52 protein-coding genes and 3 pseudogenes are annotated in these 55,479 nt (G+C 71.4%); 23 read left to right on the top strand and 32 right to left on the bottom strand.

Annotated features, from left to right (window positions below):
• Positions 1–33: 33 nt before the first annotated feature.
• The 4 genes from OG206_RS14450 to OG206_RS14435 are packed head-to-tail and all read right to left on the bottom strand — an operon-like array spanning position 34 to position 3,591.
• Complete coding sequence (locus OG206_RS14450) at positions 34–930, bottom strand: 1,4-dihydroxy-6-naphthoate synthase (RefSeq protein ID WP_327116031.1); 897 nt, start codon at positions 928–930, stop codon at positions 34–36.
• A complete protein-coding gene (locus OG206_RS14445) occupies positions 911–1,621 on the bottom strand; it encodes a futalosine hydrolase (protein ID WP_327116029.1) in 711 nt (236 codons plus the stop codon). The genes OG206_RS14450 and OG206_RS14445 overlap by 20 nt, the downstream gene beginning before the upstream one ends.
• A 26-nt stretch (positions 1,622–1,647) precedes the next feature.
• Positions 1,648–2,130, bottom strand: coding sequence for a DUF2771 domain-containing protein (locus OG206_RS14440; protein WP_327116027.1), 483 nt, complete (start codon positions 2,128–2,130; stop codon positions 1,648–1,650).
• 27 nt (positions 2,131–2,157) lie between these two features.
• Positions 2,158–3,591, bottom strand: a complete 1,434-nt coding sequence (locus OG206_RS14435) for an MFS transporter (protein ID WP_327116025.1) — start codon at positions 3,589–3,591, stop codon at positions 2,158–2,160.
• Positions 3,592–4,032: 441 nt separating this feature from the next.
• On the opposite strand from OG206_RS14435, the gene OG206_RS14430 reads away from it, so the two are divergent.
• The 3 genes from OG206_RS14430 to OG206_RS14420 all read left to right on the top strand — a co-directional run bounded on the left by OG206_RS14430 (position 4,033) and on the right by OG206_RS14420 (position 9,324).
• Complete coding sequence (locus OG206_RS14430; protein ID WP_327116023.1) at positions 4,033–4,965, top strand: DUF3027 domain-containing protein; 933 nt, start codon at positions 4,033–4,035, stop codon at positions 4,963–4,965.
• 166 nt (positions 4,966–5,131) lie between these two features.
• Complete coding sequence (locus OG206_RS14425; protein WP_327116021.1) at positions 5,132–8,308, top strand: sacsin N-terminal ATP-binding-like domain-containing protein; 3,177 nt, start codon at positions 5,132–5,134, stop codon at positions 8,306–8,308.
• A gap of 149 nt (positions 8,309–8,457) precedes the next feature.
• On the top strand, positions 8,458–9,324 hold the full coding sequence (locus OG206_RS14420) for a DUF5707 domain-containing protein (RefSeq protein WP_327116019.1): 867 nt from the start codon (positions 8,458–8,460) through the stop codon (positions 9,322–9,324).
• A 24-nt stretch (positions 9,325–9,348) separates the two neighbouring features.
• On the opposite strand, the gene OG206_RS14415 is transcribed toward OG206_RS14420, so the two are convergent.
• On the bottom strand, positions 9,349–11,757 hold the full coding sequence (locus OG206_RS14415; RefSeq protein WP_327116017.1) for an HAD-IC family P-type ATPase: 2,409 nt from the start codon (positions 11,755–11,757) through the stop codon (positions 9,349–9,351).
• 143 nt (positions 11,758–11,900) lie between these two features.
• Positions 11,901–12,179: a DUF2530 domain-containing protein gene (locus OG206_RS14410; protein WP_327116015.1), complete on the bottom strand. Its 279-nt coding sequence runs from the start codon at positions 12,177–12,179 to the stop codon at positions 11,901–11,903.
• 178 nt (positions 12,180–12,357) lie between these two features.
• On the opposite strand from OG206_RS14410, the gene OG206_RS14405 reads away from it, so the two are divergent.
• Positions 12,358–13,809: an NCS2 family permease gene (locus tag OG206_RS14405; protein ID WP_327116013.1), complete on the top strand. Its 1,452-nt coding sequence runs from the start codon at positions 12,358–12,360 to the stop codon at positions 13,807–13,809.
• A 39-nt stretch (positions 13,810–13,848) separates the two neighbouring features.
• On the opposite strand, the gene OG206_RS14400 is transcribed toward OG206_RS14405, so the two are convergent.
• Positions 13,849–14,064, bottom strand: a complete 216-nt coding sequence (locus OG206_RS14400; protein ID WP_327116011.1) for a hypothetical protein — start codon at positions 14,062–14,064, stop codon at positions 13,849–13,851.
• 134 nt (positions 14,065–14,198) lie between these two features.
• On the opposite strand from OG206_RS14400, the gene OG206_RS14395 reads away from it, so the two are divergent.
• Together OG206_RS14395 and OG206_RS14390 are read left to right on the top strand one after the other, a co-directional pair.
• Positions 14,199–14,639, top strand: a complete 441-nt coding sequence (locus OG206_RS14395) for a MarR family winged helix-turn-helix transcriptional regulator (RefSeq protein ID WP_327116009.1) — start codon at positions 14,199–14,201, stop codon at positions 14,637–14,639.
• Between the two features lie 94 nt (positions 14,640–14,733).
• Positions 14,734–16,068, top strand: coding sequence for an MFS transporter (locus OG206_RS14390; RefSeq protein WP_327116007.1), 1,335 nt, complete (start codon positions 14,734–14,736; stop codon positions 16,066–16,068).
• A gap of 51 nt (positions 16,069–16,119) precedes the next feature.
• On the opposite strand, the gene OG206_RS14385 is transcribed toward OG206_RS14390, so the two are convergent.
• The 5 genes from OG206_RS14385 to OG206_RS14365 form a co-directional block, all read right to left on the bottom strand.
• Entirely contained in the window at positions 16,120–16,572 is a 453-nt protein-coding gene (locus OG206_RS14385) for a Uma2 family endonuclease (protein WP_327116005.1), read from the bottom strand.
• A 345-nt stretch (positions 16,573–16,917) separates the two neighbouring features.
• Entirely contained in the window at positions 16,918–17,913 is a 996-nt protein-coding gene (locus OG206_RS14380) for an aldo/keto reductase (RefSeq protein WP_327116003.1), read from the bottom strand.
• A 45-nt stretch (positions 17,914–17,958) separates the two neighbouring features.
• The gene (gene pip, locus OG206_RS14375; RefSeq protein WP_327116001.1) at positions 17,959–18,933 is read right to left on the bottom strand and encodes a prolyl aminopeptidase; all 975 of its coding nucleotides are present in this window, start codon (positions 18,931–18,933) and stop codon (positions 17,959–17,961) included.
• An 11-nt stretch (positions 18,934–18,944) separates the two neighbouring features.
• Positions 18,945–19,775, bottom strand: coding sequence for an ammonia-dependent NAD(+) synthetase (gene nadE / locus OG206_RS14370; RefSeq protein ID WP_327115999.1), 831 nt, complete (start codon positions 19,773–19,775; stop codon positions 18,945–18,947).
• 116 nt (positions 19,776–19,891) lie between these two features.
• A complete protein-coding gene (locus OG206_RS14365) occupies positions 19,892–20,119 on the bottom strand; it encodes a hypothetical protein (RefSeq protein ID WP_327115997.1) in 228 nt (75 codons plus the stop codon).
• Between the two features lie 69 nt (positions 20,120–20,188).
• Between OG206_RS14365 and OG206_RS14360 the strand changes: the two genes are divergently transcribed.
• Positions 20,189–20,692 (top strand): hypothetical protein, encoded by a 504-nt coding sequence (locus OG206_RS14360; RefSeq protein WP_327115995.1) that lies wholly within the window; start codon positions 20,189–20,191, stop codon positions 20,690–20,692.
• Positions 20,693–20,843: 151 nt separating this feature from the next.
• On the opposite strand, the gene OG206_RS14355 is transcribed toward OG206_RS14360, so the two are convergent.
• On the bottom strand, positions 20,844–21,287 hold the full coding sequence (locus tag OG206_RS14355) for a nuclear transport factor 2 family protein (protein WP_327115993.1): 444 nt from the start codon (positions 21,285–21,287) through the stop codon (positions 20,844–20,846).
• A 217-nt stretch (positions 21,288–21,504) separates the two neighbouring features.
• On the opposite strand from OG206_RS14355, the gene OG206_RS14350 reads away from it, so the two are divergent.
• A complete protein-coding gene (locus OG206_RS14350; protein ID WP_327115991.1) occupies positions 21,505–22,404 on the top strand; it encodes a helix-turn-helix transcriptional regulator in 900 nt (299 codons plus the stop codon).
• A 226-nt stretch (positions 22,405–22,630) separates the two neighbouring features.
• On the opposite strand, the gene OG206_RS14345 is transcribed toward OG206_RS14350, so the two are convergent.
• Positions 22,631–23,125 carry a MarR family winged helix-turn-helix transcriptional regulator gene (locus OG206_RS14345; protein ID WP_327115989.1) on the bottom strand — a complete coding sequence of 165 codons (495 nt, stop codon included), beginning with the start codon at positions 23,123–23,125 and terminating at the stop codon, positions 22,631–22,633.
• A gap of 227 nt (positions 23,126–23,352) precedes the next feature.
• Between OG206_RS14345 and OG206_RS14340 the strand changes: the two genes are divergently transcribed.
• The 3 genes from OG206_RS14340 (at position 23,353) to OG206_RS14330 (ending at position 26,113) form a co-directional block, all read left to right on the top strand.
• Entirely contained in the window at positions 23,353–24,201 is an 849-nt protein-coding gene (locus tag OG206_RS14340; RefSeq protein ID WP_327115987.1) for an alpha/beta fold hydrolase, read from the top strand.
• A gap of 368 nt (positions 24,202–24,569) precedes the next feature.
• A complete protein-coding gene (locus OG206_RS14335; RefSeq protein WP_327115985.1) occupies positions 24,570–24,995 on the top strand; it encodes a hypothetical protein in 426 nt (141 codons plus the stop codon).
• A gap of 161 nt (positions 24,996–25,156) precedes the next feature.
• Complete coding sequence (locus OG206_RS14330) at positions 25,157–26,113, top strand: hypothetical protein (protein ID WP_327115983.1); 957 nt, start codon at positions 25,157–25,159, stop codon at positions 26,111–26,113.
• A 40-nt stretch (positions 26,114–26,153) separates the two neighbouring features.
• Here the strand turns inward: OG206_RS14330 and OG206_RS14325 are convergent, their stop codons facing one another.
• Positions 26,154–27,032 (bottom strand): DUF4429 domain-containing protein, encoded by an 879-nt coding sequence (locus OG206_RS14325; RefSeq protein WP_327115981.1) that lies wholly within the window; start codon positions 27,030–27,032, stop codon positions 26,154–26,156.
• A gap of 130 nt (positions 27,033–27,162) precedes the next feature.
• A complete protein-coding gene (locus OG206_RS14320; RefSeq protein WP_327115979.1) occupies positions 27,163–27,624 on the bottom strand; it encodes an ArsI/CadI family heavy metal resistance metalloenzyme in 462 nt (153 codons plus the stop codon).
• 180 nt (positions 27,625–27,804) lie between these two features.
• Here OG206_RS14320 and OG206_RS14315 point away from each other — a divergent pair.
• Positions 27,805–28,017 (top strand): annotated as a pseudogene (locus tag OG206_RS14315) (phosphotyrosine protein phosphatase); the annotation flags it as partial.
• 264 nt (positions 28,018–28,281) lie between these two features.
• Positions 28,282–28,923 (top strand): TetR/AcrR family transcriptional regulator, encoded by a 642-nt coding sequence (locus OG206_RS14310; protein WP_327115977.1) that lies wholly within the window; start codon positions 28,282–28,284, stop codon positions 28,921–28,923.
• A gap of 31 nt (positions 28,924–28,954) precedes the next feature.
• On the opposite strand, the gene OG206_RS14305 is transcribed toward OG206_RS14310, so the two are convergent.
• Entirely contained in the window at positions 28,955–29,095 is a 141-nt protein-coding gene (locus tag OG206_RS14305; protein WP_442805845.1) for a hypothetical protein, read from the bottom strand.
• A 154-nt stretch (positions 29,096–29,249) separates the two neighbouring features.
• On the bottom strand, positions 29,250–30,008 hold the full coding sequence (locus tag OG206_RS14300) for a GDSL-type esterase/lipase family protein (protein WP_327115975.1): 759 nt from the start codon (positions 30,006–30,008) through the stop codon (positions 29,250–29,252).
• Here OG206_RS14300 and OG206_RS14295 point away from each other — a divergent pair.
• The 3 genes from OG206_RS14295 (at position 30,007) to OG206_RS14285 (ending at position 32,885) form a co-directional block, all read left to right on the top strand.
• Complete coding sequence (locus OG206_RS14295; protein ID WP_327115973.1) at positions 30,007–30,987, top strand: WD40 repeat domain-containing protein; 981 nt, start codon at positions 30,007–30,009, stop codon at positions 30,985–30,987. The genes OG206_RS14300 and OG206_RS14295 overlap by 2 nt on opposite strands.
• Positions 30,988–31,246: 259 nt before the next feature.
• Complete coding sequence (locus tag OG206_RS14290; protein WP_327115971.1) at positions 31,247–31,960, top strand: SDR family NAD(P)-dependent oxidoreductase; 714 nt, start codon at positions 31,247–31,249, stop codon at positions 31,958–31,960.
• Positions 31,961–32,036: 76 nt separating this feature from the next.
• Entirely contained in the window at positions 32,037–32,885 is an 849-nt protein-coding gene (locus OG206_RS14285; protein WP_327115969.1) for an oxidoreductase, read from the top strand.
• 193 nt (positions 32,886–33,078) lie between these two features.
• On the opposite strand, the pseudogene OG206_RS14280 reads toward OG206_RS14285, so the two are convergent.
• The 4 genes and pseudogenes from OG206_RS14280 to OG206_RS14265 all read right to left on the bottom strand — a co-directional run.
• Positions 33,079–34,404, bottom strand: a pseudogene (locus OG206_RS14280) (ATP-binding cassette domain-containing protein); the annotation flags it as partial.
• Between the two features lie 112 nt (positions 34,405–34,516).
• Complete coding sequence (locus OG206_RS14275) at positions 34,517–35,041, bottom strand: PadR family transcriptional regulator (protein WP_327115967.1); 525 nt, start codon at positions 35,039–35,041, stop codon at positions 34,517–34,519.
• A gap of 102 nt (positions 35,042–35,143) precedes the next feature.
• On the bottom strand, positions 35,144–35,938 hold the full coding sequence (locus OG206_RS14270; protein ID WP_327115966.1) for a polysaccharide deacetylase family protein: 795 nt from the start codon (positions 35,936–35,938) through the stop codon (positions 35,144–35,146).
• A 148-nt stretch (positions 35,939–36,086) separates the two neighbouring features.
• Positions 36,087–36,488 (bottom strand): PPOX class F420-dependent oxidoreductase, encoded by a 402-nt coding sequence (locus OG206_RS14265; protein ID WP_327115964.1) that lies wholly within the window; start codon positions 36,486–36,488, stop codon positions 36,087–36,089.
• Positions 36,489–36,600: 112 nt separating this feature from the next.
• Here OG206_RS14265 and OG206_RS14260 point away from each other — a divergent pair, with 112 nt between their 5' ends.
• The 4 genes from OG206_RS14260 to OG206_RS14245 all read left to right on the top strand — a co-directional run bounded on the left by OG206_RS14260 (position 36,601) and on the right by OG206_RS14245 (position 40,188).
• Entirely contained in the window at positions 36,601–37,143 is a 543-nt protein-coding gene (locus tag OG206_RS14260; RefSeq protein WP_327115962.1) for a GNAT family N-acetyltransferase, read from the top strand.
• 89 nt (positions 37,144–37,232) lie between these two features.
• A complete protein-coding gene (locus OG206_RS14255; protein ID WP_327122271.1) occupies positions 37,233–38,957 on the top strand; it encodes a GAF domain-containing SpoIIE family protein phosphatase in 1,725 nt (574 codons plus the stop codon).
• Positions 38,958–39,050: 93 nt separating this feature from the next.
• The gene (locus OG206_RS14250; RefSeq protein WP_442805948.1) at positions 39,051–39,734 is read left to right on the top strand and encodes a class I SAM-dependent DNA methyltransferase; all 684 of its coding nucleotides are present in this window, start codon (positions 39,051–39,053) and stop codon (positions 39,732–39,734) included.
• 13 nt (positions 39,735–39,747) lie between these two features.
• Positions 39,748–40,188, top strand: coding sequence for a DUF4259 domain-containing protein (locus OG206_RS14245; protein WP_327115958.1), 441 nt, complete (start codon positions 39,748–39,750; stop codon positions 40,186–40,188).
• Here the strand turns inward: OG206_RS14245 and OG206_RS14240 are convergent.
• The 9 genes from OG206_RS14240 to OG206_RS14200 form a co-directional block, all read right to left on the bottom strand.
• Positions 40,173–40,664 (bottom strand): DinB family protein, encoded by a 492-nt coding sequence (locus OG206_RS14240; RefSeq protein ID WP_327122270.1) that lies wholly within the window; start codon positions 40,662–40,664, stop codon positions 40,173–40,175. The two genes, OG206_RS14245 and OG206_RS14240, sit on opposite strands and share 16 nt — an antisense overlap.
• 38 nt (positions 40,665–40,702) lie before the next feature.
• Positions 40,703–41,314: a Uma2 family endonuclease gene (locus tag OG206_RS14235; RefSeq protein ID WP_327115956.1), complete on the bottom strand. Its 612-nt coding sequence runs from the start codon at positions 41,312–41,314 to the stop codon at positions 40,703–40,705.
• A gap of 148 nt (positions 41,315–41,462) precedes the next feature.
• Entirely contained in the window at positions 41,463–42,581 is a 1,119-nt protein-coding gene (serC, locus tag OG206_RS14230; RefSeq protein ID WP_327115954.1) for a phosphoserine transaminase, read from the bottom strand.
• Between the two features lie 109 nt (positions 42,582–42,690).
• Positions 42,691–43,899, bottom strand: a complete 1,209-nt coding sequence (locus OG206_RS14225) for a cytochrome P450 family protein (protein WP_327115952.1) — start codon at positions 43,897–43,899, stop codon at positions 42,691–42,693.
• Positions 43,896–45,116: a cytochrome P450 gene (locus OG206_RS14220; RefSeq protein WP_327115951.1), complete on the bottom strand. Its 1,221-nt coding sequence runs from the start codon at positions 45,114–45,116 to the stop codon at positions 43,896–43,898. The genes OG206_RS14225 and OG206_RS14220 overlap by 4 nt, the downstream gene beginning before the upstream one ends.
• A gap of 11 nt (positions 45,117–45,127) precedes the next feature.
• Positions 45,128–45,784, bottom strand: coding sequence for a GTP-binding protein (locus OG206_RS14215; protein ID WP_327115949.1), 657 nt, complete (start codon positions 45,782–45,784; stop codon positions 45,128–45,130).
• Entirely contained in the window at positions 45,765–46,136 is a 372-nt protein-coding gene (locus tag OG206_RS14210) for a DUF742 domain-containing protein (RefSeq protein ID WP_327115947.1), read from the bottom strand. The genes OG206_RS14215 and OG206_RS14210 overlap by 20 nt, the downstream gene beginning before the upstream one ends.
• The gene (locus OG206_RS14205) at positions 46,133–46,564 is read right to left on the bottom strand and encodes a roadblock/LC7 domain-containing protein (protein WP_327115945.1); all 432 of its coding nucleotides are present in this window, start codon (positions 46,562–46,564) and stop codon (positions 46,133–46,135) included. The genes OG206_RS14210 and OG206_RS14205 overlap by 4 nt, the downstream gene beginning before the upstream one ends.
• The gene (locus OG206_RS14200) at positions 46,561–48,075 is read right to left on the bottom strand and encodes a sensor histidine kinase (RefSeq protein ID WP_327115943.1); all 1,515 of its coding nucleotides are present in this window, start codon (positions 48,073–48,075) and stop codon (positions 46,561–46,563) included. Before OG206_RS14200 ends, OG206_RS14205 begins: the two co-directional genes overlap by 4 nt.
• A 431-nt stretch (positions 48,076–48,506) precedes the next feature.
• Between OG206_RS14200 and OG206_RS14195 the strand changes: the two genes are divergently transcribed.
• A complete protein-coding gene (locus tag OG206_RS14195; protein WP_327115941.1) occupies positions 48,507–50,279 on the top strand; it encodes an LCP family protein in 1,773 nt (590 codons plus the stop codon).
• Between the two features lie 130 nt (positions 50,280–50,409).
• Entirely contained in the window at positions 50,410–53,205 is a 2,796-nt protein-coding gene (locus OG206_RS14190) for an FAD-binding and (Fe-S)-binding domain-containing protein (RefSeq protein ID WP_327115939.1), read from the top strand.
• A 28-nt stretch (positions 53,206–53,233) separates the two neighbouring features.
• On the opposite strand, the gene OG206_RS14185 is transcribed toward OG206_RS14190, so the two are convergent.
• Positions 53,234–54,154, bottom strand: coding sequence for a LysR family transcriptional regulator (locus OG206_RS14185; protein WP_327115938.1), 921 nt, complete (start codon positions 54,152–54,154; stop codon positions 53,234–53,236).
• A 150-nt stretch (positions 54,155–54,304) separates the two neighbouring features.
• Between OG206_RS14185 and OG206_RS14180 the strand changes: the two are divergent.
• A pseudogene (locus OG206_RS14180) lies at positions 54,305–55,252 on the top strand (EamA family transporter); the annotation flags it as partial.
• Between the last annotated feature and the right edge of the window lie 227 nt (positions 55,253–55,479).

Below are 55,479 nucleotides of genomic sequence, written 5' to 3'. Positions count from 1 at the left end.
GTAGGGCCGGGCCCGTCGGGCCCGGCCCCGCCGTCAGCGGCCGGTGAAGGCCAGGGCGTCCGGGCCGAGCGCGGGCACGAGCCCCTCGGCCGCCGCACGGGTCAGCAGTCCGCGGATCGCCGCGTAGCCGTGCTCGCCGAGGTCGGCGGTGAATTCGTTGACGTACAGCCCGATGTGCTGGTCCGCCACGGCGGGGTCCATCTCCTGGGCGTGCTCCAGGACGTACGGACGTGACTGCAGCGGGTCGTCCCAGGCCATGCGCACGGAGGTGCGGACCGACTCCGCGAGCCGCTTCAGGGTCTCGTCGCCGAGTGAGCGCTTGGCGATGATCGCCCCGAGGGGGATCGGCAGGCCGGTGGTGAGCTCCCAGTGCTCGCCCATGTCGGCCAGGCTGTGCAGGCCGTAGTTCTGATAGGTGAAGCGGGCCTCGTGGATGACGAGCCCGGCGTCCACCCGGCCGTCGCGCACGGCGGGCATGATCTCGTCGAACGGCAGGACGACGATCTCGCCCACACCGCCCGGCACGACCTCGGCGGCCCAGAGCCGGAACAGGAGATACGCCGTGGAGCGCTCGCTGGGCACGGCGACGGTCTTTCCCGTCAGGTCCGTGCCCGGCTCCTTGGTGAGGACGAGCGGTCCGCAGCCGCGCCCCAGTGCCCCGCCGCACGGCAGGAGGGCGTATTCGTCGAGCACCCACGGGAGGACGGCGTAGGACACCTTCAGCACGTCGAACTCGCCGCGCTCGGCCATGCCGTTGGTGAGGTGGATGTCGGCGAAGGTGACGTCGAGTGCGGGCGCGCCGGGGACCCTTCCGTGGGCCCAGGCGTCGAAGACGAAGGTGTCGTTCGGACAGGGCGAGAAGGCGATCCGGAGGGCCGGCTGCGAGGCGCCGTCGGGGTCGGGCGCGGTGTCAGTCACTGTGTCGGTCATGCCGGTTCCAACTTTCCACTACGTGTGCGGTCTTCCCGAACGCCTCGGTCAGCGCCGCCAGGGCGTCCCCGATCCGCCAGGCCGCACGGTCGCGCGGCCCCACGGTGTTCGAGACGGCCCGGAGCTCCAGGGCCGGCACGCCGAGCCCGGCTGCGGCCTCCGCGACGCCGAAGCCCTCCATGGCCTCGGCGACGGCTCCGGGGTGCGCGGCCAGCAGGGCCGCGGTGCGGGCCGCGCTGCCGGTCACGGTGGATACGGTGAGCACGGCGCCCGTCACCGCGCCGGTGGCCTCCGCCACCTCGCGTACGAGCGTGCCGGGCGGCAGGAAGGTGTCCCTGCCGAATCCGAGACCGGTGACGGGCACGAAGCCGTCCGGGGTCTCGGCGCCGAGGTCCGCGGCGACGATGCGGGTCGCCACGACGAGGGAGCCGACGGGGGCGGCGGGGGCGAAGCCGCCGCCGATGCCCGCCGACACGACGAGCGCGTACGGCTCGGAGGCGGGCGCCGAGGCCAGGGCGAAGGCGGTGGCGGCCGCTGCGGCCGCCGGGCCCGCACCGCCCGCGACGACGTCGAACGGCCCGGCGCGGTGCAGCCGGGCGCCGGGCACCTCGCGGACCTCCGGGTCGTCCCCGAAAGCACGCGTGACCGCGTCCCGTTCGGCCGGGACGGCGGTCACGACGAGCACCCGCACGGTGGTGGTCCAGGAGGTCAGGGGGATCAGGAGGTCTTCTTGAGCTCGAAGTGCCAGACGCCGGTGAGCTTCTGGCCCTTGGTCTCGACGATGCTGATCTGCGTCTTGGACGCGGTGGTCTCGCCGGTCTGGCTGGCGAAGAAGGCGCTGCCGGGGATCGACCGGTAGGTCTTCTTGTACGGCTCCTGCTCGGCCTGCTGGCCGTTGATGAACAGGGTCCAGCCGTTGTCCGCGATCTCGGGGTCGACGCCGAAGCGGACCTTGTCGTCCATCGCGACCTTGACGGACTTCTCCGCCTTCTTGTTCAGGCAGCCCTGGATCTCGGACTCCTTGAGGGCCTTGCCGTCGTTGTAGCAGGCGGCCTCGGTGCTCACCGAGTTGTCGCCGACCGTCACGGTGGCGAGCGGCGTCGGCTTGTCGCAGGCGGACAGGACAAGGAGTCCCGCGGACACGGCACCGAGGGCGACGCCGATTCGACGGCCCTTACCGGAGAAGAACGCAACGGTCATGGGCCGAAGGTTATCGGTCGACGCCGCTCACGCGACGCGGGGGTGCGGTGAGCCGCGCCGCGCGGCCGTCAGGAGACCCCGTACGGAGGCGGCGGCGCCGAGGGCGAGGAGCCCTGCGGCGACGGACATGCCGAGTACGCCGTTGAGGGGGAGGGCGATACCGATCGCGCCACCGACGACCCAGGACATCTGCAGCAGTGTCTCCGACCGGGCGAAGGCCGAGGTGCGGACCTCCTCCGGCACGTCGCGCTGGATCATCGCGTCCAGGGACAGTTTCGACAGGGCCTGGGTGAAGCCGGCGACCGCGGCGAGCGCGGCGACCATCACGGTGCTGAAGAACACCGCGGCGAACACGGCGGCGGCCAGGGCGAGCCCCAGCACCGTCGCGACGATCACCTCGGGGCCGCGTGCCCTGAGCCACGACCCCACCGCCGTACCGAAGGCGTTTCCGGCGCCGGCCGCGACGCCGACGATGCCGAGGGAGACGGCGGCGCTCTGCCCGGCGAGCGGATGCTCACGCAGCAGGAACGCCAGGAAGAAGATGAGGAACCCGGAGAGCGCACGGTGCGCGGCGTTCGCCTGGAGGCCGTGCAGGACGGACGGTCCGACGGACCGCAGTCCCGGTGGTTTCTCCCTGCGCTTCCTGCCGGTCCTCGTGCTGCCGGTCCACCGGCCCCGCTTCCCGGTGTCCCGCGGGGGAGCGGGGCGGGCCGGCTCCTCGTGCGGCGGGACGAGGCGGGCCTTGCGCTCGCCCTTCGCGGAGTCGACCTTGGGGGGCAGGGTGAGGGCGAAGACGGTCCCGCCGAGGAAGATCACACAGGCCCCGTACAGCGGCCAGGGCGACCCGACGGCCTGGAGCCCCGCCCCGATCGGGGCAGCGATGCCCGTGGCCAGCAGACCGGCCAGGGTGACTCGTGAATTGGCCTTCACCAGGGAGAAGCGGGGTGGCAGGAGGCGGGGCACGACGGCGCTGCGGACCACGCCGTACGCCTTGGAGCAGACCAGGACCCCGAGAGCCGCCGGGTAGAGCTCCAGTCCGCCCGTGGCCACCGCCCCGGACATCGTGATCGCGAGTACGGCCCGGGCGAACATCGCGCCGGCCATCGCGGCGCGGCGCCCGTGCGGCAGCCGGTCCAGGAGCGGGCCGACCACCGGGGCGAGCAGGGTGAAGGGGGCCATGGTGACCGCGAGGTAGAGCGCGACGCGCCCGCGGGCCTCGTCCGTCGGCACGGAGAAGAACACGGTGGAGGCCAGCGCCACGGTGATCATGACGTCGCCCGCGCCGTTGACCGCGTGCAGTTCGATCAGCTTGCCGAGCCCGGACTCCCCGGCCCCGTGGGCGTGGGTCGCCTTGCGGATGCCGCGCGCCGTGCCGGTGAACGGGGCGCGCAGGGCACGGCCCATCGCCCGTCCCGCCCTGAGGAGCGGGCCGGATCCGTCGGACGACCTGGCGGCGGCCACGTGGTCATAGTGCCCCACCCTCCGCTGTCACGAACCCATGATCGGGCCGGGGCGCGGCGACGGCCGCTCCGTCGGGTGAGTCCTTCCGGGGTGGTGAATGGCCGGGATGCGCCCCGGTCCCTTACGGATTCCGACCGGTCCCGGCACGTGTCCGAGGCAGGTCCTGAACGGTTGCGGTCCTGTTTTGGGACGGGCAGGTGGGCGCGGGGCGGCGGAGAGGGTAGCGTGCACTCACGCGCCACCGGCGGTTGTTCTTGGCCGCGCGCCTCTCCGCGATCCCGCAGAATGGGTTGCAGAAGGCGCGCCCGAGGCAGGCACAACGGGTGTGGACGTCGACGCGGCCCCCAGGTCCGCTCCGTTCACAACCGTCATGGCCGAAATCGGACATCGATGGAGTCGCTGGCGCGCTCGTGAGACGGCGTATGGAGAGAAGCGAGACCTGTGAGTGCTGCGACGACGCGAAGCCGTACGGCCCGTACCCCCGCCCCTGACCGTCTGTGCGCCGAGGCGGTAGACCTCGCACGCGCGGCGGCGGAGGAAGCCGCCGCGCCCGGGGTGGTGGGTGAGCATGTGGCACTGGTCTCCGAGGGGGACCGGGTCGTCACCCACTATTTCGAGGCCAAAGAGCCCGGTTACCGGGGCTGGCGCTGGGCGGTGACGGTCGCCAGGGCATCCCGCGCCAAGAACGTCACGCTTGACGAAACGGTGCTGCTGCCCGGCTCCGACGCGCTCCTCGCCCCCGAGTGGGTGCCCTGGAGCGAGCGGCTCAGGCCCGGCGACATGGGGCCCGGCGACCTGCTGCCCACCGAGGCGGAGGACCCCCGTCTCGAACCGGGCTGGACCGGCGAGGACGAGCCCCTGCCGAACTCCGCCGTCTCCGAGGTCTCCCAGGAGCTCGTCGCCCTGGTCGACGTGGAGGACGCGGAGCTGACGACGCGGCCCGGGACGAGCCGCGGGTCGATCGCCTCGGTCGCCGACGAGCTCGGTACCCGGCGTGCGCGGGTGCTGTCCCGGTACGGCCTGGGGCTGGCGGCGGACCGGTGGGACGAGGAGTTCGGCGCGAGGACACCGATGGCGCAGGCCGCGCCGGCGTCGTGCGTCACGTGCGCGTTCCTCGTGCCGATGGCCGGCTCGCTGCGGCAGGCGTTCGGCGTGTGCGCGAACGAATTCGCACCGGCGGACGGCCGCGTTGTCTCGCTGGCCTACGGCTGCGGGGGCCACTCCGAGGCGGCTCTCATGCCGAAGCCGGTGAGGCCCGCCCCGCACGCGCTGGACACCATGCGGGTGGACGACTACTCGCTGCGGCCTCCGGAGGACTCCGGCTCGGTCCCGGCCCGGCCGGACGGCACGACCGAGGACCTCGGCCACTCCTGACGTACCCGCGCACCACGGGGTCCGGCGCCAGGCGCCGGGCCCTGCGGCGTGCTGCCGTGCCGGCGCCTCCCGTGGCGGGCGGCGATCACCGTCTTCCCGGTCGCGGTACCTTCGGGCGCACACTTGGCGTCACGGGTCACCGGAAGAGCGGAGTACGAGCGTGGGCATGAATGCGACCGAGGGGGCCGATCCGTTCGGGACGGCGCGACTGCGGCGCGGCGTGCTCGACGCCTGGGGTTCGGGCCCCGCCCGGTTCCGGGAGGACGCCAACGCCGAGGAGGACCTCGTCCTCGGCGGCTACCGCGACCGGCTCGTCGTCGAGCTGGCCCAGAACGCCGCCGACGCCGCCGCCCGCGCGGGCGCACCCGGCCGGCTCCGGCTCACCCTGCACGCGGCGTCCGGGGACAGCCCCGCCGTCCTGGCCGCCGCCAACACCGGCGCCCCTCTCGACGCGACCGGCGTCGAGTCGCTGAGCACGCTGCGGGCCTCGGCCAAGCGCGAGGGCCACGAGTCGGCCGTCGGCCGCTTCGGCGTCGGCTTCGCCGCCGTGCTGGCCGTCAGCGACGAGCCCGCCGTCATCGGGCGCCACGGTGGTGTCCGCTGGTCCCTCGCGGAGGCCCGCGACCTCGCACGGCAGGCAGCCGTCGGCAGCCCGGGCCTCGGCGACGAGTTGCGCCGGCGCGACGGACACGTCCCGCTCCTCCGGCTTCCGCTGCCCGCCGAGGGCGGCGCCCCCGACGGTTACGACACCGTCGTCGTCCTCCCGCTCCGCGACGGTGTGGCCGAGGACCTCGTGGGCAGGCTGCTCGACGGGGTGGACGACGCGCTGCTCCTGACGCTGCCGGGCCTGGACGAGGTCGTCATCGAAACCTCCGACGGCGTACGGACGTTGGGCCGCTCGCAACACGGCCCGTACGTCCACGTCGACGACTCCGCGCACGGTCTGCACCGCTGGCGCACCGTCGCCGCGAGCGGACCCCTGGAGCCCGCGCTGCTCGCCGACCGGCCCGTCGAGGAACGGCTGCGGCCCCACTGGTCCGTGACGTGGGCGGTGCCGGTGGACGACGACGGAGCGCCCCAGCACCCCCGCACGGCGCCCGTCGTGCACGCGCCGACCCCCACTGACGAACCGCTCGGGGTGCCGGCCCTGCTGATCGCCTCGCTGCCGCTCGACACCACCCGCCGGCACCCCGCGCCCGGCCCGCTGACCGATTTCCTGGTGGAGCGGGCGGCCGACGCGTACGCACGGCTGCTCGCCGAGTGGGAGCCCGTGTCCGTCGCCACGATCGCGCTGGCTCCGGGCGTGCTCGGCAAGGGGCAGCTCGACGGCGCGCTGCGCGCCGCCATCCTGGAGCGGCTGCCCCGCGTCGCGTTCCTGGAACCCGCCGCACCCCGCGACCCGTCCGAGTCCGCCGCCCAGTGGGACGACTGGGACGGCGGCGGTGCCCCGCACCGGGGGACGACCGCGCTGCGGCCGGTGGAGGCCGAGGTGGTCGAGGGCGTGGGCGCCGAGACCGTGCGGGTCCTCGCCGAGGTCCTGCCCTGCCTGCTGCCCGCCGGGCTGGAGCGCCGGGTGGAGCTGCGCACGCTCGGTGTCGCCCGGGTTCCGCTGACCGAGGCCATCGACCGGCTGGCCGGGCTGGAGCGCGACCCGGAGTGGTGGCGGCGGTTGTACGACAGCCTGGGCGGCGTCGATCCCGACCGGCTCACCGGCCTGCCCGTACCCCTCGCCGGCTCGGAGGACGTGCCGCGCACCACCATCGGCCCCCGCCAGGTCCTCCTGCCGCTGCCCGACGCGCCGACCGGGCCGGTGCTCGGCCGGCTGGCCCGGCTCGGGCTCAAGGTGGCCCATCCGGACGCCGCGCATCCGCTGCTGGAGAAGCTGGGCGCCCTGCCCGCCACGCCCCGCGCGGTGCTGGGGACCCCGCAGGTCCGGGCCGCCGTCGCGGGTTCCCTGGACGCGGGCGAGGTGTGGGACGAGGACGCGCTGGACGGCGACGAGCTGGCCGAGACCGTCCTCACGCTGGTGCGGGACGCCGGCCTCGCGCCGGGTGACGAGCCCTGGCTGGGCGCCCTCGCCCTGCCCGACGAGGACGGCGAGCCCGCGCCGGCCGGCGAACTCGTGTTGCCGGGAAGCCCGTTCGCCCAGGTGATGCGCGAGGGTGAACTCGCCCTGTGCGACGAGGAACTGGCCGGGCGCTGGGGCGAGCAGCCCCTGACCGCCTGCGGGGTGCTGGCCACCTTCGCCCTCGTGCGCGCGACGGACGTCGTCCTGGACCCGGACGAACTGGAGCCCCGTGACGGTGACTTCGCCGAGCCGGACGACGCCGGGCTGCTCGACGCCGTCGACGTGTGGTGCGAGGACGTCCTGGACCAGCTCCCGGACACCCCGGTGCCGCCGGTCGCCACCGAGCTGGTCGCCGTACGCGACCTGGACCTCGTCGACGACGACGCCTGGCCGCAGGCCCTCGCGATGCTCGCCGAACCCCCGCTGCGCGACGCGCTGACCCAGCCGGTGCGGGTACTGCTCCCGGACGGCACCACGCAGTCGGTGCGCCCGTACACGGCCTGGTGGCTGCGCGACCACCCGGTGCTGGACGGCCGCCGCCCGGCGGGCCTGCGCGCGGCGGGCGGTGACCCGCGTCTGGCGGGCCTCTACGACTCCGTGGACGCGACGGGCTTCGACGACGCGCAGGTGCTGCGGGCCCTCGGGGTCCGGACCTCGGTGGCGGCGCTCCTGGACGAGCCGGGCGGCGCGGCGGAGCTGCTGAGCCGCCTCGCGGACGAGGAGCGTCCCGTGGGCCCCGTACAGCTCCACTCGCTCTACACGGCGCTCGCCGGGATGGACCCCGAACAGGTCACGCTGCCGGACGAGTTGCGGGCCGTGGTCGACGACGAGGTGCGGGTCGTCGACGCGGCGGACGCGGTGATCGCGGACGCCCCCGACCTGCTGCCCCTGAGCGGCGGGCTTCCGCTTCTGCCGGTCGCCCCGGCGCGTGCGGCGGAGCTGGCCGAGATGCTCCAGGTGCGGCGGCTCGGGGAGAGCGTGGAGGCCGCTGTGACGACTGAGGGCGAGGAGCACCGGGTGCCCGATTCCGTGCGCATCCTGCTCGGCGCCGGGACCCCTGAGGTGTACGTCGAGCATTCCGAGCTGCGGGCGGGAGGCGCCGAGCTGGACTGGCGCCGCACCCCGGACGGTGTGGTCCACGCCGCCACGCTGGAGGGCGTGGCGGCCGGGCTCGCGTGGGCGGCCGGTCAGTGGCCGCGACGCTTCGAGGTGGCCGCGCTGCTGGAGGACCCGTCCCGTACGGAGGAGCTGGCCCGGGACCGCTGGTTCGACTGATTCATGTGATCTTCACAGAAAAGCCGTCCGGTCGTACAACCATTCACATGCGAAACCTGTCTGGTCTTTCGAGTCACCAGACTCGCAGACCACACGGGGACCGCCAGTCTCACGACTGGCCACGGGCCCCCTTCTCCACTGGGGAACACATGCGTATTCGCGCCACTGTCGCCGCGGTTTCCGGCGCCCTGGCCTTGTCCGCCCTCGCCGTCCCGGCGGCACAGGCGGACGGCACTGCCGTTCCGAACCTGCACAAGCCCACCGTGTCCGAGCTGTTCGGTAACGCGGTGAAGGCCCCCCGCGCGTCCGCGCGTGCCGCCTCGGCCCTGCCGGTCATCTCGAAGGTCGTCGTCAACGGCGGCAAGGACATCACCGTCGGCACGACGGCCGCGAAGAAGTTCACCGTCTCGGTCACCGCCTCGCACGCGTCCGGCGTGTCCGACGCCTACGTCGACCTGTGGCACGGCACGAACGTCGACGACGACATCGACGGCCTGCTGATGCCCAACGAGGACATGGCGTCCTGCAAGAACGCCAGCGCCACGACCGCCACCTGCACGCTGACGATCACGGCCTACCCCGGCGACGACCTGTACAAGAACGCCCTGGCCGGCACCTGGCACGTCTCCGCGGGCGCGCTCGCGGCCGACCAGAGCGCGGTCGCCTACACCGACTTCTACTCCACGGCCCGGGTCCAGCGTGTCTCCCGGATCACCGTCAACGCCTCGCCGGAGCCCGTCAAGAAGGGCAAGACCATCACGGTCACCGGCAAGCTGTCGCGCGCCAACTGGGAGGACTTCGCCTACCACGGCTACGCGGGTCAGTCCGTCAAGCTGCAGTTCCGCAAGAAGACCAGCAGCACCTACAGCACCGTCAAGACCATCAAGACGAGCAGCACCGGCGAGCTGAAGACCACCGTCACGGCATCGGTCGACGGCTACTGGCGCTACAGCTTCGCCGGCACGTCCACCACCCCGACCGTCACGGCCGCGGGTGACTTTGTCGACGTGAAGTAGCAAGAAGGCGACACCCTCGCGGATCTACGTGGGGAAGCGGCGGCCGACCAGCCTCCAGGCCACTTCGAGGACGGCCGCCGCTGCCGCCGCGATGACCACCGCCGTCCACGGCGTGGTCATGCCGACGAGTCTCAGGGCGAAGAAGTCCTGGAGCCACGGCACCGACAGCACGATCAGGAAGCACAGCCCCATCGCGGCGACGAGGACGACCCGCCACCAGGTGTACGGGCGGGCGATGATCGCCAGGACCCACATCGAGACCAGGAACAGCGTGAGTGTGGCCGCGCTGGTCTCCGCCTCCAGAGCCCCCGGCCCGCGGTACATGTGCCGGGCCACCAGATACGTCGCGAAGGTGGCCGCCGCCGCGATGACCCCGGACGGGATCGCGTACCGCATGACCCGGCGCACGAAGTGCGGCCGGGCCCGCTCCTTGTTGGGGGCGAGCGCCAGGAAGAACGCCGGGACTCCGATGGTGAGCGTCGAGAGCAGCGTGAGGTGGCGCGGCAGGAACGGGTACTCCACCTGGAAGCAGACCACCAGGATCGCCAGCAGCACCGAGTAGACGGTCTTCGTCAGGAACAGGGTGGCGACCCGGGTGATGTTGCCGATGACCCGGCGGCCCTCCGCCACGACCGAGGGGAGTGTGGCGAAGCTGTTGTCGAGCAGCACGATCTGGGCCACCGCCCGGGTCGCCTCGGAGCCCGAGCCCATGGAGACCCCGATGTCGGCGTCCTTCAGGGCGAGTACGTCGTTGACGCCGTCGCCGGTCATCGCGACCGTGTGCCCGCGTGACTGGAGTGCCGCGACCATGTCGCGCTTCTGCTGCGGGGTGACCCGGCCGAAGACCGTGTTGCGCTCGATCTCCGTGGCCATGGCGTCGCGGTCGGCGGGCAGCCGGCGGGCGTCGAGGGGGTGCTCGGCGCCGGGCATCCCCAGCTTCTGGGCGACCGCGCCCACCGAGACGGCGTTGTCGCCGGAGATGACCTTGGCGTCGACGTTCTGGTCCGCGAAGTAGGCCAGGGTCTTCCCGGCGTCCGGCCGCAGCCGCTGCTCCAGGACGACGAGCGCCGTGGGAACGGCCCCCGCGGCCGGGTCGGGGGCGTCCAGCTGGCCCCGTGCCCGGGCGAGCAGCAGGACGCGCAAGCCCTGTTCGTTGAGGCGGCCGGTCTCCGTGAGGGCGGGGTCGTCGGCGGGGAGCAGCACGTCGGGCGCGCCGAGCAGCCAGGCGGACGCCCCGCCGCCGGCCTCGGCGAAGGCCGCGCCGCTGTACTTGCGGGCCGAGGAGAACGGCAGTGCCTCGGTGACGCCCCAGCCCTCTTCGTCCGGGTGGGCGTCGATGATGGCCTGGAGGCTTGCGTTCGGGCGGGGGTCGGAGGCCCCGAGCGCGGCCAGGACGCGGTGCACGTACGCCTCGTCGGAGCCGTTCAGCGGGCGGACCTCGGTGACGTCCATGCCGCCCTCGGTGAGGGTGCCGGTCTTGTCCAGGCAGACCACGTCGACCCGGGCCAGGCCCTCGATGGCGGGCAGTTCCTGCACGAGGCACTGCTTGCGGCCGAGCCTGATGACACCGATCGCGAACGCGACCGAGGTGAGCAGGACCAGCCCCTCGGGGATGATCGGGACGATTCCGCCGATCGTGCGGGCGAGTGAGTCCTTGAAGTTGTCGTTCTTGACGACCAGCTGGCTGATGATCAGCCCGGTCGCCGTCGGCACCATCATCCACGTGACGTACTTGAGGATCGTGCTGATGCCGCTGCGCAGCTCGGACCGGACGAGGGTGAAGCGGGACGCCTCCTCGGCGAGCTGGGCGGCGTAGGCCTCGCGGCCGACCTTGGTGGCCGTGAACGCCCCGCCGCCCGCGACGACGAAGCTGCCGGACATCACGGGGTCGCCCGGCCGCTTGATCACGGGGTCGGCCTCGCCGGTCAGGAGCGACTCGTCGATCTCCAGGCTGTCGGCCTCGGCGACGGTGCCGTCGACGACGGCCTTGTCACCGGGACCGAGTTCGATCAGGTCGCCGAGGACGATCTCGGAGACGGAGACCTCGGCGGAGACCCCGTCGCGCCGCACCGAGGGTCTTGCCTCCCCGATCACCGCGAGGCCGTCCAGGGTCTTCTTGGCCCGCCATTCCTGGATGATGCCGATGCCCGTGTTCGCGATGATCACGTAGCCGAACAGGCTGTCCTGGAGGGGCGCGACGATGAGCATGGTCACCCAGAGCACCCCGATGATCAGGTTGAACCGGGTGAGGACGTTGGCGCGGACGATCTCGCCGACGGACCGGGACGAGCGGACGGGCACGTCGTTGACCTCGCCCCGGGCGACCCGTTCGGCCACCTGCGCCGTGGTCAGCCCGCCCGCCGGGGCGGCCACCGTGGAGGCCGGTACGGGGTCCGGTTTCTCGCCGGAGGAGTCGAGTGCCCGCTGAGTCATGATTCCGACCGTACGGGCGGAACGCGTGATTCACCCGCCGGGCGCCGGAAGATCAGGCCGGAGGAGGAGAGGGAGGTCCCGAGGTCTGCGGGATGACGCGGGGTATGCCGTAAGGGTGAGGCAGAGGGGCCGGCGCCCGGACGTCAGTGCTGCGCGGTGTCCCCGCCGGTACCGGCCTGCGCGGCGGCCCGCTTGAGCGCCGCGTCACGTCCCCGGACGTACCAGATGCCGATCAGGCCCAGTCCGGCACCGGCCAGGCAGACCCAGATCCACCAGGCGTGCCCGCGGTCGTCGAACCATCCGTAGAAGGGGACCTGCACGAGGAAGAGGACGAACCAGAGGATCGTGCCGCCGGTGATGGTGGCGACGACGGGACCCTCCAGGGGCTCGGGTGCCTCGTGCTTCGGTGTCCACTTCTCCATGCGGCCAGTCTAGCCGGGGGCGCTACGGGGCCAGTCGGCGCAAGGGTCTACGCGCGGAGATAGCGATCTTTGGCTTATGTATTCATACTGAATCTGCTTAATGGATGACTCAATTCATTCGTGTGAACATCCAAATTTTGACGGCATTCATCCCCCCATGCACGACTGAAGGTCATACATGTCTTCCTCGGCCACCGCTCCGGTCGGTCAGCCTCAGGGGCCACAGCAGTCGCTCGGCACCCTCGATCGCTACTTCAAGATCTCCGAGCGGGGGTCGACGGTCGCCCGCGAGATCCGTGGCGGTTTCGCCACGTTCTTCGCCATGGCGTACATCATCGTGCTGAACCCGATCATCCTCGGCAGCGCGAAGGACATGTACGGGCACCAGCTCAACGGTGGCCAGCTCGTCACGGCCACCGTGCTGGCGGCCGCGTTCTCCACGCTCCTGATGGGTGTCATCGGCAACGTGCCGATCGCGCTCGCCGCCGGTCTCGGCGTCAACACCGTCGTCGCCCTCCAGCTAGCCCCCCGGATGAGCTGGGCCGACGCCATGGGCATGGTCGTGCTGGCCGGCATCGTCGTGATGCTGCTGGTCGCGACCGGGCTGCGGGAGCGTGTGATGAACGCCGTGCCGCGGTCGCTCCGCAAGGGCATCGCGATGGGCATCGGCCTGTTCGTGCTGCTGGTCGGCCTGGTCGACTCGGGCTTCGTCTCCCGCATCCCGGACGCCGCGCACACCACGGTGCCGCTGCAGCTCGGCAATGACGGTCACCTCCACGGCTGGCCCGTGCTGGTCTTCATCCTCGGCACGCTGCTGACCCTCGGGCTGATCGTGCGCAAGGTGTCCGGCGCGATCCTGATCTCCATCGTCGTCATGACGGTGTTGGCGCTGGTCATCGAGGCCGTCGCGGACCTGCCGGCCGACGCCTGGGGCCTGACCGTCCCGAAGTGGCCCGGGAATCCGGTGTCGTCGCCCGACTTCGGTCTGATCGGCCACGTCAGCCTGTTCGGCGGCTTCGGGAAGGTCGGGGTGGTGACCGGCATCCTCTTCGTCTTCACCGTGCTGCTGTCCTGCTTCTTCGACGCGATGGGCACCATCCTCGGTGTCGGCGACGAGGCGAAGCTGATGGACAGGAACGGCAACTTCCCGGGCATCAACAGGGTCCTGTTCGTCGACGGTGTCGCCGTCGCGGCGGGCGGTCTGAGCTCGTCCTCCGCCTCGACGTGCTTCGTGGAGTCCACGGCGGGCGTCGGCGAAGGAGCCCGCACCGGGCTGGCGAGCGTGGTGAGCGGGCTGCTCTTCACGGTGGCGCTGTTCCTGACGCCGCTGGCGACGATGGTTCCCTCGCAGGCGGCCACTCCGGCCCTGATCGCGGTCGGGTTCCTGATTCTCGCGGGCAATGTGCGGGACGTGGACTGGAGCGACATGACGCTCGCGGTCCCGGCCTTCTTCGCGATGCTGATGATGCCGTTCACGTACTCGATCACCAACGGCATCGGCATCGGCTGCATCACCTTCAGCGTGATGCGCCTGGTGGCGGGCCGGGGGCGTGAGGTGCCGACCGCCATGTACGTGGTGTCAGCGGTCTTCGTCTTCTACTACGCGATGCCGGGGCTCGGCCTCGCGTAGGCGCGTACGGACGTTCCACCCCTGCGGGGCGGATCTCCGTCAGGTGACCCGGTCGGCCGGGTCCGGGTGACGGGGGTCCGCCCCGTAGAACTTCTCCGTCTCGTCGACGGCCGCGTGGAAGCGTTCGTCGAAATCGTCGCGTACGAGCGTCCTGACCACGTAGTCCTGGACGGTCATGCCGCGTCTGGCGGCGTGCCGGCGGAGCCGCTCGAGCAGCTCACCGTCTATGCGCAGGCTGAGCACTGTCGATCCCATGCCAAGCAGGGTCGCGGCACGGATGGCCGTTCCGGGGCGGTTTCCGGCCCATACTCACTCGTTCGGGTGATCAGATTCTCGCGCGTGTACCACCGGTTGGTATTTAGCAGAGCTAATGAGTTACGCTAATGAACATGCCTGACCTGATCCACGACGGCGAAAGTGCCGCCGCCGTGAGCTCCCTTCGCTCCGCCGTGATGCTGCTGGGCCGACGCCTGAAGCACCAGCGAGTCGACGAGTCGCTGAGCCCCACCGAGATGTCGGTGCTCGGCACTCTGGCCCGTTGCGGATCCGCCACCCCCGGTGAGCTGGCCCGCAAGGAGCACGTGCAGCCCCCGTCGATGACCCGCATCGTCGCGCTGCTGGAAGCCAAGGGCCTGGTCAGACTGGAACCGCACCCCGACGACCGTCGGCAGAAGATGGTCAGCCGGACCGAGCAGGCGGAAGCCATGCTCGCCGAGAGCCGCTCCAAGCGGAACGCCTGGCTGGCCGACCTCGCCGAGGGCCTGGACGAGGAGGAGTGGGAGACGCTGCGGGCCGCCGCGCCCGTGCTGGAGAAGCTCGCCCACCTGTGATCCCAGGCGTGGCACCCGGGCCGGCAGCCCGCGGCGTCCACGTCCACATCCCCGTCAGTCCGACCGCCGTATACGCCCGAGGAGGCGAACCCTTTTGAGTACGGGATCCGGAGCAGACTCCGCCCCCGCACCGACGTCCACCCACGAGAGCAAGACCGGCGGGACCTTCTCGTCGCTGAAGATACGCAACTACCGCCTGTTCGCCACGGGCGCCGTGATCTCCAACACCGGTACCTGGATGTCCCGCATCACGCAGGACTGGCTCGTCCTGAGCCTCACCGGGTCCGCCGCCGCCGTCGGTATCACCACGGCCCTCCAATTCCTCCCGATGCTGCTCTTCGGCCTGTACGGAGGCGTCATCGCCGACCGGCTCCCGAAGCGGCGGCTGCTGCTCATCAGCCAGGCGGCGCTCGGCATGTGCGGCCTCGCGCTCGCCGCCCTGACCCTCTCCGGCGTCGTCCAGGTCTGGCACGTGTACCTGATCGCGTTCCTCCTCGGCATGGTGACGGTCGTCGACAACCCCGCGCGCCAGTCGTTCGTGTCCGAGATGGTCGGCCCCGCGCAACTCCGCAACGCCGTCAGTCTGAACTCGGCGAACTTCCAGTCCGCCCGGCTCATCGGCCCCGCCGTCGCGGGTGTCCTGATCACCACGGTCGGCAGCGGCTGGGCCTTCCTGCTGAACGGCCTCTCGTTCGCGGCGCCGCTCGTCGGGCTGCTGATGATGCGGACGAGCGAGCTTCACCCGTCCGTGACCGTCAAGCGCGCCAAGGGGCAGCTCCGCGAAGGGCTGCGCTACGTGTCGGGCAGACCCGAGCTGGTGTGGCCGATCGTCCTGGTCGGCTTCGTCGGCACGTTCGGCTTCAACTTCCCGATCTTCCTGACGGCCTTCGCGGACGACATCTTCCACGGCGGCGCCGGGATGTACTCGTTCTTCAACATCCTCATGGCGGCCGGCTCGCTGGCCGGAGCACTGCTCGCCGCCCGCCGCCGTTCCTCGCGGCTGCGGATGCTGGTGGGCGCGGGCACCGTGTTCGGTGTCCTGGAGATCGCCGCGTCGCTGTCGCCGTCCGTCTGGCTGTTCTCGCTGCTGCTCGTCCCGATCGGCATGATCGGCCTCACGACCAACATCAGCGCCAACACGAGCGTCCAGATGGCCGCGGACCCGGAGATGCGGGGCCGCGTCATGAGCCTCTACATGATGGTCTTCGCCGGAGGTACTCCGGTGGGCGCCCCGATCGTCGGCTGGATCAGCGACACCTACGGTGCCCGGACCGGCATGGCGGTCGGCGGGGCGATCTCGATGCTGGCCGCCCTCGGTGTGGGCTTCGCCCTGACCCGCGTCGGCGGCCTGCGCATCAAGGTCGACCTGCGCCCCGGCCGCCCGCACGTACGGTTCGTCCCGCGCGAGCAGCTGGCGACGGCTGCCTGAGCACGGCCGTGTACGCCGCCCCCTCCTGCCGGAGGGGGCGGCGTTCTCGTTTCAGTCGCGGGGGAACCTGTCCGTCCGGAGCGCGAGGCCGACGCGGGTGCCGGTCAGGTCGACCGGGGTGCCGAAGTCGAGGCTCAGCACGCTGCGGTACTCGGCGTCCTTGGGAATCGTGTGGAGGTGCCATGTCCCCGTGTAGGGGTCGATGATCAGGTACACGGGTACGCCCGCGGTGGCGTACGTGGCCTTCTTCGGGCCGTAGTCGTTCGCGGCGGTGTCCTTGGAGATCACCTCGGCGACGAACTCGATGTCCTGGTAGCGCCAGTGGCCCTTGGCATCTGCCGAGGCCTCCTCGCTCAGCGCCACGACGTCGCACGCGAAGCTGTTCCCCTCGACGATCTCGACCTTGAATCCCTCGGGGGTGGGCTCAAGCCACTCGAACATCATGTCCAGGGTGCGCTCGTCGCTGGTGTCGGCCATCTCGATCCTGTCGTCGACGACGGTCATCGTGGCGCTCCTCCACGCTGCCGCACAGCGCGGGCAGCCGCGTAGTGCAACGATAGGCCCGGGCCCCCCGGACACGTCGGGACGCAAGGACGTTCGCCGCACGAGCGGCCAGAGACTCTTCGCCGCGGTCCTGCCGCCGGAATCCGCCGCCGGCGCCCCGCTGCGAGGTGGGTGGTGCGGGCCTGGCGACTGGGGCGGTGAGCGGGGCGGCTAGGCTCCTCGCGTGGACCCGAAGACCAGAAACCGCATCATGGCGGCCGTGCTCGTGCTGATGTTCGTCCTCGTCGCCGCGGCGGCCGCCCTGGGGGGCTGAGCCCCCCAGGACGGCCGCGCGCCTGCCGTGTCCTACCAGGCGAAGTTCTCCGGCGACGGGCCCGGCCCCGGGAAGATCTCGTCCAGGGCGGAGAGCACCTCGTCGGACAGCTCCAGTTCCACCGCACGCAGCGCGGAGTCGAGCTGCTCCCGTGTGCGCGGGCCGGAGATCGGTCCGGTGACGCCGGGCCGCGTCAGCAGCCAGGCGAGGCCGGTCTCGCCTGGCTCCAGGCCGTGCTTCTCCAGCAGGTCCTCGTACGCCTGGACCCGCTCCCGCACCTTCGGGTCGGCCAGCGCTTCGGCGGACCGGCCGGAGGTGGACCGGGCGCCGCCGCCCTCACGCTCCTTGCGGATCGCGCCGCCGAGCAGCCCGCCGTTCAGCGGCGACCACGGGATGACCCCGAGGCCGTACTCCTGGGAGGCCGGGATGACCTCCATCTCGGCGCCGCGCTGCATCAGGTTGTAGATGCACTGCTCGCTGACCAGGCCGTAGCTTCCCCGCTGCCGGGCGCGCTCGTTGGCCTGGGCGATCTTGTAGCCCGAGAAGTTGGACGAGCCGGCGTACAGGATCTTGCCCTGCTGGATCAGGACGTCGATGGCCTGCCAGATCTCGTCGATCGGGGTGGACCTGTCGACGTGGTGGAACTGGTACAGGTCGATGTGATCCGTCTGCAGGCGCTTGAGGCTGGCGTCGACGGCCCGGCGGATGTTCAGGGCGGACAGCTTGTCGTGGTTGGGCCATGCCTCGCCGTCGGCCCCCATGTTGCCGTAGACCTTGGTGGCGAGCACGACCTTGTCGCGGCGCTCGCCGCCCTGCGCGAACCAGGTGCCGAGGATCTCCTCGGTGCGGCCCTTGCTCTCGCCCCAGCCGTAGACGTTCGCGGTGTCGAAGACGTTGACTCCTCCCTCCAAGGCTGCGTCCATGAGGGCGTGGCTGTCGCTCTCGTTGGTCTGGGGGCCGAAGTTCATCGTCCCCAGCACGAGGCGGCTGACCTTGAGTCCGGTGCGTCCGAGCTGCGTGTACTTCATGGAGCCCAAGCCAACTCCTTCGAGCGGGCTCGAAGCAAGGGGGGTTCACGCGCGCACGGCGAACCGGTCCAGAGCTGCCAGCACGGCCCGCGAGGTCGCCGCGCCGCCGAGGTGGCCCGCGTCGGGGATCACGGTCAGCTCCGCGTCGGGCCAGGCCCTGGCCAGTTCCCACGCGGTGATGAGCGGGCCGCCCAGGTCGAATCGGCCGTGCACGAGTACGCCGGGGATGCCGGCCAGGCGGCCCGCGTCGCGGATCAGCCGGCCCTCCTCCAGCCAGGCCCCGTGCGAGAAGTAGTGCGCGCAGATCCGGACGAACGCCTGCTGGGCGCGTTCCGGCCTGCCGCTGTAGGGCGGCGGGCCGGTGTACGTCTCCGTGGAGAGCACCGCGTCCTCCCAGGCGCACCAGTCGGCCGTGGCCCTGGCCCGCACCCGGGGGTCCGGGCTCTCCATCCGCCGTGCGTACGCGGCGACGAGCCCGCCGGGGCCGTCCGCCTCCGGCACGCCCGCCCGGAACAGGTCCCAGGCCTCGGGGAAGATCTGCCCGGCGCCCCGGTACAGCCAGTCGATCTCGCTGCGCCGGGTCGTCGTCACCGCCGGGATCACGATCTCGGAGACCCGCTCCGGGTGTTCCTCGGCGTACGCGAGGATCAGGGTGGAGCCCCAGGAGCCCCCGTACAGCAGCCACTTCTCGATGCCGAGACGGGTGCGCAGGCGTTCCATGTCGGCGATCAGGTGGGCCGTCGTGTTGTGCCGCATGTCCGCCGCGGGGTCGCTCGCGTGCGGGGTGGAGCGGCCGCAGTTGCGCTGGTCGAAGAGCACGACACGGTAGAGGTCCGGGTCGAAGTACTGCCGGGGCCGTGCGGTGCACCCCGAGCCCGGGCCGCCGTGCACGACGAGGGCGGGTTTGCCGGCCGGGTTGCCGCAGACCTCCCAGTACACGAGGTTGCCGTCACCCACGTCGAGCATCCCGTGGTCGTGGGGCTCGGCCGGCGGGTACTTCTCGTCGGGTTTCCGGTGCATGGCGCCGGAGCCTACGGCGCGATGGGCAGCCGGCGCTTGTGGTCGGTGAGGCGGTACCTGCCGACGATCGTGTCGAAGGCTTCGACGTCCACCGGCTTGCCTTCGAGGAAGTCGTCGATGGTGTCGTAGGTGACGCCGAGGGCGTGCTCGTCGGCCTTGCCCGGGTCGAGCGTCTCCAGGTCCGCCGTCGGCACCTTCCCGACGAGCTCGGCGGGTGCGCCCAGCGCTTCGGCGACCGCGCGCACCCGGCGCTTGGTCAGACCGGTCAGCGGGACCAGGTCGGCGGCGCCGTCCCCGAACTTGGTGAAGAAGCCGGAGACCGCCTCGGCGGCGTGGTCCGTGCCGACGACCAGGCCGTCGTGCGCCCCGGCCACCGCGTACTGGGCGATCATGCGCTGCCGCGCCTTGATGTTGCCGAGCACGAAGTCCTCGTGGTGGGAGTCGCGGAAGCTGACGTCGGCGGCGAGCGCGGCGGCGAGCGCGGCGTCGCTCGCGGGCTTGATGTCGACGGTCAGCACCTTGTCGGCGCGGATGAAGGAGAGCGCGAGCTGGGCGTCGTGCTCGTCGGCCTGGACGCCGTAGGGGAGCCGCATCGCGTAGAACCGCGAGTCGTGGCCCGCCGCGCGCGCCCGCTCGACGGCGAGCTGGCACATCCGGCCGGCGGTGGTGGAGTCGACCCCGCCGCTGATGCCGAGCACCAGGGAGCGCAGGCCGGTGGACGCCAGTCGCTCGGCGAGGAACGCCACACGGCGTTCGATCTCCTTCTCGGCTTCGAAGGTCTCCGCGACCTCGAGTTCGAGGGCGATCTCCTGCTGCAGGGCGATGGCCGCCGACTCGCTCACGTCTGCTCCCGGTTCCGGTTCACGATGGGTGTCGCGTCCACCCTACCCAGGGGCTCCGGTGCCTCCGGGGGCCGGTCGGCCGGGGCCGTCGGCGCTTTCGCGCGCCGCCGTACCCGTCAGCCCCTGACGGCGACGTGGTACGCGGATGCCCACAGGGTCGCCGCGGCTGCCAGGCCCCCCACCGCTCGCACGCCGCCGTCCGGCAGCCCGGCCGCGGCGAGCGCGAGTCCAGCGACCGCGACGGCGATGACCCCTCGGCCGCAGGGAGAGTTACCCTCCATCGGGAGCACGCGCTGCGATGTCCGCAGGTCACCCGCGGGCAGGACCGGAGGAAGAAGGACCATGTCGACCCCCACCCCGGCGCATTCCGACCGGGTCAACGAGGCCCGTGAGCGGTACGACGAGGTGGCCGCGTGAACGCCACGCCGAAGGTGCTGGCGGTCCTGGACGAACTCCTCGCTTCCGTCGCCCCCGGCGAACGCGGTGCGCTGTGGCATCTCGCCGAACAGGGACGGGAGTTGGACGCCAACGTCGTCCACCTGCCGCCGGACACCCACGTGGGCGAACACCAGGAGGACGTTCTCGACGTGCTCCTCGTCGTCCTCGCGGGGAGCGGCGGTCTGCGCACGGGCGGCCGCGCCCTCGACCTCGTCCCGACCACGGTGATGTGGCTGCCCCGCACCTCGCGCCGGGCCCTGGAGGCCGGACCGGACGGGCTGACCTACCTCACGGTGCACCGCCGCCGCCCCGGGCTCACCGTCAAGCCGGCCGTACGGACTCCGGCGCACGAGGGCGGCGAGGCCCCCTGCATGCTCGACCTGGTGTGCCCGGAGTGCGGCCGGCTGTCCGCGGACCGCGCGCCGAGGTTCTGCAGCGCGTGCGGAGAGGCGTTCCCGGAGCGTCAGGGCATGTATTGAGGCGTGATCAACGAGTGGGGCCTCGCAAGGTCCTTGATCCAGATCATGGAGACGCGGAGGTGGTGTCCGGCTCGGTAGCTCTTGGGGGCCTTGTCGTAGCGGGCAGAGTTCGGCGTGGAGTTGACGGTGCCGGCTCCGAAGCGCGGGGTCGTCAGCGGGCACCCGCTTCGGCGCGCGCGTAGAAGGCGGCGAGCTCGTGGGGGTTCTTGACGTACACGTCGATCTCGCGCACCGTGCCGTCCTCGACCTGGTAGACCTCGACCATGGTGAGCGAGTACTTCTCACCGCTGCTGTGGGCCGTGAGCGTTCCGGCAAGCGTTCCGATCACGCCCGCCGGGCCCTCGAACACCTCGGTGCCGGTGACAGCGACCTCGGCGTAGCCCATCATGGCGCCGAGGACCGACCGCACGAACACGTCGCGCCCCCGGTGCACGCCGCCGTAAGGGAGCTGGCCCGGCTCATCGACGACCACCTCAGGGGCGAGCCTGGCCAGGACGCCCGGTATGTCACCCTTGCTCAGCGCCTCGTACAGGCCTCGCACGACGTCCGAGGGGCTTTTCGTCACCGTCTCGCTCTGCCGGCCCTGCTTGCTCATCTTGTGTGCCCCTTCAATCTTGTTCAGGTACTCGAGCTCTCGGGTGGAGCTCGGTACCGGAAGGTCGGCCCGCCGGGTACGTTTCTGTTCCGCTCGGGCCCCGGGAGGACCGGGATACGCACCATGCAACGGGAGACGGGCGCGCTGGGGGAGCCCTTGCGGTAAGAGGTACCGGCAGGACCCCCCAGACCCCATGAGGCGTGCCTACCCTGTCCCCATGGACAACCGGGAAGCAGTCAGCGCCTTTCTCCGCTCCCGCCGCGACAAGATCACGCCCGAGCAGGCGGGTCTGCCGGTGTACGGTCAGCGGCGGGTGCCCGGGCTGCGGAGGGGTGAGGTGGCGACGCTTGCCGGTGTCAGCGTGGAGTACTACACGCGCTTGGAGCGAGGCAACCTCAAAGGGGTCTCCGACGGCGTGCTGGATGCCCTCGCCCATGCGCTCGGACTCGACGACACCGAGCGCATGTACCTGCATGACCTCGCACGCGCTGCCGGGCCGGCACCGCGGACGCGGGCCCGGCAGCGCGAGGTTGCGCCGACTGTGCGCCCGAGCTTGGTGCGCATCATCGAAGGGATGCCGGAACTGCCGGCCTGCGTGATGAACAACCGCCTCGACACGCTGGCCGCCAACGCACTGGGCCGGGCGCTGTACTCGGAGATGTACGCCGACCCGACCTGCGGGGCGAACGTCGCCAGGTTCGCGTTCCTCAGCCCCGGGGCCAGGCGTTTCTACGTCGACTGGGAGGGCATGGCCCGCTTCGCCGTGGGCGCGCTGCGTATCGAGGCGGGCAGGAACCCGCACGACCGGGAACTGACGAACCTGATCGGTGAACTTTCCACCCGCAGCGACGCCTTCCGTGTGATGTGGGGGTCGCACGACGTGCACGTCTTCCGCAGGAGCACGAAAAGCCTCAGCCATCCGTTCGTCGGTGACCTGGAACTCGATCAGGAGACCATGAGCCTGCCGGACGAAAGCGGCCTGAGCGTGGTCGTCTACAGCGCGTCTCCCGGAACTGCCGCCGAGGCCGGACTGAAGCTGCTTGCGGGCTGGTCCGCCACGACCGGACCGGAGCAGGGCGCGGGACTCACCGGAGGAGCGGCGGGCCGAAAGCCCTGACGGGCAGCCGGGTCAGCCGGTCGGCGGGAGCTTCTGGCGCGCCCTGTCCCGGGCGTGGCCACGGCATCGGCGAACGCGGGGTCGGCGTGCACATAGGCTTGAAGGCGCCTTCTGTTCCCCTGGCCTGGCACCGGCACGGAATCGCTGACCCGCGTCAGAACGGCACGGCAACCAGCGGCCCGAGTCTGCGATCCGCTCGCAGATCACAGTTGCGTCGCCGCGTGCTTCACGTCCTCCTGTCCCCCTTCTTGCCCGCCGCGGTGTGATCGTCGATGTTGGCTGTCAGCCGGCGCGCCAGGCTCTGAAGGGTGGAGACCTCTTCGGCGGTCAGTCCCGCGGCCTCCCCGATGGCGGGCGGGATGCTGGAGAGGCGTGCGTGCAGTGCGAGGCCCTCCTCGGTGAGCGCGACGTGGACCACCCGCTCGTCGGCCGCCTGACGTTGCCGCTGGAGCAGGCCGTTCGCCTCCAGGCGCTTGATCAGCGGTGTGACGGTTCCGTAGTCCAGTTGCAGGAGGGCCACCAGCTCCTTGACGGTCAGGGTGCGGTGTTCGCCGAGGGTGACCATGACCAGGTACTGCGGATAGGTCAGCCCGAGCGGTTCGAGCAGGGGCCGGTAGACGCCGGTGATGGCGCGTGAGGCCGCGTACAGGGTGAAGCACAGGTGCTTGTCCAGGAGCGGGATGGGCTGGTGTGGCTCGGGCGCGGGGATCCGGTCACTCATCGCTCGTCTCGCCTTCCGATCGGGGGGCCGCCTGCATCACGCATGGCATTTCGGTCATTCCTGCATCTTCCGAACGTCTCTAGGGAGCACTATACGCTCGCCTTCATTTATCTCGTGCACAAGTAACTTGTGCACGATGAGAAAGCCCGCTAGGTTTCTGGTGTCGCCACCGGACAGGTCAACTTCCGGCGGCGGCCCCGGCATCCGCCCTTACCCGAGGAGTTCTCATGAACGTTTCGACCGCCTTCCGCCCCACCCGTAAGCACGTCGTCGTCGCGGGCGCCCTGGCCGGAGTCGCAGCGCTCTCCCTCGCCGTCACCTCACCGGCCGGCGCCACGGACGGACATCACGCCTCGCCCCGGAAGCCCACGGTCGTCCTGGTGCACGGCGCCTTCGCCGACTCGTCCAGCTGGAACGGCGTGATCCAGCGGCTGCGGCACGACGGCTATCCCGTGGTGGCCCCGGCCAACCCGCTGCGCAGCCTGACCGGCGACGCGGACTACCTCAAGAGCTTCCTCAAGAGCGTCAAGGGCCCCGTCGTCCTCGCCGGCCACTCCTACGGCGGCGCGGTGATCAGTGAGGCCGCCGCGGGCAACCCGAACGTGAAGGCCCTCGCCTACATCGCCGCCTTCGCCCCCGAAAAGGGCGAGACCGCGCTGGGGCTGTCCAACAAGTTCCCCGGCAGCACGCTCGGAGACGCCCTGAACCCCGTCTCCTTCCCCCTCGCCGGAGGCGGCACCGGCACCGACCTCTACATCAAGACCGACACGTTCCACCACCAGTTCGCCGCCGACGTCCCCGCGCGGGTCAGTGACCTCATGGCCGCCACCCAGCGCCCCGTAGCCGCCTCCGCCCTGGAGGAGGGAGCCACCGCAGCCGCCTGGAAGACCATCCCCTCCTGGAACCTGATCACCCGCCAGGACCTCAACATCCCGCTCGACGCACAGCGGTTCATGGCGCGGCGGGCCCACTCCCACACCACCGAGATCAAGGCGTCCCACGCCGTCACGGTCTCCCGCCCGGACGCGGTGACCCGTGTGATCGAGCAGGCCGCGCGCGCCACCGACGGCCGCTGAAATCGTCGCCGGCCCGGCCGGGTGCCGGAGCCGCACGGGGAGCTCCGCGCGCCGGCGACGGACGCGCTCGCCGCGAGTTCCGCGAGGAAACCGGCGGCGGCCTCCACGACAGCGGGCCGGAACATCTCCCCGTCGGCCTCGTCGTACGTCTCCGCCACCTGTTCTCCGAAGTAGCCGTCGTCGTTGTCCACCGCAGGACCGCACTGCCGTGGCAGGGCACGCGCGTGGCGGGGGCGGCGGCCGTCTCCGTATCTCCGTTACCACTTCCGGGTTCACCGGAGTGCGCAACTCCAGCCCCTGAGTACACGAGAGTGCACAGTCGGCCTGTGATGCTGGTCACGGTCCGTGTCCGCCGTCAGGCTTCGTCCATGGACCAGAGAAGTTCACTCGACCCGGCACCCTGCTGGGTCCCCGTGTCCGGGCATGCGCTCCGGCACACCGGTGTCCACTTCGACGCCGTGCGCATCGTCGGACCGGCCGGCGACGAAGTGGCTTACGAACTGATGCAGTTCACCGGCTTCCGGGCGGGCCCGATCGTGCGTTCCGGGGTCGGGGAGCGGAGTACGTGTTTCCTGCTGGCGCCTCACACCGCGGGCGTGTACCGGTGGCCGGCCGGGGCGCGGCTGATGGGGCGGGACATGCGCTGCGACGCGTTCGTGGGGATTCCCGCACTGGAGGGCAGGACGTGGCCGCTGGACTGGTGCTCGCGGCCCACCGAGAAGTCACCGTTCGTCGACACGGCGCTGCTCCACGAGGTGGCGGTAGCGGTACTGACGGGCCGAGTCGGCCCGTGACCGCACGGCGAGGCGTCCCGGAAACGGGACCCCGTGCGGTGCGGTACCGTGATCGCGTCATTACGTTCCGTGCGCGCGCACCGCGCGCGGGCGGCCCCCGGGGGGTGCTACCAACACCGACCCGAGGGCCTTCACCCACGAGTGGATGGACCTCCACCGAGATGCTTCGGCATGCTATCGCGCCCTCTCGGCGCTACACGAAGGCTTCGCACGACGTCGTTCGCCGTACGCGACTGAACAGCGACGCGAAGATTCTCCTCCTGGCCGTGCAAGGGCTCCCCGACGGGCAGGCCGCCCAGCCGCTGAGCGAGCACGCGCGGAAGCTCGGCATCACGGGACGGGCGTACCAGAAGTCCAAGGCCCTGCTGGTCGCGCACGGTTACGTCCATGAGTGGCGCGCCCAGCGTGCTCGCGGGCGCTGGGTGACGGAACAGCTCCTCTCCAGCGTGTCCCTCACGTCCGAGGAAGCGGCCCTGCTGCGCGGGGGGTTGTCCGAGGAGCAGTCGAGTGTGCGGGAACCGGCGGTCGGTCGGCCGACCGCTCGGGTGGCCGGTCGTCAACTACCGGTGGAGGAAGAACAAGAGAAGAACGAACCCCACCCACCCTCCCGAGCGGAGCCCGACCTCGAGCCGGGACCCCAGGTCGCGGAGGGGGAGCGGGTCCTGCTCTCGCTGCGGCATGTGCGGCGCGAGCTGTACCTCGGGGTGAAGGAAGCCCGGTCCCTTGCCGAGCTCGCCGCCCGCTGGCTGCTGCGCGGGGTGTCGGAGGCCGAGCTGCGCAGCGTGCTGACCAGCGAACTTCCGGGTGACGGTGTGCGGTCCGCAGTCGGCTTCCTGCGCTTCAGGCTGCTGCACAAGATGCCGCCGGAGCTGCCGTCCGAGGTGATCCCGCAGCCCGTCGCACCGTCGTCCGTAACGGAGTTGACGACCTGTTCGGCCCCGGGTGAGGAGCACGTCTTCCGGCCGCTCGCCGACGAGACCGAGTGCGGGGAGTGCCGCAGGCAGGCGGCGTGGGCGCACTGGGACGCCCAGCGGGCTGCGGCGGAGGCCGTACCGGGCGACCCGCTGCCCTGGCGGGAACGCTTCGCGCGGCTGGGAGACGTCGCCGCCCCGGGGTGAGGGGACGACCGGTGCGCGCCGCGGGGCGGCGGGCCGGGGATCAGAGGCGTTTCAGCACGGCCTGCTTGGCGGTGGTGAACTCCTCGTCGGTGAGGACGCCCGCCCGGTGCAGTTCACCGAGCTCACGCAGTCGCCGCAGCAGGACGTCGTGATCGTCGGCGGCCGGGGCGTCGGCCGGGGTGAGCGCGGGGACTTCCTGTGTGGCGCCGGGGGCGAGCGGCCGGGCGGACGAGGAGAGCCGCACGAGGACGGCGGCTGCGACGAGCACAGCGGTGTACTCCCGCTTGGACAGCCCCCACAGGTCCAGGGAGTACGGGTCGTACTTCGGCTGCGCGGGCGCGGTGACTCCCGCGCGGTCGAAGCGCAGGGAGCCGTTCTCCAGTCCGATGGCCGGTATCCAGCGCACCCCCGTGACGTCCGCCAGCGGGAGGGCGACGGCGCCTCCGGTGGTCTTCGACTCCTCGGCCTTCCAGTTCCAGACGAGGCGGACGGTGTGCCCGTCGAAGGACGCGGTGCCGTCCCCGCCCCCGCCGGACACGGGCACCGACGGCCCCGGCAGCAGGAAGCGGGCCACCGGCCCGTCCGGCACCTGCTCGATCAGCAGGGCGTTGCGGATCTCGTCGACGAGGTACTCGGCCACGCCGCTGCGGTCCTTCTCCACCAGGAGTTGGTACGGGTCGGCGGAGTCCCGCAGCCGGCCGTCCGCCGCCCGCTGCACCGGGCAGGCGCCGGTGCGCAGCCGGAGCCGCAGACGGCCGCCCTTGCGGTCGGGTTCGAAGGAGGCGCCCGCCACGGCTTCGAGCGGCACGGCGAGTTCGCCGAGGTCCTGCCGCACGGGGTGCACCTTGCTGCCGGGGACGATGCGCACCGTCTCCCCGTCGAAGCTCCATGTGCCGTCACGCGTGATGATGTCCGCCATGGCGCGGATTCTGCCAGCCTCCGCTCCGCCTGCGGAGGGGCCGGAGGCGCGGGGCCCTCGGCACCCCGGCCTGCCGCCCCGGCCTGCCGCACCCGCCGGAACGGGTGCGGCAGGCCGTGACCGGACGGGCTCAGGTGCCGCAGGCGCAACCTGCGGCGGCCGGTGCCTCCTCGGCGGTGCCGGGCAGGCGGGAGTCGTCCGGGGCGGCGTTCCTTTCCATCTGTCCGGCGTCCGCCTTGACGACGTACACCTCCCACGGCTCCTTGCCGGGGCCGTGGACCCAGACCTTGTCCTGGAGGGCGTAGCAGCAGGAGGTGTCGTTCTCCTCGAAGGTCGCGAGGCCCGCCTCCGTGAGGCGGGTGGTGGCGGCGGAGACCTCCTGCGTCGTGCCGACCTCGACGCCGAGATGGTCCAGGCGGGTCTCCTGGCCCGGCTCGCCCTGGATCAGGACGAGCTTGAGCGGTGGGCTGGCGATCGCGAAGTTGGCGTAACCGGGGCGGCGCTTCGCGGGCTCCACGCCGAAGAGCTTGGAGTAGAAGGTCACCGATGCTTCGAGATCGGCGACGTTGAGTGCGAGCTGGGCACGGGACATGACCACCCCTCCATCAGGTTGGATTGATGTTCTTCGATTCAATGTTGCGCCTTGAATCGAAAAACGTCAACATAGAAGCATGTCGAAACAAGGACGCGTGGTGCTCGGTCGGGCGGCCCCCGAGGACTGCTGCCCCACCCTCCTCACGGCACCGCCGAGGAGGGGGTCGAGACGCTGGCGAAGGTCTTCAAGGTCGACGCGGTGCGGGCGTCCGACGTGGTGATCACCATGGGGTGCGGGGACACCTGCCCCGTCTTTCCGGGGAAGCGGTATCTCGACCGGCAGCTCGCCGACCCCGCCGGGCAGGGGGTCGGCGCCGTACGGCCGATCCGCGACGAGATCGAACACCTCGTCCGCGGGCTGCTCGCCGAACTCGGCATCGCCGCTCCGTAGCACCGGCGGTCCTTCACGCCGGGCCCCGTCACCTGCCCCCGGGCACTCCGGCTCGGGGATCAGGCGGCGGCTGTACTGGTGTACGAGCGCTCACCGGTCCTGGCGGTCTATCGGCCCGGCGGCGTGCCGAAGGGTGCGCACGGCCGGACGAACCAGGACAATGGCGCACGCGCCATCCAGAGGCGACCGAGCCCCCACCGGCCCGCGCGGTCCCGCTCAACCGCAGCCGCGAGCACCGGAGATGTGGCAGACGAAGGAGGACCCGTGGTGGATGTCCCGGTGGACCAACTGACCGGAGCGGTCGACGGCAGGCGCACCCGGGCACGTGCGCAACTCCTCGAAGCGGGCCTGGAACTGTTCGGCGTGTACGGCTACGCGGCCACGTCGGAGCAGGCCCTGTGCGAGGTGGCAGGGGTCCCGGAGGAGATGCTCTGGGAGGAGTTCGGCTCCCGGGAGGGCGTGCTCATGGCCCTCCACAACCAGATCACGACCAGCGGACTGCGCGCCGCCGAACAGGCCCTGCTCTCCGAGGGCATGGACGACTGTCCGGTCGCGGAGCGTTTCCGGCGGCTCTTCGACGCGTACGTGTCGGCCGTGACCCGGGACCTGCGCGAGGCGCGGATCACCTTCGTCGAGGTGCTGGGTGTGAGCCCCGCCGTCGACGCGCACTGCAAGAAGTGGCGCGACCTGTGGGGCGACTTCCTCACCGGCGAGGCCGAGCGCGCGGCGGTACGCGGCGAGGCGGAGGAGCGCGACCACCGTGTGGTGGTGATGGTGATGGTCGGTACGGTCCACGAGCTCATGGCCCACCACGCCCGCCGTCCCCGCAGGGCCAGGCCCGACGAGGTGTCCGAGGAACTGACCAAGCTGGGGCTCGCGATGCTGGGCGTCGAGCTGGTCGGCTGACCCGCGCCGCGCGCGCCCCGACGCGGGCGCCTCACAGGCCGATGCGGGCCGCTGTCGGCAGATGGCCGCTTCCTGTCGCGGGCAGCGACCGCACCTGGGTGACCTCCGCCGACCGGGGCAGCACCTGGTCGATCCTGGCCACCGGCACGGTGCCCGGAGCCGCCGTGGCCACCACCCGGTGGGACGCCGCCCGTCGCCGCCGCGCCCGGATGCCTCGTCGCCCGCCCGTACGTCACTCGCCCGTGCTCCAGTTCCGGACATCCCGCGCCGCCCCGTACGTGACGGGGACGCGGGGCCGGAGCCGCGCGGTTCCGGGCACAACGGGTTCATGCCGCGGCGAGGGCTCCCGCGTAGGGGCCGCCCACGCCCCACGCCTGGTGCATCGCGTCGGCGAAGGCGCCGGCCAGCTTGTGTTCCCCGGCGGGGCCCGGGTGGGTGCCGTCGTAGGTGTCCGTGCGGATGTCGTAGCCCACCGGGTGCGAGGCCAGCAGGACCGGGGACGAAGGGGTGTCCAGATCGGCGACGGCCTTCGCGAGCAGGACGTTGAAGCGGTCGCACTCCGCGGCGAAGGGGGCGTCGGACTCGGCCCGCACATTGGGTATCACGGGAAGCAGCACCAGCCTGATCCGCGGGTTCGCGGTGCGGGCCGCGGTGACGAAGGCCCGCGCGTTCGCGGCCGTCTGCTCGCTGTTCGTGTAGAAGCCGAGGTCTATCAGGCCGAGCGAGACCAGCAGGACGTCGGCGCGGGTCACCGTGACCGTGTCCGCGATGACGGGCGCCATGTGGAGCCAGCCCTCGCCCCAGCCGGCGAGGTGCCGTCGCGCGGGCGCGGGGAAGGCCGGATCGCCGTAGGCGTGGGAGAGCGGGGCGTTCGCCTCGGTGTCGTACACCTCGGTGCGCGGACCCGTGATCGCGTAGCCGTCGCAGCCGACGGTCGCTTCCAGGTGCTGCCACATCCGGTAGCGCCAGGTGAAGTCGCCGGAACGCCCGATGGTCATGGAGTCGCCGACGAAGAGAAAACGCATGGCGACATCATGGCGGATCACCGCTCCGGCCTGCGACGTGACAGTGGACACTTGTGCCATGAGATCGCTGCTGACCCTCTCCGCCGCCGCCCTCCTGTTCCTCGCGGGGGCGGCACCCGCCGTCGCGGACGACGGTGACGGGGCGGACCGCACCTTCACCATCGAGGACCCCCGGATCACCGAGTCCAGCGGCCTGGCCGCCAGCCGGATCCACCCGGGCGTCTACTGGACGCACAACGACAGCGAGGACGGGCCGTACGTCTACGCCGTCGACTCCCGGACCGGGAAGACCGTCGCGACGATCACCATGAAGGGCGTCGGGGAGCCCCGCGACGTCGAGGCGATCTCGCTCGGGCCGGACGGGAACCTGTACGTCGGCGACATCGGTGACAACCTCGACGGCTCCTGGGACCACGTCTGGATCTACCGCTTCCCGGAACCGAAGAAGCTCGCGGACGCCACGGTGCGGGCCACGCAGTTCGACGTGAAGTACGCGGACGGCGCGCGCAACGCAGAGGCGATGATGGTCCATCCCGTGACGGGGCGGGTGTACATCGCCTCGAAGAAGGAGGGCGGCGGCGGGCTCTACGAGGGCCCGGAGAAGCTGACGGCCGGCGGGACCAACGTGTTCCGGCGGGTGGGCGAGGTGCCGTGGGTGACGGACGGCGCGTTCTCGCCGGACGGCAAGGAGCTGGTGCTGCGCTCCTACTTCAGCGCCCGGGGCTACGCCTTCGCGAACGGCCGGCTCGGCGCCGACCACGCCGTGAGCGTGCCGCTGCAGGGGCAGGCCGAGTCGGTGACCTACACGGCGGACGGCTCGGCGATGATGTTCGGCTCCGAGGGCGAGCGGAGCGAGGTGCTGCGCGTCGACGTGAAGGGCGGCGACAGGGCGGCTTCGCCGAACAGCGGGGGCGGCGGGACGTCTTCGGGGGACGGCGGCGAGGACGGCGGCCCCGGGAAGAGCACTGTGACGGGCGGGGCGGTCGCGGTCGTCGTCATCGTGCTGGCCCTGCTCATGGCCAGGCGCAGGCGCGGCTAGTGCCGCGCCGCGCCACATCCGTCCCGTCGCCCGGCCGGCACGAGGACGGCCGCCTCCCGGGTCCTCTCGGGTAGGGCTTTTTGCCGACCTGATTGCTCCGAGGTGGTAGGACCCGGCTCCCATCGCAGATGAGAGTGCCTTTCCGGTGGTTTGCGGACAGGAATCCGGTCGCTTTCAAGGAATTTTGTCGACCGGTCGACTGGTTGACGAGAGCACTGGTCACGACCGACCGGTCCGCTCACCCCCTTGGAGTCCGTCAATGAGTACCCCCACCAAGAAGGTTGCCGTCATCACCGGCGCGTCGCAGGGCATCGGCGCCGGCCTGGTCGATGCCTACCGCAAGCTCGGCTACGCCGTAGTCGCCACCTCCCGCAGCATCGAGCCCTCCCAGGACCCGGATGTCCTCACCGTGCGGGGTGACATCGCCGACCCCGCCACCGCCGAGCGCGTGGCGAGCGCCGCGATCGAGCGTTTCGGCCGTATCGACACGCTGGTCAACAACGCGGGCATATTCGTCGCCAAGCCGTTCACCGAGTACACACTGGACGACTACGCGGCAGTCACCGGCATCAACCTGAGCGGCTTCTTCCGCCTCACCCAGCTCGCGCTGGAGCAGATGCTCGTCCAGGGCGGCGGGCACGTCGTGCAAATCACCACCAGCCTGGTCGACCACGCCAACTCCTCCGTCACGTCGGTCCTCGCCTCGCTGACCAAGGGTGGCCTCCAGTCCGCGACCAAGGCCCTGGCCATCGAGTACGCCGACCGCGGTGTCCGCAGCAACGCCGTGGCCCTCGGCATCATCAAGACGCCGATGCACAGCGAAGCGCACCACGAGATGTTCGCCGCGATGCACCCTGTCGGCCGGATGGGCGAGGTCAGCGACATCGTCGGCGCGGTCGTCTATCTGGAGAACGCCCCGTTCGTCACGGGTGAGATCCTTCACGTCGACGGCGGCCAGAGCGCCGGTCACTGACGGCGCCGGTTCACCCTGAGGGACGGGCTCCGTCGCACCACACACGGAGCCCCGTCCCCCCACAACGGGAGTACCCATGAGCAGAGTTTTCCTCATCACCGGTGTCAGCACAGGTCTGGGGCGCGCCTTCGCCCAGGAGGCGCTGGCCGCCGGACACCGAGTCGTCGGGACCGTACGCAAGCCCGGCCAGATCCCCGAGTTCGAAGCCCTGGCTCCGGGGCGCGCCACAGGAATGCTGCTGGACGTCACGGACGATGACGAGGTGACCGCCGTGGTCCGGCGGATCGAGCAGGAGGTGGGTCCTGTCGACGTCCTGGTCAGCAACGCCGGTTACGGTGTCGAGGGGACCGTCGAGGAATCCTCGCTCGAAGACCTGCGCAGCCAGTTCGACGTCAACGTCTTCGGGACGGTGGCGGTCGTCAAGGCCGTCCTCCCGTCCATGCGACGCCGTCGAAGCGGTCACATCTTCACGCTGTCGTCGATGGCGGGGCTCACCGCACTTCCCGGGGTCGCCTTCTACGGTGCCAGCAAGTTCGCCGTCGAAGGCATTTCCGCGTCCTTGGCGCAAGAGGTCGCTCCGTTCGGCATCCACGTCACCTCGCTCGCTCTCGGCTCGTTCCGCACGGACTGGGCCGGCCGCTCGATGGTTCGCGTTCCGCGCACCATCCCCGACTACGACACGGTCTTCGACCCGATCCGTGCCGCCCGCAACGCCAAGGACGGCAATCAGACGGGCGACCCGGAGCGCGCGGCCAAGGCCCTCATGACGGTGCTGGACGCCGAGAATCCTCCGGTGCACCTGGTGCTCGGGAGCGACGCGGTCCAGATCATCCAGCAGGGCCGGCAGCGCCTGCAGGCCGACATGGACGCCTGGTCCGGCCTGACGGCCTCCACCGACTTCCCCGCCACCGGTGAGCAGCCCTGACCGGGATGCCCCCGTGTCCGGCAGCGCCTCGCGCGCGAGGCGAAGGCCCCCTCGTGTCACGAGGGGGCCGCACCCACGGTTGCCGGACTACTCCGTGCGCAGGCCCTCCGGGCGCATCAGCCGCAGCAGAGGCGGAAGGCTGAGCAGAGCCACACCCGTGACGACCGCAGCGCCCACGCCCACCATGGCCAGCACGAAGGTCCGCACAGTCGCCCACCGACACCTGTGTGTAGTGATCGGGATTGTCGGGGCGGTCGCCGACGCTGCCCTCACTGAAGGTGACCACGGCCTTGACGCCCTCGGTCCCACGCAGCTTGTGCGTGGCCTGTGCGAGCGGCACGTCACCGGGAACGGTGACCTCCATCTGCGCACGCGAGGTGTCCAGCCCGGTCGACTGCGTGTAGGAGGCGTCGACGCCGGTGAAGAGCATCTGCAGTGCGATCGCTCCGGCGACCGCCACGGCGATGCCGTTCACCATGCGGGCGGCGCCACCACTGTCCATCTGGAGGCGTCGTACGGCCGGCTGCCAGGCGACGCCACCGGCGCCGAGCCGACGGACGACCGCACCCACGGCCCACGGCAGCAGGGCGGTCACGCCGATCAGCAGCATGATGACGCCGAACGCGGTCTGGCCCTGGTTGAACTGCCCGTGGTCCCGGCCCCTGCCCAGCATCGGGAACAGCGCGACCAGGCCGAGCAGTGACGGCAGCAGCCGCCACCACAGCCTGCGCTTCGCCGGCCGGCCCGAACGCACCACGCCGAGCGGCTCGATGGCGACCCCGCGCAGCGCGAACACCGTCACCGCCACCGCGGCCACCAGTACGGCGACCGCCACCAGCAGCGCCAGGAACGGCGAGGGATCCAGGTCGCCGGGGAACACGCTGATGCCGCGCACCTCGAAGGCGCCCGCCAGCTGACGGCCCGCCACGAAGAACGCTGCGCCGAAGAGCAGGCCCAACAACGCCCCCGCCAGGGCTTCCCCCGCCGCGATCCGCCGGACCATGCGGCTGTCGGAGCCCACGAGCCGCAGCGCCGCGAGCCTCCGGTCGCGTCGCTCGCCACCGAAGCGCACGGCCGTGGCGATGAACACCGCGACGGGCATGAGCAGGACCACGAACATGACGAGGATCAGGAGGAGCAGGACGGGGTCGAGTTTCTGCTCGACCGGGGACGGACCGCCGAACCGCTCGATCCGGAAGATGTTGTCGCCGTCGATGTGCGGGGCGAGCCCCTCGGCACCACGGTAGAAGGCGAGTTCGCCGGGGCCCGTCAGGCCGTCGTCCCCGATGACGGCGACGATCCGGTCGGGCAGCCGCTTGCGCAGCAGGGTGCCGGAGTCCGATGCCAGCAGGTCCCTCAGCGCGGGGGAGACCACCATCTCGCCCTCGGCCGGGAACGTCGCGACGCCCGGGGCAGGGGACAGTTCGCGTCCGTCGTACCGGATCGTTCCGGAGTCCGGGGTCACGATGCCCGCGAGGCAGTGCAGCAGTGTCGACTTGCCGGAGCCGGACGGGCCCATCACGGCGACGACTTCGCAGGGGTGGATGGAGAAGTCGGCGCCGTCGAGCGCGGCGGTGGTGCCGTAGGCCTTGCGGAGGTCCTCGGCGGCCAGCAGGGAACCGGCGGGGGCGTCATCGGGTCACCGTCTCCCGGAGCTTGTCGAGGCGTGCGGCGGTGAGCTCCAGCCAGCGCAGGTCGGCTTCCATGTGGAACAGGGCGTGGTCGCAGATGAGCTGGTCGGCCAGGTCCCCGTCGCGCTTGCGGCAGGTGAGCACGCGCATGCCGCGCAGGTGTTCCGAGCGCTGGGTGTCCAGGACGCCGGCGGCGTCGCGGCCGGTGAGCAGGGCGAGGACGACCTTGGTGTACAGCGTCGACTGCAGGTAGGGCTCGGGTCTCTCCGGTGTGGAGAGCCACTGCTCCACATCGGTGATCCCCGTCTCGGTTATCGCGTACCGCTTGCGCTCCGGACCCGCACCCGCCTCGACGCCGTCGACGACGACGAGGCCGTTCTTCAGCAGTCGGGACATCGTGGAGTAGACCTGGCCGTAGTGGAGCGGCCGGTCCTGGCCGAACGTCGCGTCGAACGAGCGCTTCAGGTCGTAGCCGTGGGACGGCCCGGTCTCGAGAAGGCCCAGAAGTGTGTGGCTGATAGACATGAGCCGACTATACACAGTATGTATACGCGAAATGTATAGTCGGCCCGGGCGTGCGGCCTCACGGCGTGGGTGGGGTTGCCGGTGGCGGCGTTTCCGTCGCGGCTACGGTTTGTAGATCTTGCCCGGTTCGGCCTTGCCGGGGGCGAGGAGCTGGGGCACGGTCACGAAGGTGTAGCCCTTGGCCCTGAGCTGGTCGATGACGCCGGGAACCGCGGGCACGGTGTTCTTGTAGATGTCGTGCAGCAGGATGATGGAGTCCCGCTTCGCGTGTTCCACGGCGCGCTCGGTGATCGTCGCGCTCGGCGGCACCTTGTAGTCCTTCGTGGTCACGTCCCACAGTATCTGGGCCAGACCCTCCTGCTTGGCGAGTTCGCCGACGTGGTTGTCCGTGCGGCCCTGAGGTGGCCGCATGAGTGTGGGGCGCTTGCCCGTCAGCTTCTCCACCGCGTCGTCGGTGCGCTTGAACTCGTCGCGGACCTCCGCGTCGCTGATGTCGGTGAGGATCTTGTGGTCCCACGTGTGACTGGCCAGTTCATGGCCCTCCCTGGCCATCCGTTTGACCAGGTCGGGGTGCTTGTCTATGTGGTTCTTGCCGAGCAGGAAGAACGTCGCGTGGACCTTCTCGGCCTTGAGGATGTCGAGGAGCCGGGGGCTGTTCTCGCTCGGTCCCGCGTCGAAGGTGAGGGCGATGCACTTGGCTTCGCGGCAGTCGACCGCGCCGGTGGCGCGGCCGCCGGCCTTGCCGTCGGCGGCGGCCTTGCGTGCGTCGCTCGGCTTGCTGGTGTCGTAGTGGGTGCAGCCGCTGAGACCCAGGAGCAGGGCCCCGGCCACCGACAGGGCCGCGATCGCGCGGACGCCTTTTCCAGCCTTTATTGGCGTGTCAAGTATTGCGGGCATGGAGGGAACTGTACATGCCGTGTATACACGACGCGTATGCCCATGCTCACACCGCGAAAAGTGAACCCCCCAAGGCCGCCCGGCCGTGCTGGGTGCGCCCCGTTCCGGCCCTTCGCCCGCCCTGGACTCCGGCGCCGAGTGAGGTCGTTCAGTCGTCCTGAGTGACCGGGCGCAGCTCGTAGTGCAGGGTCCGGTCCCTCTTCAGGCGGTGGGCGAGGGGGACGACCACGCCGTGCAGGGCGGGGTACTTCCGGGAGAGTGTCCGGGCGGCGTGGAGGTTCTCCTTCGACCCCTCCTGAAGGAGTCGTGCCCACGCCTTCATGGGCGGCCCCGTCGGCGCGCCGCGCACGGTGCACGGAGCGACCTCCACCACCGGGTGGTTGCGCATCCGGTCGACCTTCCACGCCGACGAGAACGTACGGATGTAGGCGTGGTCACCCTCGACGGCGATGCTGACAGGGGTGCGAGCGGCCGATCCGTCCGGCCTGCGGCTGCTGAGCAGCACGGTGTACTGCCTCACGAAGGGCTCCAGTGCACGGGTCGTACTCATGTGTCCATGGTGCACCCCGCATGCCCGTTAATGCACCGAAAAAGACATGATCGTGAGGTATGCGCAGACGGGTGCCCACCCCGGGACGAGTGCCCGGCGTAGGCTCCGCCGCATGTACGCCGACGGCGCCCCCGAGCCCTTCTCCACCCCCCGCCTGGACGCACTCCCGCTGGACGTGGCGCACGCGGAGGAGATGGCGGTGGTCCTCTCCGATCCCGCCCTGCACGGCTACACGGGGGGCGCCCCCGAGGACGTCGGCGCCCTGCGCGCCCGCTACGAGCGCCAGAGCGCCGGTTGTCCCGATCCCGCCGAACTCTGGTGGAACTGGGTGCTCCGGGTGCGTGCCGACGGGTGCCTGGCCGGTTACGCGCAGGCCACCCTGCGCGACGGCCGGGCGGAAGTGGCCTGGGTGGTCGGCACCCCGTGGCAGGGCCGGGGCTACGCCAAGGAGGCGGCGGTGGGAATGGTCTGCCACCTGCTGGCGCGGCAGTCGGTCCGGAGCGTCGTCGCCCACATCCATCCGGACCACGCCGCGTCCGCCGCCGTCGCCGCGGCTGCGGGGCTGACCGCCACCGACGAGCGGGAGGACGGCGAGGTGAGGTGGCGGCGGGCAGCCCCGCACAACGCCGTGCCGGGCTCCGGAGCCCGGCTCTGATCACGACATCGGCGGAATTGTCTTATACCTTCGAAGAGCGGCGTACCCGCGCCACGGCTCCGGCCGCCATCTCGACGAAAGGCCCCAGGGTGGGCGAACTGGGGAGGACGGAAGCCCTGCGGCTCGCAGGGCTCACAGCGGCGGCCGATCCCGGTATGGACAGGTTCGCGAGGCTCGTCACGCGCTTCCTCCGTGTCCCCGTCTCCCTGGTCTCCCTGCTGGAGCCCGAACGGCAGGTCTTCCCCGGCATGGTCGGCCTCGCCGAGCCCTGGGCCTCGCAGCGCGGGACCCCGCTCAGCCACTCCTTCTGCCAGCACGTCGTCGCCACCGGGAGACCGCTGATCCTGAACGACACACGGCTGGACTCGCTCACCTGCGACAGCCTGGCCATCCCCGACCTCCAGGTGATCGCCTACGCCGGGATGCCGCTGACCGACGCCGACGCCCAGGTCCTCGGGTCGCTCTGCGCCATCGACCACCACCCCCGGGACTGGACGGCGGACGAGCTGCAGGACCTGGAGGACCTCGCCGCCGCCTGCTCGGTGGAACTGCGGCTGAGGATCGCCAGCGAGCGGACCCGCCGCGACCGCGACCACGCACACCTGCTGCTGCGCGCCTCGGTCGAACTGGGACACTCCCGCGACCTCACGGACCTGGCCCGCCGCCTGCGCAGCATGTTCGACGGCCCCACCGATCCGTCCTACGTCGGCCTGCTGCTCGCGGACGGCCGGGGCCTGTGGCGCGTGGTCGATCCGGAGGCCGTCCGGCCCGTCGAGGTGTCCATCGACCGGCTCGGCATGGACGCCGACTTCCCGAGCACGAAGGCGATGCGGGAACAGCGCACCGTCTTCGTCCCGGACCGCGACGCGCTCGTGGCGGGCTTCAGCCCCGAGGCGGTCGCCGGATACGACTCGCTGGGCCTCAGCTCCGCGCTGTGCGTACCGCTGATGCGGGGCCGCGGGGTGCTGATGTGGTGCTGGTCGGCCGCCCACCTCCTGGAGGTGACCGAGGAAGCGGTCCTCACCGCGGTCGGCGGATACGCGAGCCAGGCCGTGGAGCGCACCCTGTTCGTCGAGAACCGGCTGAGCACCGCCGAACAGCTCCAGGCCGCGATGCTGACCGAACTGCCGTCCGTGCCGGGCCTGGACATGGCTGCCCTCTACCTGCCGGCCACCGACCAGGACATGGTGGGCGGCGACTGGTACGACGCCTACCGGCTGCAGCACCCCGCGGCCTCCGGACAGTGGTCCCTGATGCTGTCCATCGGCGACGTCATCGGCCACGACGTCCAGGCCGCCGCGGTGATGGGCCAGGTCCGCAGCATGCTCCGCCAGGCCACGCTCGCGCGCGCCGCCCACTCGCCCGCCGCCGCTCTCAAGGCGGTGGACGGCGCCTTCGAGGCACTGCCCCTGGGCCCCGGTGCCACAGCGGTGCACGCGCGCCTCGACCCGCACGGTGGCGGGTGGCTGCTCACCTGGTCCAACGCCGGTCACCCGCCACCCCTGGTGCGTACGCCCGACGGTGACGTCTCGACACTCGGCGCGCACGACCTGATGCTCCTCGGCGCCCCGGACGGTGTCGCCCGCCACGACCAGGAACGCCGGCTCCCCCCGGGCAGCGTGCTCCTGCTGTACACCGACGGGCTGGTCGAACGCCGTGACAACGACATCGACGAGAGCGTCCAGCAGACCGCCGCCACCCTCTCGGCCGTCGGCGACCGTCCGTTGCCGATGATCCTGGAGACGCTCGCCCACCGCCTGGACGACGTGCCGCAGCGCGACGACGTGGCGGTGCTCGTCGTCCGCGTCACCTGAGGGCCGCGGCTCCGCAGTCCGGCCGGGCGTCCTTCCGGAAGCCGCCCCCCTGCGGGCGCCACCGCACTACAGTGCCGGACCGTGACCGACACAATGGATTTCCTGCACACCACCCGGGCGTCGTACGACGCCATCGCCGACGACTACTCCTCCCTCTTCCGTGACGAGTTGGGGGCCAAGCCGCTCGACCGTGCCCTGGTGACGGCTTTCGCCGAACTCGTCCTGGCGGACGGGGGAGGACCCGTGGCCGACGTGGGCTGCGGCACCGGACGGGTGACGGGATTTCTCCACGGGCTGGGCGTCGACGTGTTCGGCATCGACCTCTCGCCGCAGATGCTGGCGGCGGCCCGACGGGACCACCCGGAACTGCGGTTCGAGGAGGGCTCCATGCTCGGCCTGGACCTGCCGGACGGGGGCCTCGGCGGACTCCTGGCCTGGTACTCGACGATTCACGTCCCGGACGAGCAACTACCGTCGGTTTTCTCCGAGTTCTTCCGTGTACTGAAGCCCGGCGGCCACATCCTCCTCGGATTCCAGGTCGGGGACGACGTGCTGCGCAGGGACGAGGCATTCGGCAAGGACATCGCGCTCGACTTCCGCCGCCGGCGGCCCGGCCGGGTCGCGGAGCTCCTGAAGGCGGCCGGGCTGACCATGCTGGCCCGGACGGTGCGGGAGACCGACACGGAGGGCCCCTTCCCCGAGAGGACGCCCCAGGCCTTCCTGATCGCCCGGAAGCCGACTGTCAGTGGTGGGCGGGAGGATGGGGGCACCGGCTGAGGAAGGGGGTCCCGTGGGGACCTGGGGGATGGGCCATTTCGACAGCGACACCGCGGCGGACTTCGCGGGCAGCCTCGACGACGCGCGGCCCGGACGGCGCGAGGAGATCATCCGGGAGGCGCTCGCCGTCACCGCCCGCACGGGCGTGGACGACTACCTCGACGCCGACGACGGCGTGGTGGCGGTCGCCGCGGCGGCCCTGCTCGCGGCCCAGCGCCCCGGCGGCACACCGGTGGATTCGGTCTACGGCCCCGACGACCCCGTACCCCCGCTCGCACCCGAGCTGTGCGGCCTTGCCGTCACCGCCCTCGACCGGGTGGTGGCGGGGGAGTCCGAGCTGCTGGAACTGTGGGCGGACGTGGGCGAGGGGGAGCGGTGGAGCGCGGGGGTGCGGGAGCTCCGCGCCGTGCTGGCCGGAGCGATGGCCCCGCCCGTGGGTCAGGGAGCCGGGTAGGAACCCGTCGCCCCGTCGATCAGCTCACGGACGATGTCCATGTGTCCGGTGTGCCGCAGCACGTCCTCGATCATGTGGATGAGGACCCAGCGCATGGACACCGTCCTGCCGTTCCAGGAGGTCCCGGTGGTGTCCAGCCCGGTCTCCTCGATCGCCCGGTCGGCGGCGGCGCGGGCGCGGGCGTAGAACGCGAGGATCCGTTCCGTCGACTCGTCGGGGGCGACGGTCATGTCGTCCTTGGACGTGTCGAACCAGAAATCCTCGGTCCCGTGACCGAACGCGGCGCAGAACCAGCCGTACTCGACGGTGGCCAGGTGCTTCACGATGCCCAGCAGGTTCGTCCCCGTCGGGGTCACAGAACGGCGCAGCTGCTCGTCGTCCAGGCCTTCGAGCTTCCAGAGCACCACGTCCCGGTGCCGGTCCAGGCTTGTGTGAAGGGATTCCTTCTCGCCCCCGGTGTAAGGGACTTGGGCTATCGAGGAGATCGTTCCGCGAACAGTAGCGGCCCGCGCGCTCAGCGCTTGGGGCGGCCCGCGCGCACCAGCTCGGCGACGTCCAGGGACACCTCGGTGCCCAGGACGGAGGGAAGCGGGGCCTCCTGGCCGGGGGCGTACACCTCGTGACGGTCGTAACCGGAGGGCAGTGGTTCGGTCAGCACGTGGATCCGGCTGTGCTTGCGGTCGACGACGACGTACACGGGGATCTTGGCCTGGGCGTACGCGGTGACCTTGTTGCGCATGTCGTTCTGGTAGTTCCCGGAGGTGACCTCCAGGACCAGGCGGAAGCAGGCGGGGTCGTAGCAGTTGTTCTCGATGAGGTGCTCGTCGAGATCGGCGTCGACGATCGCCAGGTCGGGGATGGCGTAGTCCTCGGGGCCGGAGGGAAGCCACAGGCCGACGCCCTGGAGGACCTCCGTCTCACCGTCGTCGAGCCCCGCGGCGATGAAGGGCCGCATCAGCTTGGTGAGCGCGCGGGCGTGCGGGCCGTCCGGGGGTGGTGCCACGGTGATGACGCCTCCGATGATCTCGACGCGATGACCCGGGAGCTGATCCATCAGCCGGTTGGCTGTTTCGAGCTGCGTTTCCGGCTCATCGTCACAGGGGTGCTCGACTGCTGCTGCAGACATTGCGGTCCTCCTGGAATGGCTGGTGTCGAGAGCATCATCGTAGGCCGGGGCGGACCCGGGTGCCCCGCGAGACCACGGTTCACCCGGCAGGGTGATACGGAAGCGGCCCGGCACACAGGACGTGTACCGGGCCGCCTCCGTGTACTGCCTACAGCTTGTCGATCACGTAGTCGATGCACGCCGTCAGTGCCTGGACGTCCGCCGGGTCGATCGCCGGGAACATCGCCACGCGCAGCTGGTTGCGGCCCAGCTTGCGGTAGGGCTCCGTGTCGACGATGCCGTTGGCGCGCAGCACCTTGGCGATCGCGGCGGCGTCGACGCCGTCCTCGAAGTCGATCGTGCCGATGACCTGCGAGCGCTTAGCCGGGTCGGTGACGAACGGGGTGGCGTACTTGGAGTCCTCGGCCCAGCCGTACAGATTCCGCGCGGAGGCGGCGGTGCGGCCCGTGGTGAAGTCCAGACCGCCCTGGGTGTTCATCCACTTCAGCTGCTCGTTCAGCAGGAAGAGGGTGGCCAGCGCCGGGGTGTTGTACGTCTGGTTCTTCAGGGAGTTGTCGATCGCGGTGGGCAGTGAGAAGAACTCCGGGATGTGCCGGCCCGAGGCGTGGACGCGGGCGGCACGTTCCAGGGCCGCCGGGGAGAACACGCCGATCCACAGGCCGCCGTCGGAGGCGAAGGACTTCTGCGGGGCGAAGTAGTAGACGTCGGTCTCGGTGATGTCGACCGGGAGGCCGCCCGCACCGGACGTGGCGTCCACGAGGACGAGAGAGCCCTCGTCGGCGCCCGCGACCCGCTTGACGGGAGCCGCGACACCGGTGGAGGTCTCGTTGTGGGTGAAGGCGTAGACGTCGACGCCGGCCTCGGCCCGCGGGTCCGGGTGGGTGCCCGGGTCCGAGGCGATGACGGTCGGGTCGGCCAGCCACGGCGCGAGCTCGGCGGCCTTCGCGAACTTCGACGAGAACTCGCCGAAGTTCAGGTGCTGCGACTTCGTCTCGATCAGACCGTGCGTCGCGACGTCCCAGAAGGCGGTGGAGCCGCCGTTGCCCAGGATGACCTCGTAACCCTCGGGGAGGGAGAAGAGGCTGCGCACACCGTCACGTACCTCGCCGACCAGGTTCTTGACCGGGGCCTGGCGGTGGGATGTTCCGAGCAGGGAGGTGCCGGTCGCGGCCAGCGCGTCGACCGCCTCCGTCCGCACCTTGGAGGGGCCGGCGCCGAAACGTCCGTCGGCGGGCTTGAGGTCAGCGGGAATCTGGATGTCAGCCACGATCCGGAGCGTAGTCCCTCGGGTGAGCGGTCAGGGAGCCCTGTCCGTCCGGTGAGACGCACGCTCCGGATCGCGGACGACCCGTGCGGCCGGAAAACGACGCCGTCGGTCAGCCGAGGTCGACCGGCAGCTCGTGGAGGTCGTTCTGGGTGACGATCGGCTTGTTCCGCAGGTCCGCGGCGGGTACCGCCAGGTCCAGATCGGGGAAGCGCTCGTACAGCGCGGGCAGGGCGACCCCCGCCTCGAGACGGGACAGCGCGGCGCCCGGGCAGACGTGCGGGCCGTGGCCGAAAGCGATGTGACGGTTGGGGGACCGGGTGATGTCGAACTCACCGGCGGTCGGCCCGTACTGCTTCTCGTCGCGGCCGAGCGCCCCGAAGGAGACGATCAGGGCCTCGCCCTTGGGCAGGACCTTGTCGCCGACCTCGATGTCCTCCGTCGCGAAACGGATCAGGACGTGCGAGGTGGGGGTGTTCCAGCGCAGGGTCTCCTCGATCACGTTCTCCCACGGCACCTCCCCGTTCAGCACGCGCTTGCGCTGCTCGGGGTGGGTCTGGAGGGCCTCGACGACGTTGACGACCAGGCTGATCGTGGTCTCGTGACCGGCCGCGATGATCAGCTGCAGCGTGTTGACGATCTCCTCGTTGGTGAGGTGGTCGCCGTCCTCGGAGGCCGCGATGAGGGCGCTGGTCAGATCGTCGCCCGGGTTCGCTCGCTTGCCGTCCACGATCTTCGTGAAGAGCGCGCCGAGGTCCGCCATCATCTGCGGTACCTCCTCCGGCGGGGTCTGCGTCGAGAAGAACTTCTCGAACAGCTCCTTGAGCCGGGGGTGGTCGGCGGCGTCCACGCCCATCAGCTCGCTGATGACGTTCATCGGCAGCGGATAGGCGAACTCCGCCTTGAGGTCGACCGCTTCGCCCTTGGGGTGCGCCGCGAGCCGGTCGAGGGACGCGTTCGTCAGCGCCTCGATGCCGGACCGCAGTCGCTCCACCCGCTTCACGGTCAGGGCCTGCGCGACCAGGGTGCGCAGCCTGCGGTGGTCGGCACCGTCGACCGTCAGCATCGAGCGGCCCGGGTTGGCGAGACCGATCAGCGGCCAGTCCATCGGGATCTCGCCGCGCTGCCACGCGTTCCAGACGTTGATGTCCTTGACGACACGGCTGTCGGTGAGCAGCTGACGGGCCTCGGCGTGGTGCGTCACCGCATAGCAGTGCACCCCGCCGGGGAGCTCCACCTCGGCCAGCGGTCCGGCGGCGCGCAGGGCCGCGCTCTCGCCGTCGAGGTCTGCGACGAGGGGATCGAGGACGATCCGGGTCATTTCTGGCCTCCAAGAGCGGGGGTGGGAGTGAAGTGCACCGGCAGCTCCGTCAGACCGCGCAGCCACGGGGACGGACGCCGGGTCAGCTTTTCCGCGGGGACGGCGAGGTCGACGTCCGGGAGCCGGTCCAGGAGCACCTCGATCCCCGTACGTGCGATGACCTCCGCGGTCTCCTGGGCCGGGAACGGGCAGCGGTGCTCGCCGTGGCCGAAGGAGAGGAACGCGTTGTTGCCGCCGGTCAGGGCCGAGCCGTCGGTGCGCACCTGCGGGTCGCCGTTGGCGGCCGCGATGCCGAGGAGCAGCAGGTCCCCGGCGCGGATGTGCTGTCCGCCGAGGTGGGTGTCGCGGGACGCCCAGCGGCCGGCCACGTTCTGGGTGGGGGTGTCCTCCCAGAGCACCTCGTTCATGGCCTCGGCGACGCTGTGCCGGCCGCCGGAGAGAGACGCGGCGAAGCGGTCGTCCGTCAGCATCAGCCGCAGGGAGTTGCCCATCCAGTCGGCGGTCGGCTGGTGGCCCGCGGCCATCATCACCATGAGGTCCTGGGCGACCTCCTCGTCGGTGAAGCCGCCGGGGTCCTGGAGCATCCGGGTCGCGACGTCGTCACCGGGCTCCGCGTGCTTGTCGACCAGGAGCTGGAACATCGACGTGCCCAGGTGCTGCTGTCCGGCCAGGGCCCGCTCACGGCCGTCGATCATGTCGTTGAGCGCGCCGACGAGCGGCCCGCCGACCTCGTCACTGAACCCGTAGATCTTCGCGAGCACCCGGGCGGGCAGCAGCATCGCGAACTCGGCGATGATGTCGGTCCGGCCGGCGGAGCAGAAGCGGTCGATGAGGTCGTCGGCGAACTCCTCGGCGTAACGCTTGAGCGCGAAGGGGTCCACGGCCTCCAGCGCGTCGCTGATCATGCCGGCGCGGACGGTGTGCCGCTCGCCCACCGTGTAGAGGATCGACGGCTGCTTGCGTCCGATCATCGGCAGCAGCGGCCAGCCGTCCGGGATGTTGTCCCACTGGTTCCACAGGTCCGAGTCCCGGCTGAAGAGCGCCGGGTCGTTGGTGACCTGGTGCAGCTCCCGGTAGCCGAGGATCAGCCACGCGGGTACGTCGCCGTCGAGCACCACCGGGGCGACGGACCCCTGGTCGCGGCGCATCTCCCGGTACAGCTGCACGGGATCCGTCTGGAAGCGCGGGCCGGACAGCGGGGTGGCGGTCCCGTTCATGGGGCACTTGGTCACAGCGTGGGCTCCGGTGTCATCGCCGGGGCGGCGGGACCGCCCGCCAAGGCCGCGTCGGCGTTCTTCTCGCGTGCGAGGGACAGCGCGTAGAGGTGCTCGACGAGCGTGATCAGGACGTACTTGCTGGAGGACCGGTCCCGGGCGTCGCACTCCACGAGCGGGACGTCGGGGGAGAGGTCGAGGGCTTCGCGGATCTGCTGCTCGGTGTGCAGCGGGCCCCCGAAGTCGTTGCAGGCCACGATGAACGGTGTGCCGTGGTGCTCCAGGCGGTCGATCGCGTACCAGGAGTCGGCCAGCCGCCGGGTGTCGACCAGGACGACGGCGCCCAGGGTGCCGGAGAAGAGCCGGTCCCACAGGAACCAGAAGCGCTCCTGTCCGGGTGCGCCGAAGAGGTAGAGGACGGATCGCGCGTCGAGTGTGATCCGGCCGAAGTCGAAGGCGACCGTGGTGGACGTCTTGGAGTGCACACCTTCGAGGTCGTCGACGGCCTCGCCCGCGCGGGTCATGGTCTCTTCCGTGTTGAGCGGACGGATCTCGCTCACGGAACGCACCATGGTGGTCTTGCCGACCCCGAAGCCGCCGACGACGACGATCTTCAGTCCGTTGTCGGCCGTCGCCTGCAGGGCGGCACGGTCAGAGGTTGCGGAGTCCAACGAGCACCTGTTCCAGGGTGTCGGTGTCGGGGAGCCGGTCCTCGACACGTGCAGTACGGGGGTGGCGGGCGCTGATCCGGCCGGTGTCGAGCAGGTCGCACAGCATGATGCGCACGATGCTGACGGGCAGATTCAGGGTGGCCGAGATCTCGACGACCGCGGTGGGAAGCTGGCACATCCGCAGGATCGCGACGTGCTCCGACTGCATCCCTGGGGTGGGATCGCACTCGGCGACGACGAGCGTCACCAGGTCGAACGCGGCCGAGTCCGACCGGCTGCGGCCACCTGTCAGGGTGTACAGCCGGTCCGGATCGTCGTCGCGTCCCGGGCGGGGGCGCGGTACGGGCGTCATACGTCCGCTGTTTCCGTGGCCGGGGCCGCGGCCTCGCGCGGCGGGGCCACGAGGTACTCGCCCAGCTGCTCGACGAGTTCACTCATGTTGTGGCCGACGAGACCGACGTCGGAGTCCTCGGCGGCCACGACCGCCAGGTGGGCGCCCGCGCCCGCCTCGACGATGAACAGCACGCCGCCGTAGAACTCGGTCATCGCGGACCGTACGCCGCCGGTACCGTCGCCGAACTCGATGGACGCGCCGTGGGACAGGCTCTGGATGCCCGCCGAGATCGCGGCCAGCTGGTCCGCCTGGTCGACGGAGAGCTCAGGGGTCCGGCACAGCTTGAGCCCGTCCCTGGAGAGGACGAGGGCGTGCCGGGCGCCGGGCGTCCGGTCGAGCAACCCCTCCAGCAGCCAGTTGAGCTTCTCGTCGGTGGTCGCGCTCATCGGGTGTTGCCTTCCGGGTGCGGGGAGTTGGCTCGTACCGCCTGGCTGAAGGTGCTGAAGCGGGCAGCCTGGACCTTCGGGTCGGTGGCACGGGGCTTGGGGGAATCGGCTCCGCCGGGTTCGGCATTGCCGGTACGGGCTTCGGCGGCGGCCAGGGTGCGGCCGCGGCGGCGCTTGGGCAGGCCGCTGTCACCGATCTGGGGGACGGAACCGGTCGTCTCCGACTCGGACTCCGTCGTCTCCGGCTGGGTGCCGCCCCTCCGCGCGTACGCGGAGCCGTCCGTGCGCGCCGGCTCCGAGGCGGTCCGGTCGGTGCCGGGCATCGCGTGGTCCGGCTCCGGCTCGGGCGGTCCCACGGGCTCGGGGACGGGCGCCGGGAGGAGGGCCGGCGTACGGGAGATGAGTTCCTGCGGAAGCATCATCAGCGCGCCCGTGCCACCGCGTGCCGACGGCCGGAAGGAGACGGTGAGGCCGTGCTTGCGGGCCAGCCTGCCGACGACGGCGAGGCCGAGCCGGGTGCCCGAGATGGCGGTGAGGTCCTGGTTCTCCGCCGACACCGCCCGCTCGGCGCGGCGCAGTTGCACGTCGCTCATCACCAGACCGCTGTCCTCGACGGTGACCACGATGCCCGCCGGGACCTCCTCGACGTACACGTGTACCTCGGCCGTCGGCGGCGAGAAGTTGGCAGCGTTGTCAAGCAGCTCCGCCAGGGCGTGCATGACGCCCTCGGCGGCGTGGCCGGCGATCGCCACATCGCTGGTCGAGTGGAGGCGGATGCGCTGGTAGCCGCCGATGCGGCCCATCGCGCCGCGCAGGATCGACTCCATGACGATCGGCTTGGCCCAGCGGCGCCCGGAGCGCGCACCGGTCAGCACGGCGATGGAGTCGGCGAGGCGGCCCGCCTGGGCGGTGCGGTGGTCCAGGTGCAGCAGATCGCCGAGTACGTCCTCGCCGGTGTGCCGGTGCTCCATCTCGCGCAGGTCGGCGAGCATGCTCGTGGACAGCGCCTGCATGCGACCCGCGGCGTTGGCGCAGGCGGAGATCGCCGCGGAGCGCTCGGTCTCGCTGCGCCGGGCGCGGGCGGTGAGCCGCGCGGTCTCGGCGGTGAGGCGCTCGTGCTGCTCGGCCGCCTCGGAGGTGGCGCGTGCGACCCGCTCGTCGGCTTCCGCGGTGGTCCGCGCGACCTCGGCGGCGGCGGTGGATCTGATCCGGGCGGTCTCGGCGGTGAAGCGCTGGGCCTCGGCGGCCGAGGTCGAGACGAGGCGTGAGGTCTCGGCCGTGAAGCGTTCGGCGTCCGCGGCCCGCAGGACCCGCAGGTTGCGTGCGGTGGCGAGGGTGTACACGGTGACGGCGACCGCGATGCTCACCACGAGTGCGGCGGCGCCGGCTGCCCAGGACAGCGGGGTCCGTACCGAGGCGGGGGCGGCGGCGATCGCCCAGAGGCACAGGGCGCCGGTGGCGGCTGCCGAGACCAGCAGGGCGAGCGCGGTCGGCCGGAGTGAAGGGCGCAATCGGAGTCCTCGGGACGGACGGTGCAGGGAAAGGGACAATCCGGATCTTCCGGTGCGGTGGCGGTGAAAGAACCACAACTGGAGCTGATTGTTCCCGATCAAGTCGAGGCAACTATAGGAGAATTGGCGACTTGTTTGGGGATTCCTTGTGGCCACTTCTGTTTGAAATCTGGCTTGAAGTGACTCCTTTGGCGGCTTGGGGTGGCCGTCAACTCCGGTCTCCGGCAATGTGCGTGGGCAAGTCGAGGCGAATGCGGTGATATGTCCCCCATGGGGGCCGTGATTCGCCTCGATCGTCGCCCGCAGGCCGGTGGGCGGCTAGGGTGAGCGCTCCGGTGCAGACGGCCTCCCAGGTCGGCACTGCCGTAAGACACGCCGCGCGCCTTGAAGGGGGAGGCGCTGCGGGGCCCCGACGGAGGACTCAGGCAACCGTGGACGCGCAAGGCCGTGGGCGGGACGAGGGCATCGACCCCGCAGACCAGTGGGTACTGAACCCGGACACCGGTGATTACGAACTGCGACTGACCCCCTCCTCAGGGCGATCGGCCGCACCCGCCGGTTCGAGCGCCCCCCGCCCGTCCGGAACCAGAGCGGCCAACCCGCGCCGGAAGCCGGAGCCCGAGACCTCGTCGCCGGGCGAACGGGCCTCCGTGCCCGGCCAGCGCGGCGGGCGCAGGGGCGCCGGCGGCCGCGGAGGCAAGGACGAGCCGCGCCGGCAGGGCGGCCGCGCCGCCGCGCCGGCCACCGGACGCCGCAAGGTGAAGGCCAAGTCCGGCAAGAAGAAGGCGCTGATCTGGACCGGCGGCGTCCTCGCCTTCCTCCTCGTCGGTGTCGGCACCGCGGGCTACGTCGCCTACCAGCACTTCAACGGCAACATCACCGCCGTGTCCACGGACGGCGCCAGTACCGGCGGGTTCAGCAAGGACCGCGCGATCAACGTCCTGGTGATCGGCACGGACAAGCGTACCGGCGAGGGCAACGAAGGCTACGGCGACAAGGGGAGCGTCGGCCACGCCGACACGAACATTCTTTTCCACGTCTCCAAGGACCGCACGAACGCCACCGCGCTGAGCATCCCGCGCGACCTGATAACGGACATCCCGGAGTGCCCGACCCAGCTGGAGGACGGCACCGAGAAGGACATCCCCGGGACGACCGGCGGGCGCTTCAACACCAGCCTGGGACAGTCGGACCGCACCCCCAGTTGCACGATGCGGACGGTCACCGAGCTCACCGGCATCACGCCCGACCACTTCATGGTGGCCGACTTCAACGCCGTCAAGAGCCTGACCAGCGCCGTCGAGGGGGTGGAGGTCTGCCTCGCGAAGGACATCGACGACAAGGACTCGCACCTGAAGCTGTCCAAGGGCAAGCACACCATCGAGGGCGAGCAGGCGCTGTCCTTCCTGCGCACCCGGCACTCCGTCGGATTCGGCAGCGACCTGAGCCGGATCGAGATCCAGCAGCAGTTCCTGGGCTCGCTGATGCGGAAGCTGAAGTCGAACGACACGCTGACCAGCCCCACCAAGATGTTCAAGCTCGCGGATGCGGCGACCAAGGCGCTCACCGTCGACGACAAGATCGACGACATCAACAAGCTGCGCAAACTGGGCATGGAACTGGCGTCCGTCGACCCGAAGAACATCACGTTCACCACGGTGCCGGTGCTGGACAACCCGGACGACAAGGCGACCGTCATCCTCGACGAGTCCAAGGCGCCCCAGGTCTTCTCGATGATGCGCGAGGACATCTCCTTCACCGCCGTGGCGAAGCAGGAGAAGGCCGAGGAGAAGGCCGCCGAGGCCGCGAAGCTGAAGGGCGCCAAGGCCGACCCGGCCGACGTCCGCGTCGACGTGTTCAACGGCGGTGCCCCGCCCGGTTCCGCCCAGGCCGCCCTGGACTGGCTGCAGAACGAGAAGGGCGTGCTGAAGTCCACCAACAAGGCGAACGCCCCGCAGGACGTGAAGAAGACCCAGCTCGTCTACGGCCCCAACCAGGCCGACCAGGCACGCAGCCTGGCCGAGATGATGGGCATGTCGGCCTCGGCACTCAAGCCGACGACCACGGACGCCGCCGACATGGAGCCGATGGTGCTGACCCTGGGACCGGACTTCGAAGAGGCGGGCAGCGCGCTCTCCGCCCCGCAGAAGGCGCCGGAGAACATCCAGCGAGTCGAGGCGGACAAGGCGGTCTGCGCCAAGTAGCCCCGGCGCCCGCAGCCGTACCGGAGAGCCCCCGCGTGCCGTCGGCGCGCGAGGGCTCTCCGCGTACGGGTCCCCGGTACGCGCGTTGCGTGGCGCGCCGACCGGCACACGGGTCCGGCATGCTGGCCCCATGGCCGCCCCGCACCCGCACCCCGATCTCGTCAGGGCCCTGTCCCGCGCCGTCCGCGGCGATGTGGAGTCCGACGCGACCGCCCGCGCGCTGACGACGATGGACGCGTCCAACTACCGCCGTGTCCCGATGGCGGTCGTGGCCCCGCGCGACGCGGAGGACGTCGCGGAGACCCTGCGCGTCTGCCGGGAGCACGCGGTGCCGGTCGTGCCCCGCGGCGGCGGCACCTCCATCGCGGGCCAGGCCACCGGCACCGGCGTCGTCCTGGACTTCACCCGCCACATGCGGCGGATCACCGGGCTGGATCCCGACTCCCGTACCGCCGTCGTCGAACCGGGCGTCGTGCTGGACGACCTGCGGGCCGCCGCCGCTCCGCACGGGCTGACGTTCGGGCCCGACCCGTCCACCCACAGCCGCTGCACGCTCGGCGGGATGATCGGCAACAACTCCTGCGGCGCGCACTCCGTGGCCTGGGGCACCACCGCCGACAACGTGCGCAGCCTGCGCGCCCTGCGGTACGGCGGCGGACCGTCCCTGCACCTCGGGAGGGATCTGCCCGACACGCCACCCGGCCTCGGCGACTTCGCCGGGGCGCACCTGGCTCTGCTGCGCACCGGCTTCCCCGAACTCCCGCGCCGCATCTCCGGATACGCACTCGACGCGCTGCTCCCCGAGAACGGCCCGGACCACGCCCGCGCGCTGTGCGGCAGCGAGGGGACCCTGGCCGTCGTCACCGAGGCGGCTCTCCGCCTGGTCGCAACCCCCGCTGCCCGCGCGCTCGCCGTCCTCGGATACGCCGACGAGTCCGCCGCCGCCGAAGCCGCCCCCGGCCTCCTCCCGTACGGTCCGCTCACCGTCGAGGGCATGGCCACCGACCTCGTACGCGAGCCGGCCGGTCTGCCGCGCGGCGGTGCCTGGCTGTTCGTCGAGACGGGCGGTGCGACCCCCGCCGGAGCCCGCGCACACGCCGAACGGATCGTGCGGGCGGCCGACGCCCTGGACGGCACCGTCGTCACCGATCCCGCCGCGATGGGCACCCTGTGGCGCATCCGCGAGGACGCCGCGGGAACGGCGACCCGGATGCCGGACGGCGGGGGAGAGGCGTGGCCCGGCTGGGAGGACTGCGCCGTACCGCCCGCCCGCCTGGGGCCGTATCTGCGCGACTTCCGGGCCCTGCTCGCCGAACACGGCCTGCACGGCACCCCGTACGGGCACTTCGGCGAGGGCTGCATCCACGTACGCATCGACTTCGACCTGCTCACCGCCCAGGGCGTCGCCCGCTTCCGCCGCTTCTCCGAGGACCAGGCGGAGCTCGTCGTCGCGCACGGCGGGTCGCTGAGCGGTGAACACGGCGACGGTCAGGCGAGGGCCGAACTGCTGCCCCGGATGTACGGCGACGAGATGGTGGGCCTGTTCACCCGGTTCAAGGACCTCTGGGACCCGGACGGCGGCCTGAACCCCGGCATCCTCGCCCGTCCTGCCCGCCTCGACGAGAACTTGCGCTTCGCCGTGCTCCCCGGCCGCCCGGTGGACGTCACCTTCGGCTACCCGCAGGACGGCGGTGACTTCTCGGGTGCCGTACGCCGCTGTGTCGGCGTCGCCAAGTGCCGCACGGCCGGGCCGAGTACCGGCCCGGACGTCATGTGCCCGTCCTTCCGGGCGACGGGCGACGAGGCGCACTCCACCCGGGGCCGGGCCAGGCTGCTCCACGAGATGCTCGCCGGCGAGGTGATCACGGACGGCTGGCGCTCCACGGAGGTGAGGGACGCGCTCGACCTCTGCCTGTCCTGCAAGGGCTGCCGCTCCGACTGCCCGGTCGGCGTCGACATGGCCACGTACAAGGCCGAGTTCCTCCACCACCACTACCGGGGCAGGCTGCGCCCCGCCTCCCACTACGCGATGGGCGGGCTGCCCCGGTGGCTGCGGGCGGCGTCCCCCTTCGCCCGCGCGCTCAACGCCCTCGCCCGGACAGGCCCGGTCGCAGCCCTCGTCAAACGGCTCGGCGGCATCGCCCCGCAACGCACACTCCCGGTGCTCGCGCCGCGGACCTTCCGGTCCTGGGCCCGCGCGCGCCGCGTGCCTGGGGGCGGGCCCGCCGTCACTCTCTGGCCTGACACCTTCACCGACCACCTCTCACCGGAGGTGGGCCGGGCGGCGGTCCGGGTCCTGGAAGCGGCGGGCCGTACACCGGGCCTGCCGGGCCGCGCGGTGTGCTGCGGTCTCACCTACGTGTCGACGGGCCGGCTCGGCGCCGCCCGCGCGGTCATGCGCCGCACCCTGGACCGGATGGGGCCGCTCATCGGCGGCCCGGTCGTCGTCCTGGAACCGAGCTGCGCCGCCACACTCAGGACGGACCTGCCCGAGCTCCTCCCCGACGACCCGCGCGCCACCGAACTGGCCTCGTCCGTGCGCACGCTGGCCCAGTACCTGGAGGAGTACGCCCCCGATTGGGAGCCGCCCAGGCTCGACCGGCCGGTCGCGGGCCAGACCCACTGCCACCAGCACGCCGTCCTGGGCGACGCGGCCGAGCGCAGGCTCCGGGAACGGGCGGGCCTGACCGGGGAGCTGAGCGGCGGCTGCTGCGGGCTGGCCGGCAACTTCGGCTTCGAGAAGGGGCACTGGGACGTCTCGGTGGCCTGCGCCGAGGACCGGTTGCTGCCCGCCGTGCGCTCGGCGCCCCCCGGCACGGAACTCCTGGCCGACGGCTTCTCCTGCCGCACCCAGCTGGACCAGCTGGCAGGGCGGCGGGCGCGGCATCTCGCCGAGGTGCTGGCGGAGGGGCTGGACGGTCGTTAGGGCCTGCCGGGTGCGGTGCCGGTGACCGCTACCTCGAGGTGTCCGGCGCGGTCGTGCGCTCACCCCCACCGACGATCTCCCGTGCGAGCGACGCCAGATGGGGCAGGGCGGGATGGCCGGGGCCGTCCCTGCGGGCGAGCAGCACGGGCAGCGGCGGGGCGTCGTCCAGCGGCACGTAGGCGACCCCGGCGTGCGGGTGCATCCCGACGGTGGACGCCCCCGACACCCCGCTGCCGCGCCCGGCCGCGACGGCGGTGAGCCAGTCGTCGGTGTTGGCGACCGTGACGGTGGCCGCGGGCCGGACCTGCGGCGGCCACAGGTCGAGCGTGGTCGCACCCGAGACGGTGTTCAGGACGACCGCGCCGCCGGACAGGTCGGCCAGGGACAGGGAGGCGCGGGTCGCGAGGGGCCCGTCGGCGGCGACTGCCGCCACCCGCTCCTCCGTGAACAGCACCTCGGTGACGAGCCCCGGCGTGTCCACCGGCCCGCGCAGCAGCGCCGCGTCCACCTCGCCGCGGGTGAGGCCCGCCGTGCGGTCGTCGATCCGCAGGAGTTCCAGCGGGGTGCGCGGGTGACGTTGCTGCCAGGTGCGCAGCAGCGGTGTGGTGTAGGGGCCGAACGCCGACCACGCGTGCCCGAGCCGCAGCGGCCGGTGGCGCAGCCGCCCCGGCGCGAGTGCCTCGTCGAACGCACCCACCGCGTTGGCGGCCTTGTCGCGGAAGGCGACGCCCTCGGGGGTGAGGGCGAGGTGGTGGGTGGACCGGTCGACGAGCCGGACTCCCACGTGCCGCTCCAGGGCGGCCAGTGTGCGCGAGGCGACGGGCTGGGTGACCCGGAGCCGGGCGGCCGCGCGGGTGACGCTGCCCTCGTCGGCGATGGCGAGGAAGGCGCGCAGATGCCGGATCTCGATACCGCGCCCCGTGGTTCCGGCGCCCTGTCCAGTGCTCATGCCTACGGAGCATAACGGGAGCACAACCGGCATTTCACGGGAGGCGCGCAGGTCTCTAACGTGGGGACGTGCCCGGCTCCTGGGTGGTGTCGTACTCTACACTCCACGGTGCATTGCATTGGACTGTGACGCTGAAGGAAAGGTTTGCCGGTGAACGACCCGCGCGCTGCAGCGGACTCGGCCGCGGCCGTCGCCCTGCCCGAGGCCGTGTCCGCGCTCGACGAGCCCGGCCGGGGCGGTCCCGGCAGCCGGCGCTCACTGGGCCCGGTCGCGCTGGTGGTGGCGGGTGGGCTCTCCGTCCAGTTCGGCGCGGCCGTGGCCGTCCTGCTGATGCCTAAGGCGGGAGCGCTCGGCGTCGTCACCCTGCGGCTCACCGCTGCTGCGCTCGTCCTGCTCGTCGTGTGCCGGCCGAAGCTGCGGGGGCACTCGCGCGCCGACTGGGGCACCGTCGTGGCGTTCGGCATCGCGATGGGCGGGATGAACACGCTCTTCTACCAAGCCGCCGACCGCATCCCACTGGGCGCCGCCGTCACCCTGGAGGTGCTGGGGCCGCTCGCCCTGTCCGTCGTGGCGTCGCGCCGCCTGGTCAACCTCGTCTGGGCGGGCCTGGCCCTCTGTGGAGTCGTCCTCCTCAGCGGCGGTGGCTTCGACCGGCTCGACCCGGTGGGAGCGGCGTACGCCCTGGGCGCGGGTGCCATGTGGGCGGCGTACATCATCTTCAGTGCCCGCACCGGCAGGCGCTTCCCGCAGGCGGACGGCCTGGCCCTGGCCATGGTCGTGGCGGCGGTCCTCTCACTGCCCCTCGGCATCATGCAGGCGGGCTCGAAGCTCCTGGTCCCCAGCACGCTGGGGCTCGGCGCGGCGGTGGCGCTGCTGAGCTCGGTCCTCCCATACACCCTCGAACTCATGGCGCTGCGGCGCCTGCCCGCGCCCACCTTCGCCATCCTGATGAGCCTGGAACCGGCCATCGCGGCGACGGCGGGCTTCCTGGTCCTGGACCAGGCGCTCTCCACGACCGACGCCCTGGCCATCGCCCTGGTCATCGGGGCGAGCATGGGTGCCGTGCGCAGTCAGACGTCCCGTGGCGCTTCACCGCGCCGGGACCGGGCGCGCGGGGCACGATGGAGGGAAGCCGATGAAGGAGGCCCGCGCATGGGATCCGCCAAGGAAACCGACGGGTACGAGGGGCTGTACTCGCACACCCCCTCGCAGGCCGAGGGTGAACGCGTGGAACCGGCCGTGCGCGGCAAGGGCCCCGAGACGCACCCCGAGGTCCCCAGGACCGAACCCTCGCAGGCCGAGGGCGAGCGCGTGGAGTAGGGCCG

Origin of the sequence: Streptomyces sp. NBC_01341 (assembly GCF_035946055.1) — a bacterium.
Taxonomy (GTDB): Bacteria; Actinomycetota; Actinomycetes; order Streptomycetales; family Streptomycetaceae; genus Streptomyces.
The sequence above is the reverse complement of the archived record's forward strand: the minus strand, read 5'-3'. Positions and strand labels throughout refer to the sequence as shown.

Bases quoted from the DNA above. Each gene is read 5' to 3' on its own strand.
- OG206_RS14385 (WP_327116005.1), bottom strand. From the start codon at position 16,572: ATGACCGTCGTCGACGACAGGATCGAGATGGCCGACACCAGCGACGAG.
- OG206_RS14325 (WP_327115981.1), bottom strand. From the start codon at position 27,032: ATGGCGGACATCATCACGCGTGACGGCACATGGAGCTTCGACGGGGAG.
- OG206_RS14425 (WP_327116021.1), top strand. From the start codon at position 5,132: ATGAATGCGACCGAGGGGGCCGATCCGTTCGGGACGGCGCGACTGCGG.
- OG206_RS14355 (WP_327115993.1), bottom strand. From the start codon at position 21,287: ATGAGCAAGCAGGGCCGGCAGAGCGAGACGGTGACGAAAAGCCCCTCG.
- OG206_RS14410 (WP_327116015.1), bottom strand. From the start codon at position 12,179: ATGGAGAAGTGGACACCGAAGCACGAGGCACCCGAGCCCCTGGAGGGT.
- OG206_RS14260 (WP_327115962.1), top strand. From the start codon at position 36,601: ATGTACGCCGACGGCGCCCCCGAGCCCTTCTCCACCCCCCGCCTGGAC.
- OG206_RS14285 (WP_327115969.1), top strand. From the start codon at position 32,037: ATGAGCAGAGTTTTCCTCATCACCGGTGTCAGCACAGGTCTGGGGCGC.
- OG206_RS14265 (WP_327115964.1), bottom strand. From the start codon at position 36,488: ATGAGTACGACCCGTGCACTGGAGCCCTTCGTGAGGCAGTACACCGTG.
- OG206_RS14275 (WP_327115967.1), bottom strand. From the start codon at position 35,041: ATGTCTATCAGCCACACACTTCTGGGCCTTCTCGAGACCGGGCCGTCC.
- OG206_RS14300 (WP_327115975.1), bottom strand. From the start codon at position 30,008: ATGGCACAAGTGTCCACTGTCACGTCGCAGGCCGGAGCGGTGATCCGC.
- OG206_RS14380 (WP_327116003.1), bottom strand. From the start codon at position 17,913: ATGAAGTACACGCAGCTCGGACGCACCGGACTCAAGGTCAGCCGCCTC.
- OG206_RS14405 (WP_327116013.1), top strand. From the start codon at position 12,358: ATGTCTTCCTCGGCCACCGCTCCGGTCGGTCAGCCTCAGGGGCCACAG.
- OG206_RS14365 (WP_327115997.1), bottom strand. From the start codon at position 20,119: ATGGTCCTTCTTCCTCCGGTCCTGCCCGCGGGTGACCTGCGGACATCG.
- OG206_RS14340 (WP_327115987.1), top strand. From the start codon at position 23,353: ATGAACGTTTCGACCGCCTTCCGCCCCACCCGTAAGCACGTCGTCGTC.
- OG206_RS14270 (WP_327115966.1), bottom strand. From the start codon at position 35,938: ATGCCCGCAATACTTGACACGCCAATAAAGGCTGGAAAAGGCGTCCGC.
- pip (WP_327116001.1), bottom strand. From the start codon at position 18,933: ATGCACCGGAAACCCGACGAGAAGTACCCGCCGGCCGAGCCCCACGAC.
- OG206_RS14235 (WP_327115956.1), bottom strand. From the start codon at position 41,314: ATGTCTGCAGCAGCAGTCGAGCACCCCTGTGACGATGAGCCGGAAACG.
- OG206_RS14185 (WP_327115938.1), bottom strand. From the start codon at position 54,154: ATGAGCACTGGACAGGGCGCCGGAACCACGGGGCGCGGTATCGAGATC.
- OG206_RS14250 (WP_442805948.1), top strand. From the start codon at position 39,051: ATGGATTTCCTGCACACCACCCGGGCGTCGTACGACGCCATCGCCGAC.
- OG206_RS14295 (WP_327115973.1), top strand. From the start codon at position 30,007: ATGAGATCGCTGCTGACCCTCTCCGCCGCCGCCCTCCTGTTCCTCGCG.
- OG206_RS14400 (WP_327116011.1), bottom strand. From the start codon at position 14,064: ATGGGATCGACAGTGCTCAGCCTGCGCATAGACGGTGAGCTGCTCGAG.
- OG206_RS14320 (WP_327115979.1), bottom strand. From the start codon at position 27,624: ATGTCCCGTGCCCAGCTCGCACTCAACGTCGCCGATCTCGAAGCATCG.
- OG206_RS14220 (WP_327115951.1), bottom strand. From the start codon at position 45,116: ATGAACGGGACCGCCACCCCGCTGTCCGGCCCGCGCTTCCAGACGGAT.
- OG206_RS14350 (WP_327115991.1), top strand. From the start codon at position 21,505: ATGGACAACCGGGAAGCAGTCAGCGCCTTTCTCCGCTCCCGCCGCGAC.
- OG206_RS14225 (WP_327115952.1), bottom strand. From the start codon at position 43,899: ATGACCCGGATCGTCCTCGATCCCCTCGTCGCAGACCTCGACGGCGAG.
- OG206_RS14205 (WP_327115945.1), bottom strand. From the start codon at position 46,564: ATGAGCGCGACCACCGACGAGAAGCTCAACTGGCTGCTGGAGGGGTTG.
- OG206_RS14450 (WP_327116031.1), bottom strand. From the start codon at position 930: ATGACCGACACAGTGACTGACACCGCGCCCGACCCCGACGGCGCCTCG.
- OG206_RS14440 (WP_327116027.1), bottom strand. From the start codon at position 2,130: ATGACCGTTGCGTTCTTCTCCGGTAAGGGCCGTCGAATCGGCGTCGCC.
- OG206_RS14290 (WP_327115971.1), top strand. From the start codon at position 31,247: ATGAGTACCCCCACCAAGAAGGTTGCCGTCATCACCGGCGCGTCGCAG.
- OG206_RS14330 (WP_327115983.1), top strand. From the start codon at position 25,157: ATGCTTCGGCATGCTATCGCGCCCTCTCGGCGCTACACGAAGGCTTCG.
- OG206_RS14415 (WP_327116017.1), bottom strand. From the start codon at position 11,757: ATGACTCAGCGGGCACTCGACTCCTCCGGCGAGAAACCGGACCCCGTA.
- OG206_RS14335 (WP_327115985.1), top strand. From the start codon at position 24,570: ATGGACCAGAGAAGTTCACTCGACCCGGCACCCTGCTGGGTCCCCGTG.
- OG206_RS14190 (WP_327115939.1), top strand. From the start codon at position 50,410: ATGGCCGCCCCGCACCCGCACCCCGATCTCGTCAGGGCCCTGTCCCGC.
- OG206_RS14210 (WP_327115947.1), bottom strand. From the start codon at position 46,136: ATGACGCCCGTACCGCGCCCCCGCCCGGGACGCGACGACGATCCGGAC.
- OG206_RS14420 (WP_327116019.1), top strand. From the start codon at position 8,458: ATGCGTATTCGCGCCACTGTCGCCGCGGTTTCCGGCGCCCTGGCCTTG.
- OG206_RS14345 (WP_327115989.1), bottom strand. From the start codon at position 23,125: ATGAGTGACCGGATCCCCGCGCCCGAGCCACACCAGCCCATCCCGCTC.
- OG206_RS14395 (WP_327116009.1), top strand. From the start codon at position 14,199: ATGCCTGACCTGATCCACGACGGCGAAAGTGCCGCCGCCGTGAGCTCC.